Here is a 54,501-nt window from a genome sequence, read left to right on the forward strand (position 1 = left end):
AATTGCTGCGTGCGGCCGTCAATCGGGGCACCGGGCGTGCGGCGATGCTGAACGTGCCAAACTTCGGCAAGACCGGCACAAGCCAGGATAATCGCGACGCGCTGTTCGTGGGCTATGCCGGCGATCTGGTGGTGGGCGTGTGGGTCGGCAATGACGACAATACGCCGCTGGCCGGGGTGCATGGCGGCGGCTTGCCCGCGCGCATCTGGAAGGATTTCATGAGCCAGGCCCTCGGTCCGAAGGCGGTGCCGGCAAGGCAGAGGGAAACACCGCAGCCCGATCCGTCCGGTCCGATCCAGCCGCTCGACGTGCCGGATGCCGCCGATATTCCCATCGGCAATGACGGCACGAACCTGCGGGTGCAGGAAGGTGAGGCTGTGCTGTCCACTCAGGTCGGTGGTACGCCGGTGGACGTGCGGCTCAACAATAATGGGCTGACTGTGGTTCCGGGCGCGGGGCCGCCGCGAAGCTCACCATCACCTTCGCCCACGTCTTAGCGGACAGGGCCTAGTCCTCGCCGGGATAGAAGGCGCGCACGAAATAAAGGCCGTCCGGCGGTGCATTGAGGCCCAGCGCCTTGCGTTCTCGCGCGGCGAGGGCTTCCGCCACCTGATCCTCGGTCCACTGGCCAAGGCCGACCAGCGCCAGCGTGCCGACCATGGAACGGACCTGATGGTGCAGGAAACTGCGCGCGGCAGCCTCGATCAGCACCAGATCGCCCTCGCGGCGCACAGCCAGCCGGTCGAGCGTCTTCACCGGGTCTTTCGCCTGGCAATGGACCGAGCGGAAGGTGGTGAAATCATGCCTGCCCACCAGATGCTGCGCAGCCCGGTGCATGGCTTCTGCATCCAGCGGACGGCTGACATGCCAGGCGCGGTTCTTTTCCAGCGTCAGCGGCGCGCGGCGATTGACGATGCGATAGAGATAGGACCGGCCGATGCAGGAAAAGCGGGCGTGCCAGTCATCCGGCACCACTTCGCAGCCGGTCACGGCCACCGGGGCAGGGCGCATCAGCGCATTGAGCGCTTCCATCAGGCGGAAGGGCGAAAAGGGTTTCTCGATGTCCACATGGCTGCGCATGGCCAGCGCATGCACGCCCGCATCGGTGCGGCCGGAGGAATGGAGGATGGCCGTCTCGCCAGTGACGGCATGTACGGCCTCTTCCACCGTCTGCTGCACGCTGGGGCCGTGGGCCTGCCGCTGCAGCCCCATGAAGGGCGTGCCGTCGAATTCGATGGTGAGGGCGTAGCGCGTCATCGGGGTTGGCCTTGGCCTCGCACAACACTCACGCCAGTTTCGTCCCGGCAGGGATGGGGTAGCCGCGCAGAAGATCGGCATAATCCATCACGGGCTTGCCAGCGCGCTGTACAATGATCGGGCGAATGGCACCATTCCCGCAGCCGATGGCCAGTTGGTCGTCCAGCACAAGGCTGGGCTCGCTCGGGAAGTCGACAGATAGGTCTTCCGGGCGGGATTGAATGTCGGCGCGCAGCACTTTCACCCGTTCCCCATTCACTTCGAACCATGCGCCGGGCGCGGGGGCGAAGGCGCGGACCTGCCGTTCGACCTGCAAGGCGCCCTGTGTGAAGTTGATCCGCGTTTCCGCCTTGTCGATCTTGGCAGCATAAGTGGCTAGGGCACCGTCCTGCTCTTCAGGCACATAGGCCGGAAGGTCGGCCAGCACTTCCGCCATCAGCCGCGCGCCGCTCTCGGCCATTTCGGCAGTCAGTTCGCCGGTCGTCTTGCGGTCGACCGGGGTGCTGACCTTTGCCAGCATCGGCCCGGTATCCAGCCCGGCGGCCATGCGCATGATGGTGACGCCCGTTTCCTCATCCCCGGCCAGAATCGCGCGCTGCACCGGTGCGGCGCCGCGCCAGCGGGGCAGGAGGGAAGCGTGGATGTTCAGGCAGCCATGTTTCGGCATGTCCAGCACCACTTGCGGCAGGATCAGGCCATAGGCCGCCACTACGGCAACCTCGGCATCCAGAGCCGCGAAATCGGCCTGCACCTGCGCGTCTTTCAGCGAGACAGGATGGCGCACTTCCACGCCCAGCACCTCGGCGGCCTTGTGGACCGGAGTGGGCGTAAGTTCCTTGCCGCGCCTGCCGCCGGGGCGCGGCGGCTGGGTATAGGCGGCAACGATCTGGTGCCCTGCGCCATGCAGCGCCTTGAGGGCAGGGACGGCGAAGTCCGGCGTTCCCATGAAAATGATGCGCATAGCGGGCTATCGTGGCCTTCCTATCGAGAGCGGCAAGCCCTATCTCCGGGGCCATGGCATCGCAAGAGATCGAGGCACTCAGCGCTGCCCTGGCACGCCTGCCGGGGCTTGGCCCGCGTTCCGCGCGGCGGGCAGTGCTGTGGCTGGTCAAGCGGAGGGAAACCGCGCTGGTCCAGTTGCTCGATGCCCTTTCCACCGTGCGGGAAACGCTGGTGGAATGCGACACCTGCGGCAATGTCGACACGCAGAACCCTTGCGGCATCTGCGCCGATCCGCGCCGCGATGCGCGCCAGCTCTGCGTGGTGGAGGATGTGGCAGACCTCTGGGCGCTGGACCGGGCGCGGCTGTTCACCGGCAAATATCACGTGCTGGGCGGCCGCCTTTCCGCGCTGGACGGTGTGCGCCCGGAAGATCTGACTATCGCCAAGCTGATCGCGCGGGTCGAGGCAGGCGGGATCGACGAAGTGGTGCTGGCGATGAATGCCACGCTGGAAGGGCAGACCACTGCCCATTACATCGCGGAGCGGCTTGAAGGTTTCCCGGTGCGCATCACTCAGCTTGCCCATGGCCTGCCGGTGGGCGGGGAGCTGGATTATCTGGACGAGGGAACGCTGGCGCAGGCCCTGCGCGCAAGGCGGCCGGTTGGCTGACGGGCGGAGCGCTCGCTGCCCTTGCCCAATGGCGCAACGCCTACTATCTGCGCCCTATGGCTATCCGCGAAATCCTTGAAGTGCCGGACCCCCGGCTGAAGACCATTTCCACCCGCGTGGAAACCTTTGACGACGACTTGAAGACGCTCGTCGCCGACATGTTCGAGACGATGTATGACGCGCCCGGTATCGGCCTTGCTGCGATCCAGGTGGGCGTGCCGCTGCGTGTGGTGGTGATCGACCTCCAGCCCGACGATCCCGATGCAGAACCGGAAGTGTGCCACCATCACGGCGGCGAACCGCACACGCATCAGCCGACGAAGAAGGAACCGCGCGTCTTCATCAATCCGGAAATCCTCGATCCGGCGGATGAGTTTTCCACCTATCAGGAAGGTTGCCTCTCGGTTCCGGAAATCTACGCCGACGTGGATCGCCCGGCCACCTGCCGCGTGCGCTATCAGGATGTGGACGGCAATGTGCATGAGGAAGCGATGGAAGGCCTGCTGGCTACCTGCATCCAGCACGAAATGGACCATCTCGAAGGCATCCTGTTCATCGATCACCTCAGCCGCCTGAAGCGGACGATGGCCCTCAAGAAGCTGGAAAAGCTGCGCAAGGCAGCCTGATCCACCTGCCATTGCAATCGCGAAGAAGCCGTCCCGTCCGGGGCGGCTTTTTTCTTTTCGGGGGCGGGTACACGTAACGGTCACGCAACCGTCACACATCGCGGCAAGAAAGCCTCTCGCAATTATCGCGAGGGGGCCTGATGAGCGCGATCGAATTGTTCATGAACTCGCTCGCGGGTCTGGGCATCCTGTTCTTCGGTATCAAGATGGTCACGCGCAATCTGGGCGCGATTGCCGGGTCGCGCCTGCGCGGGGCGATCACGCGGGTCACGCGCAGGCCGCTGTCTGCGATGGCGGCGGGCACGGCGCTGGGCTTCGTGTCGCAGAGCGGGCGGACCACCTCCTTCATCATGGCCAGCTTCGTCCATGCCGGGGTGCTGGAGCCGCGCCGGGCACTGCCTGTTGCCCTGTGGTCGAATCTGGGCTGTACGCTGGTAGTGATCGCGGCTGTCTTCCCGATCCATTTGCTCGCCCTATTCGTGCTGGCCCTGTCAGGCGCGGCAATCGCCTTCGAACGGCCCAAGCCGTTGCTGAAAGGAGCGTCGGCCATTTTCGGCCTCGCCCTGATGCTCTTCGGTCTGAGGATGATGAGCCAGGCGGCCCTGCTGCTGACCGAGCAGGGCCTGTTCTCCGATGCGATCACCTTCATTCAGGCCTCGCTGCCGCTGGCCTTCCTGTTCGGGCTGGTGCTGACCTTCGTCGCCCAGTCGCACATGGCGATCATGCTGATTGCGGTGGCCATGGCCAAGCAGGGCATTTTCGGCGCGGATGAGACGCTGATGCTGGTGTTCGGCGCCCATGCCGGGTCCAGCCTGATTACCTGGTTCACCGGCTTCAATTTCCACGGTCAGGCGCGGCAGGTGGTGCTGGCGGAAATCTTCTACAATGCGGTCTCGGTCTCGCTGTTCCTTGTCGCCTATGGGGCGGACCGCCTGCTGGCGGACGGGGCAGGGCTGGCGTGGCTGCGCGAGGTGAGCCATGTCGATTCCGGCACTTTGGCGCTGGGTGTCGCCATTGTAGTGAATGCGCTGGCGCCGCTGGTGCTCAATCTGCTGGCCGGTCCTTATCTCCACTTCTGCGCGCGCCTTTCGCCGCCGCTTCCGGCCGAAGAGCTGGGGCAGCCGAAATATCTCCACAATGACAGCACGGACAGCCCGCACACGGTGCTGCTGCTGGCAGAGATGGAACAATTGCGCCTGTTCGAGCGTCTGCCTGCCTATGGCGCGGCGCTGCGCGGTGAGGGCGAGGGCGGCCCCAGCCCGGAGGAATATCGCGAAGCCTTCGACATGGTTTCCGGCGTGATCGAGCGGGCGCAGGCCGCGCTTATGGCGCTGGAGATGTCGGACGAGGATACGGAATGGCTGATCGGCCAGCAGAAGCGCCAGCATCTGCTCCACACGCTGGACGAGGCCTGTTTCGAACTGTGGCAGGCCGCCCATGTGCTCGACCCGCATCTGCATGACATGCGCGAACGTATTCTGGCCGAACTCGATTCCCTGCTCGATCTGGCTGACGATGCGATGAAGACCAGCAATCCGGCGGACTTCCCCGCGATCGAGGAAAAGACGCGCGATTGCGGGGAGCGGATGGAGGCGATGCGCAAGGCCTATCTCGCCGCCTCGCACCACCATACGCCGGAAGAGCGCAGCCAGATTCTGGCGATCACCAGCACTTATGAGCGCATTGCCTGGGCCATTCGCCGCCTCTCGGCATCGCTGGAGAAGCGCCCGGCGCTTTCATAACCGCGCGCCGACGACGCCCAAACGAAAAGGCCGCCCGGTGAGGGGCGGCCTTTCCTTTGTCCGTTCGGACCTGTCGCTTAGAACAGACCTTCGATCTGGCCGTTCTCGTCGAGGTAGATCGCTTCGGCCGAGGGAACCTTGGGCAGGCCCGGCATGGTCATGATGTCGCCGGCGATGGCGACGATGAAGCCGGCACCGGCCGAAATGCGCACTTCGCGGATCGTCACGTCGAAGCCTTCGGGCGCGCCCAGCTGCGTCGGATCGGTCGAGAAGCTGTACTGCGTCTTGGCCATGCAGACCGGGAAGTTGCCGTAGCCCATTTCTTCCCACTGCTTGAGCTGGCTCTTCACCGCAGGCGACATCGTGACGGTTTCTGCGCGGTAGATTTCCTTGCAGACCGTTTCGATCTTTTCGGCCAGCGGCATTTCGTCGGGATAGAGCGGGGCCCAGTCCGGCGCACCGGCGTCAGCCTTGGCGGCGACGATGTGGGCCAGTTCTTCAGCGCCCGCGCCACCATCGGCCCAGTGCTTGCAGATCACGGCTTCGGCGCCGAAGCTTTCAGCCATTTCCTTGATCACGGCCAGTTCGGCATCGGTATCGAGATAGAAGTGGTTGATCGCGATGGTCGGCGTGATGCCGAACTTCTTCACGTTTTCGATGTGACGCTTCAGGTTCACCGAACCCTTGCGCACGGCTTCCACGTTCTCGCCCTTGGTCAGGTCGGCCTTGGAGACGCCGCCATTCATCTTGAGCGCGCGCACGGTGGCGACCAGCACCACGGCGTCGGGCTTCAGGCCGGCGAGGCGGCACTTGATGTCCATGAACTTCTCGGCGCCGAGGTCGGCACCGAAGCCGGCTTCGGTCACCACGTAATCGGCCATGACCAGCGCGGTCTTGGTGGCGATCACCGAGTTACAGCCATGGGCGATGTTGGCGAAGGGGCCGCCATGCAGGAAGGCCGGGTTGTTTTCCAGCGTCTGCACCAGGTTCGGCAGGATGGCGTCCTTGAGCAGAACGGTCATCGAGCTGTCGGCCTTCACGTCGCGGCAGAAGACCGGGGTCTTGTCGCGGCGATAGCCGATGATGATGTCGCCCAGGCGCTTCTGCAGATCCTTGAGGTCCGAAGCGAGGCACAGGATGGCCATGATTTCCGAAGCGACGGTGATGTCGAAGCCGGTTTCGCGCGGATAGCCGTTCGAAACGCCGCCCAGCGGGCCGACGATCTGGCGCAGGGCGCGATCGTTCATGTCCAGAACGCGGCGCCAGGTAACGCGACGCAGGTCGATGTTCTGTTCGTTGCCCCAGTAGATGTGGTTGTCGATCATGGCCGACAGCAGGTTGTGGGCCGAAGTGATGGCGTGGAAGTCACCCGTGAAGTGCAGGTTGATTTCATCCATCGGCATGACCTGGCTCTTGCCGCCGCCAGCGCCGCCACCCTTCACGCCGAAGCACGGACCCAGCGAGGGTTCGCGCAGGCAGAGCAAGGTCTTCTTGCCGATGCGGTGCAGGGCGTCCGACAGACCGACCGAGGTGGTGGTCTTGCCTTCGCCGGCCGGGGTCGGGTTGATGGCGGTGACGAGGATCAGCTTGCCCGGCGCCAGAGCGGGAGGCAGCAGATCGCGGTCGATCTTGGCCTTGTACTTGCCGTAAGGGATCAGCGCCTCATCGGGAACGCCGGCCTTCTTGGCGACTTCGGTGATCGGTGCCAGCGTGGCCTGGCGTGCGATTTCAATATCAGTAGGCATCGCTTCTCGTCCTTGTTGTCTTAAGGGCAGTTCGAACTTCCGGGTGCGTCCGGCAAGGCGGGCTGCCCGGCCATCTGCATTTCGCACTCACGAAGATTTCGTGATTCTGAAATTTGTAAGCGGCTCATACAATTTTCCGGTGCGAATCCTCAAGGGTGATTCTTGGGACGGATTCTTGCCCTGTTGTGGCAATGGGCGGTGGATCGTTGCGGCGGGCCCCTTGTGCCCTGCGACGTGCTTCGGTAAGTTCACATTTCGTTCTCATTTCAGGTCGGATCGAATGGACGCGCTGATCCTTGTAATTGCTGCACTTGTCGCCCTCGTCGTGGGGCTGGGCCTCGGCTGGGTCTTCGGCTCGCGCCCGGCGGCGGAACTGAAGGGGCGGCTCGTTGCCGCGGAAGCCGGGGCGCGGGAGCTTTCCGATAAGCTCGCCCGTATGGCGCCGGAGCTTGCGACGATGAGCGAGCGGGCCGCTCGTGCCGACATGCTCGCAGGCCAACTCGACCGCGCGAGGGAAGAACTGACGGTGCTCAAGGCACGGGAGGCAGGGTTCGAGGAGCAGAAGCGTCTGCTCCTCCAGGCGCGCGAGGATATGCTCAAGGAGTTCCAGAACGCCGGCAGCAAGGTTCTGGGCGAAGCGCAGGAAGCCTTCCTTCGGCGCGCGGAAGAACGCTTCCGCCAGTCGGAGGAAAATGGCGAGCAGAAGATCCGCGCCTTGCTCGAACCTGTGGGACAGAAGCTGAAGAGCTATGAGGAACAGGTCGCCACGCTGGAGGCGAAGCGCGTCGACGCGTTCGGCCAGCTTGCCGGCCTGATCCAGTCCATGCGTGAAGGTCAGGAGCAGGTGCGGGCCGAAGCGGCGCGGCTGGGCAATTCGCTGCGCAACGCGCCCAAGGCGCGCGGCCGCTGGGGCGAGCAGCAATTGCGCAATGTGCTGGAACAGTGCGGCCTTGCCGAACATACGGATTTCGTCACCGAACATTCGATCGACACCGAAGATGGCCGCCTTCGGCCTGACGCCATCGTGAATGTGCCGGGCCAGAAGAAGCTGGTGATCGACGCCAAGGTCTCGCTCAATGCCTATCAGGAGGCCTTTGAGGCCGATACGGATGAAGGGCGCGATCTGGCGCTGGCGGCCCATGCGCGGGCGATGAAGAACCACGTCCAGCAGCTCGGCGCCAAGAGCTATCAGAGCCAGTTCGAGGATGCGCCTGATTACGTGGTGATGTTCGTGCCGGGCGAGCATTTCGTGGCCGCCGCGCTGGAGCAGGACCCGGAACTGTGGGACTTCGCCTTCCGCAACAAGGTGCTGCTGGCAACACCCACCAATCTGGTGGCCATTGCGCGCACGGTGGCGCAGGTCTGGCGGCAGGATGCGCTGGCACGCGAGGCCATGGAAATCGGCCGGATGGGCACGGAACTCTATGACCGGCTGGCCGTGGCAGCCGAGCATCTGAAGCGGGTCGGCTCAGGTCTCGACAGCGCGGTAAGCAATTACAACAAGTTTGTGGGAAGCTTTGAACGTAATGTTCTGTCGGCAGGTCGCCGTCTTAAGGACAAGGGCGTGGAGATCGGCAAGCGCGAGATCGAGGATGTGCCGCTGGTCGAGGCAGCGCCTCGCTATGTCGCGGCCGACGCGACCGATGCAGATGCCGCGGAAGCCGAGGAGGTGTCCGCGCAAGAGGAGTGAAGCCGATGCCCGGAATGCTGCGCCCTGCAACCTTGCTCTTGCTGAGTTGCCTGATCGCGGCCTGTGGCAAGGCAGAGACGGCAGAGGCTGCACCCCAGGCTGCGCAGGCCGCACAGTCGAAACCCGATGCGGCCCGGGCGCTGCTCGCATCGCTGGTCGAACCGCGCCAGAAGGGCGCCTATGCCCCGAAGGACGAATGCGGCACTGTCGGTGCGGCCGGGGAATTTCGTCTCAAGCTCGCCGATGCGGTCGTGAAGCGCGATGCTGCTGCTCTGGTCGAGCTCGCTGCGCCGGATGTCCTGCTCGATTTCGGTGGAGGTGAGGGCCGGGCAGAACTGCGCCAGCGGCTGGACGATCCCCATTATCGCCTGTGGGAAGCGCTGGAGCATTTGCTGCCGCTGGGTTGCGCGGTGAATGAGCAGGGCGGCTTCACCATGCCCTGGTATTTCGCGCAGGATTACGGCGACCGGGACAGTTACATGCTGTTGCTGGTGCGCGGGCAGGGCGTGCCATTGCTGGCCGAACCGCGCACCGGTGCCAAAGTGCTGAAGGTGATCGACTGGAACATGGTCGATCTGCAGGAAAGCACGGATGAGCAAAGCCCCTTCGCCAAGGTCGACGACGGTTCGGGAACCTCCGGCTATATCGCTTGGGACAGGTTGCGCGCGCTGGTGGATTATCGCCTGATCGTGGAAGAACGCGACGAGGGCTGGGCGATCAGCGCCTTTGTGGCGGGAGACTGACGCTCCCGCCCGTTTCAATCAGCAGATCAGCTGGCCCGCTTGGCGGTGATGTCCACCTTCACGGTGACGTTCGGATCGACCGACTTGTCCTGCCAGGAGCCTTCGCCGAGGCCCCATGCCGTGCGGTCGATCTTCGCTTGGCCCTGCATCTTTGCGGTGTCGCCCTCGATGGTCAGGGTGAAGGGCAGCTTCACCGGCTGGCTCACGCCGCGAATGGTCAGCGTGCCGTCGGCCACATAGGCATTCGGCCCGGTAGAGGTGATGCCGTTCGTGGCGAAGACGGCGTTGGGGAAGGCGCTGATGTTGAACCACGAGGTCTCGCGCAGGGGATCGTCACGCGACGGGTCGCCGCTGCTGGCACTGCCCGTGTCGATAGTCACCTTGGCGATCGACTGGTCGAGATGGGCGGGGTCGAAATTGATTTCCGCATCCCACTTGCCGAAGCTGCCTTCGAAAGTCTCGCTATTGCCGACGCCTTCATAGCCCAGCTTCGATGCGGACTGGTCCACGATCCATCCGGGCGCGGCCATTTCGGGGCCGACGGCGGCGGCGGGGATGGTGAGCAAGGCCAACGCGGCGATGGCGGCTGCCGGGCCGAAAGCTGCGGGTTTGCGGTGGAACATGCTCAAATCTCCCCAATATCCAGTCTTGTCGGGCGGCAATAGGCGCGCCGGATCGCAGCGCCCGTTTTCAGCGCTTTGAGCGGCAATAGGTTCCCGCGATGACTCTGTCCATGCGGCAAAACCGGCGGGGCGGGCCGCTCAGTTCCCGTTGCCCGTTTCCTCGATCCGTTCCAGTTCAGCGCTATGGCCGCTCGACCGGAGCGTCAGGCGGTTGCCGTTCCGCTCCACGGCGGGGCCGGCGACCAGCAATGCGCTGGCAGCCATTTCCTGTTCGCCTACAGGGCCGGTGCAGAACATCTTGGTCTGCATCAGCGGCCCGGCGATCAGGCGGGTCTTCTCGATCCGCCAGGGGCCGCTCATGGCGTTGCAGCCGAGATTGGCGCTCAGACGGCCACTCTCGAAGGACAGGCGGGCCTTGTCCGGCGCGGCGGGTGCCTCTCCGTCAATGGAGGTGATGCGCCAGTCGCTGCCGACAAGTTCATGTGTGGGGGCAGTCTGCGCCACGCAGGCCGTGAGGGGGAGGGCCGGGAGAATCAGGGCCAATAGAGGGACTGCGTGGCGCATGCCCCCTGATGGACGAAACGCGCTGACAGCGGGCTGAATGGAGCCGTCAGCAATGCGTCAGGGATCGAGTGCCGCCAAAGCCTCATAGGCCAGCACCGCGCCTGCGACTGCGGCGTTCAGGCTGTCTGCCCGCCCGCGCATCGGCATGGTGACGCGCAGATCGCAGGAAAGTTCGTATTCCTCTGGCAGGCCGCGCGATTCGTTGCCCACCATCAGGAAGCAGGGCGCGGAGTAGGGCGCGCCGCGATAGGGCTGGGCATCGCGCAAGGATGCGGCGACCAACTGGCCTTCTCCCTGTCGCAGCCAGTCGATGAACTCAGCCCAGCTGGCCAGCGCCAGATCCTGCGTGAAGATCGCGCCCATGCTGGCGCGCACAGCCTCTACAGAGAAGGGATCGGCGCAATCGTCGATCAGGATCAGCCCGCCTGCGCCCACCGCGTCGCCAGTGCGCAGCATGGTGCCCAGATTGCCCGGATCGCGCAGAGCCTGCGCCACCAGCCAGATCTTTGCCGAGTGGCGGTTCAGATGGGCGAGCGACGTATCGAATTCCGCGAATACGCCAGCCACCGCCTGCGGGTTTTCCTTGCCGGTAATCTTGGCGAGGATTTCAGGCGTGCATTCCACGATCTCGCCGCCGGTCTGATCCACTGCCAGTTCCAGCGCGGCAAGCAGGGGATGATCGTCCCGCTCGGTCGACATGACGAGCATTTCCGGTACCCGGCCGGATTCACGTGCATCGGTGAGCAGGCGCAGCCCTTCGGCAAGGAACCTGCCTTCCCGCTTGCGGTGCTTCTTCTCCCGCAGGGAGCGAAGGTATTTTACCGTGGGGTTGGAAAAACCGGTGATCTGGCGGCGCATAATGTCCGCTTAGGTCGGCGCGCGGGCTTCGACAAGCGTAGCCCGCGCGGTTTGTGCCGATCAGTCTTCGCCAAAGCCGTCCATGACCAGCCCGATCAGCTTGTTCAGCAGGGCTTCCGCATCCGCGCCGCTGACGCAGACTTCGATCGTATCGCCCTTGGCCGCGCCCAGCATCATCAGGCCCAGGATGGAGCCGCCCGCGGCCTCCATTCCGTCCTTGGCGACAGTAACCGTTGCCCCGTCAGGCAAATTGGCGACCGCGGCGACGAACTTCGCGCTGGCCCGCGCATGCAGGCCGCGCTGATTGATGATTTCCACGCTTCTCCGTGCAGTATCCATCCGTGCACCCCTCCCAAGGTGGCGTGTTGGCTATGTGAAGCTTAAGGGTAAAGATTCAGGCGTCCTGACCGAGGAATTCGGACGCGATGGTGATGTAGTTGCGCCCCGCATCGCGCGCTGCGGCCACCGCATCCATGATCGACATCTTGTCGCGCGCGCCGGCCAGGCGGATCAGCATGGGCAGGTTGATCCCCGCCACGACTTCCACCTTGCCTTCCTCCATCAGCGAGATCGCCAGATTGGAGGGGGTGCCGCCAAACAGGTCGGTAAGGATCACGGCGCCCTGGCCGCTATCCACCTTCTTTATCGCTTCCGCGATCTCGGCGCGGCGGGCCTCCACGTCATCTTTCGGGCCGATGCACACCGTCTCCACCGCTTCCTGGCGGCCGACGACATGTTCCATCGCTTTCACGAATTCCTCGGCCAGACGGCCGTGGGTGACAAGAATCATTCCGATCATGCAGGAAAACAGCTTTCAAACGATGCGGCCGCTTGGGGTTGCACGGTTACCATCGGCGCCCAAAGGCGTGAAGGTGCATTGGGGTTCACGGCTGGTGCGGCCCTTCGATCAATTCGGCAGCGCGTGACCCGAGATTCCGATGGCGGACAGTGGGCGAAAATCCCGCTTCGCGCAAGGTTTTCGCAATTTCCTCGGCCGTGAAGACGGAGCGATGCCGTCCACCGGTGCAGCCGAAGGCGATGTTGACGTAGCTTTTGCCCTGCGCGGCATAGCGCGGCAGCAGTTCCAGCAGCAGGTCGCGAATCTTGGCAAAGCTGCTCTCGAAAGCGACGTCTTGCCGGATATGCGCGCCCACGGCCGGGTCCAGCCCGGTCTGTTCGCGCAGGTCCGCAACCCAGTGCGGATTATCGAGATAGCGCATGTCGAACACAAGATCGGCCACCGGCACACCGCGGGAGAAGCCAAAGCTGCTGACCGTGACAGTCATCGCTTCGCCGGTATGGATGCCGAACTGTTCCCGGATGGCCTGCTGAAGTTCGTTGGTGGAAAAGGCAGTGGTGTTCATCACCACATTCGCCCAGCGCCGCAACGGCGCGAGCAGCTCCCGCTCGGCGGCGATGCCGTCCATCGCGGGAATACCGCTGGCCAGCGGGTGGCGGCGGCGGGTCTCGTTATAGCGGCGTTCCAGTTCCTGTGCGGAGCAGTCGAGGAACATGGTGGTGACGATCAGATCGTCCCGCGCGGAAAGGTGCTTCACCCGTTCGATGATGTCGGCCGGATCGAAGCCGCGCGTGCGGGAATCGAAGCCTATGGCCAGCGGGGCCTTGATCCCGTCCCGCAGATCGTCATCCGCGCCGATCAGCCGGTCGAGCAGGCGGATGGGGAAATTGTCGATCGCTTCCCAGCCCAGATCTTCCAGCTCGCGCAGGGCAGTCGTCTTCCCCGCACCGAGCATGCCGGTGACGAGCAGAATACGCTGGCGGGAATCCGCTGCGGGTTGGTGAGACTCGGCGGCCATTGGGCGCGGTTTGCTCCCGTCCGGCGCGAAAGGGAAGGCTTTGCACGCGTTTGTGCCGGAAGGGGGCAGCTATGGCAGGCCGTGCAACCGCAGCGCCCATTCGGCGCGCAGGGGCAGGGCGGGGCTGTCGGGCCAGAGGCGGATGAGCGGCAGGTGGAGGCCCGCCAGTGCGATCCGCTCCGCCTGCTCCACATGACGCGGCGCCATGGGATCGAGCCGCAGGACCAGTGCCACCGGGCCTTCCGCCACGGGCAGATCGACGATCCCGACATTGCGGATCTCCAGCTTGCCTGCGATGTTGGGCGGGGGCGATGCCCACAGGCGCCCGCTGCACTGTTCCAGTGTCACCCCGTCATCGCCCACCAGCATGGCGCCCCGGTCGATCAGGGCAAGGGCGAGGCTGGACTTGCCGCTGCCGGGCTGCCCTTCGATCAGGATCGCCCTGCCGCCCAGCATGACGCAGCTTGCCTGATAGACCTGTGCGCTCATCCCGATTCCCTCACCGTTGTTCCATCGCGGGCAGGGTTATGACGAAGCAGGCGCCGGTCTTGCCTGCCGGGGGCTCGCCCAGTGTGAGTGTCCCGTCATGGGCTTCCACGATGGTGCGCGCGATGGCCAGGCCAAGGCCGCTATGGCCGCCGAAGCCCTCTGCCTCAGGCCGTACGGAATGGAAGCGTTCGAACACCTTGTCGCGTTCGCTCTCGGGAATGCCCGGCCCCTGATCGCGGATCGTGGCTTCCACCAGATCGTCATGTGCGCGCAGTTCGATGGTGATCTCTCCATTGGGCGGGGAAAAGGAGACGGCATTGTCCAGCAGGTTCTCGACCACGCGCTCCAGCCGGGCAGGCACGCCCAGTACTGTAAACGGCCCGCGCCCTTTGCGCTTGAGCTTGATCGCACGGCCCTCTGTCTCGGCCCGATGTTCGCGCGCGCCCACCGCATTGCCGATCAGGGCGGCCAGATCGACAGGTTCGAACGTGGCGCGGGAGAGTTCGGCGTCGATCCTGCTGGCGTCGGAAATCTCGCTGACCAGGCGATCGATCCGCTGCACATCATGCATGGCAATGTCGGTCAGCTGGCGCCGCAGGGCGGGTTCTTCCACCTTGGACAGCGCCTCCAGCGCGCTGCGCAGCGAAGCGAGCGGGTTCTTGAGTTCATGTGCGACATCGGCGGCGAAGCTCTCCACCGCGTCGATCCTGTGGCGCAGGGCGGAACTCATGTCGGAGATGGCGCGCGCCAGCATGCCGATCTCGTCACGGCGCTCGGGCAGGCGAGGCACCACCACTTCTCGGTCTCGGCCCAGCCTGACGCGCACGGCGGCGCGCACCAGCACGCGCAACGGGCGCACGATGATCCGCGCGAGATAAAGCGAAAGCTGGATCGAGATCAGTACCGCGGCGGCCACGATGATCGCCAGCGTCTGGCGCGCGTCGCGCACGCGCTTGGTGATGTCGATTGCATTGCGCGTGGTCAGCAGCGTCGTCCCGTCGCGGCCCACCGGCGCGGCGGCGGTGATAACCGGCGTGCGGTCCGGCGCATAGCGCAGGAAGATCTGGGTTTGGCTCAGCCGGCGGGCGAGGGCGAGTTCCGGCCAGGAATCCGCATCCGTATCGCGCGGCTCCACATAGGCGGGCACCGGCTCCGCTCCCAAGATGGCATCCATGCCCCGGTCCAGCCAGCGCGCGGCGTGCTGATACCAAGGCTCCTTATCAGGGTCGATGAAGGTGAAGGAAGGTTCTGCCAGCGCGAAGCTGTCCTTCACCAGCGTGCCGTCCGGGCGATAGAGCCGCAGCCGCAAATGCTGCTCCTGCCCGATCTGCACCATCAGTCGGTCACGCAGGTCAGGCTTTGCCCCCAGCAGGGCCTCCGCCGTGATCTGCGCTTCGCTGCGGGCCAGCCGGAAGCGTTCTTCGATCAACTGGCGGCGGAAATTGTCGAGATAGAAGAAGCTGCCCGCCAGGATCGACAGGGCAATGATGTTGAAGGTCAGGATGCGGATCGTCAGCGATGCGCGAGGGGTGAAGATCGGCCGTTCGAAACGGCGCGGCATCCTTCTGATTTCGCCATTCTCAGCCATCGGAGAAGCTGTAGCCTGCGCCGTAAAGCGTCTCGATCCCGGAGAATTCCGGATCGACCGAGCGGAACTTGCGCCGCATGCGCTTGATGTGGCTGTCCACTGTGCGGTCGTCCACGAAGACGTCGTCGGGATAGGCTGCATCCATCAGCTGGTTGCGGCTCTTGATTACGCCGGGCCTTGCGGCCAGCGCTTCAAGGATCAGGAATTCGGTGACGGTTAGCGACACATCCTTGCCATCCCAGTGCACCTTGTGGCGGGCCGGGTCCATCGCAAGCCTGCCGCGCAGCATTTCCTCCCCGCCGGGCGCAGCATCCTCGTGCTCGCCATTGTTTTGGGGTGCCATCGTGCTGCGGCGGAGGATCGCACGGATGCGGGCGATCAGCAGTTTCTGGCTGAAGGGCTTGGCGATGTAATCGTCTGCCCCCATGGCAAGGCCGGCGGCCTCGTCCTGCTCGTCATCCTTGCTGGTCAGGAAGATGACGGGAAGGGTCGATGTCTCGCGCAGGCGGCGCAGCAGTTCCATCCCGTCCATCCGCGGCATCTTGATGTCGAACACGGCAAGATCAGGCGGGTTTTCAGTCAGGGCCTTCAACGCTGCCGTGCCATCGGTATAGACCCGGGTGGCAAAGCCTTCGGACTGGAGCGCGATGGAAACGCTGGCCAGAATGTTGCGGTCATCGTCCACCAGCGCGATCACCTGTTGCGGTTCGCCCGCCGGGGTGGCCGGACTGGTGGTGCTGGAGCCTGGCAGATGGGCCATAAGGTGCGCTGTCCTGCTGAATTCTAAGGCGGGGATTAACGTTTTCGCGGCAGATAGACAACGCTTCAACCGATTCCTGCTGCAACGCAGGTGCGGTAAAACCCTGTGCTAAATCAGTATTTTCGGCCCATTTGTGGCAGTTTGACGAAGGGTGTTTGTGCGACTATGCGCAACCCGATTCCGGTTGGCGGAACTTTCCGCATTCTGGCCCAGAAACTTCTGGCCCCCTAGTCTGGAGACGACCTTGACTGCTTCGCTTTCCTTCCCCCTCGACCGCCAGGGCATTGCCACGTCCGCGACCATCCACGCGAACCTCGGTACGGCTCCTCTGGTTGAGCATGCCGTGCGCAATGGCGAAGGGCGCATCGCCGCCCATGGCCCGCTGGTGGTGGAAACCGGCCAACACACCGGCCGTTCCGCGAAGGACAAGTTTATCGTCCGCGACGGCGTGACCGAACACACCGTGTGGTGGGGCAAGACCAATGTCGAAATGAGCCAGGAACATTTCGCCGCGCTGAAGGAAGATTTCTTCAAGGCGCTGGGCGAAAAGAACCAGCTCTATGTAGCCGATCTGTTCGGCGGTTCGCAGATCGATCACCGCGTGAACGTGCGCGTGATCAATGAACTGGCATGGCACAATCTGTTCATCCGCACTCTGCTGGTGCGCCCCGAAGCTTCCGATCTCGATGGCTTCGTTCCCGAATACACCATCATCGACCTGCCCAGCTTCGTTGCCGATCCGGTGCGCCATGGCTGCCGCAGCGAGACGGTGATCGCGGTCAACCTGTCGGAAAAGCTGATCCTTATCGGCGGCACCAAATATGCCGGTGAAATGAAGAAGAGCGTGTTCGGCATTCTCAACTTCCTGCTGCCGGCCAAGGGCGTGATGCCGATGCATTGTTCGGCCAATATTGGCGCGGACGGCAAGACGGCGGTGTTCTTCGGCCTGTCCGGCACCGGCAAGACCACGCTTTCGGCCGATGCCAGCCGCACGCTGATCGGCGATGACGAACATGGCTGGTCGGACACGGCGGTCTTCAACTTCGAAGGCGGTTGCTACGCCAAGATGATCCGCCTGTCGGAAGAGGCAGAGCCGGAGATCTACGCCACCAGCCGCATGTTCGGCACCGTGCTTGAAAACGTGGTGATGGACGAGGCGACCCGCGAACTCGATTTCGACGACAATTCGCTCGCCGAAAACAGCCGCGGTGCCTATCCGATCGACTTCATTCCGAATGCTTCGGAAGAAAACCTCGGCCCGGTTCCGTCGAACGTGATCATGCTCACTGCCGATGCCTTCGGCGTGCTGCCCCCGATCTCGCGCCTCACGCCGGATCAGGCCATGTATCACTTCCTGTCGGGCTACACCGCCAAGGTGGCTGGCACGGAAATCGGCGTGACCGAACCGGAAGCGACGTTCTCCACCTGCTTCGGCGCGCCCTTCATGCCGCGTCACCCCAGCGTCTACGGCAACCTGCTGAAGGAACGCATCGCCAAGGGCGGCGTGTCCTGCTGGCTGGTCAACACCGGCTGGACCGGCGGCAAGTACGGCGTTGGCCGGCGCATGCCGATCAAGGAAACCCGTGCGCTGCTGAATGCCGCGCTCGACGGTTCGCTGAACAATGCCGAGTTCCGCAAGGATCCCAACTTCGGCTTCGATGTGCCGGTGGCCGTGCCGGGGGTCGATACTTCGATCCTCGATCCGCGTTCCACCTGGGCGGATAAGGACGAGTATGACGCGACTGCCGCGAAGCTCGTCCAGCTCTTTGTTGACAATTTCGAGCAATTTGCCGACCATGTCGACGAGAGCGTGAAGCAGGCTGCGCCCGTAGCGTAAGGCGCGCCAGCTCCGCACACGAGTTGGAGAGGAGGAAAAGGGGGTTCCGCAAGGGCCCCCTTTTCTGATTCCTGCTTCCAGGCCCTTCATTTCCGGCGCTTTTACGACTGGAAGAATTTAGGCTTGCGCCGCTGCGTGGGGGGCGCATCATGGACGTGGAAGTGAGCCAGTCCACCAGCCAGCCCGGGAGTACACGGCATGAGCGTATTCGATTCCATCCTGAAGAGCATTGCGGGTTCGCCTGACGATGTGGCCAATCTGGCCGCCAAGGTAGGCATTGATCCGGCAATGGCGGAAAAGGCGATTGCTGCATTGGGCCATGCCCATCAGCTTGAAGGCGATACGGTGGAAGCCGCCGCCGCGAAGACGGGCCTGCCCACCGGCACGCTCAAGCAGATCGTGGACCAGATCGGCGGCGAGGGATCGCTGATGGAATTCGCCAACATCCTCGACCGGGATGGCGACGGCAATCCGCTCGACGATATTGCTGGCATGGCCAAGGGGCTGTTCGGCAAGAGCTGAGCCATGGCGGGGGCATTGCCCCTCGCCCTGCAAAACGGATAGCATTCTAACAAATAGAATTGGATGAAGAGCTTCCGATTCTATATGATGCTCTGTGCGCATGCCCGATGCTGCCCGGATTACGGGCTGCAAGCGGGTTCCTGAATCCGGTCCTCCAAGGGGGCTGCCTTCACGGCAGGCGAGGATCGGTCAGGCCGCCTTTCGGGGCGGCAGCGGGCCGGGCTTTTCGGAAGAGGGGTTCGGCCCGCCATCGCTTCGCGGAGTCTGCCGGAATTCCTGGCCCAGCGCGGCAACGGCCTGCGCCATGGTGGGCGTGGACATCCAGCGCCCTTCCGATGCGAAATCCTCGCCGCGCAGGCGGGCGGTTGCCACGGTCAGGGCGGCGCCGCTCTGCTTGGCTTCGTACATCAGCTCGTCCGCCAGCCGCAATTCGCGGTCGATAGAGCGTCGGCCCGGTGCCAGGATCAGCGCGCCGACGCTGCAGCGCAGGCCATCGGCAAATTCATTGGTGGCAGTGTTCATCGCCAGATGCAGGCGGTTGGCCACGGTCAGGCCTGCCTGTGCATCGCGCACGGCCATATAGACGAGGAATTCGTCCCCGCCGATGCGGGCGAAGATGTCATCCTTGCGGATTGCGCTGCGCACATGTTTGGAAAAGGCCTGCAGGCTGGCATCGCCGCGGGCGTGGCCATGCATGTCGTTCAGAGCCTTCAGCCCGTCCAGATCGGCATAGGCGAGCACATGCCAGCCGCTGGTTTCCTCTATCGCGCCGGCCATTTCGAAAAAGGCCTTGCGGTTCAGCGCGCCCGTCAGCGGATCGGTGCGCGCAAGCCGCCATTCCACTTCGCAAGTGTGCCTTGCATGAGTGAGCAGGGCGATGATCGCCACAACCGGGGGAATGCGCAGGATGATGTCCAGCGGGGTAATCTGCCCGTGATAGGGATAGATCCCGTCACTGTTCACCCAGCCACTGGCGATCACGCAGCCGGCGAAAGTAGCCAGCGCCTGACGCCAGCCGATGGACCAGGCAGCCACGCCGATGAAGGTCATGTAAAGCGGGCCGACCCAGATGTCCTTGCCCGTCGCATAGTCTATCAGGGTAGTCAGCAGGACGCCGAGAGTCACGATGACCCACGCCTGTTTCGGCGTAACGCGAAACGCTGGACTGCGCCGCTCCGAAAAGCCCGAGTCCACCTTCGCACGCTGGTCTACCGCGTGTTTCCTGCCCATCGGCAAGCGTGTAGCCGAGTATCCCTAACACCCCGTTAAAGGGTGCGTGGGAAAGGGCGCTTTTCCACAGGATTCGGCGCCCTTTCCGTAGGGGCATGTGCGCCCCCGAACCGCTTGTTTCAGGACGGAAAAACCTGATCGAAAGCTGTTTCCAGACGGGCCAGGCTGGCCGGTACATCTTTCAGCTTGTCCAGCCCGAACAGGCCGATGCGGAAACTCTTGTAGTCCGGCCCTTCGTCCACCATCAGCGGCACGCCAGCGGCGATCTGGAGGCCAAGGGCGGCGAACTTCTTGCCGGTCTGCAGTTCCGGATCGTCGGTATAGCAGACCACCACGCCCGGCGCGCCGAAGCCTTCGGCCGCCACGGACTTGATGCCGCGCGCGGCGAACATCTCGCGCACCTTGTTGCCCTGTTCCCACTGGGCGGCGCAAAGCTTGTCGAAACCGATCTTCTTGGTCTCCAGCATGGCATCGCGGAATACGCGCAGCGCGTCGGTGGGCATGGTGGCGTGATAGGCATGGCCGCCGTTCACATAGGCTTCCATGATCGTGTTCCACTTGCCCAGATCGGCGGCAAAGCTGGTGGACTTGGTCTCGCGGCAGCGTTCCAGCGCCACGTCGCGCATCATCACCAGACCGGCCGAGGGCGGGGCGGACCAGCCCTTTTGCGGGGCGGAAATCAGCACGTCCACGCCGGTGGCTTCCATATCCACCCAGGCACAGCCCGATGCGACGCAATCCAGCACGAACAGCCCGCCCACGGAATGGACTGCATCGGCCAGTGCGCCGATATAATCTTCCGGCAGGATGATGCCCGATGCGGTTTCCACATGGGGCGCGAACAGCACGGCGGGCTTTTCCGCCTTGATGGCGGCCACCGCTTCCTCGATCGGCACGGGGGCGAAGGGCGCATCGGCCCCGCCATTGCCGGTGCGGCGGGCCTTCAGCACGATTTCTTCCGCAGGGATCGAACCGGCTTCGAAAATCTGGGTCCAGCGATAGGAGAAGAACCCGTTGCGGATCACCATCACCTTCTGATCGGTGGCGAACTGGCGGGCGACCGCTTCCATCCCGTAAGTGCCGCCGCCCGGCACCACCACGGCGCGCTTGGCGTGATAGACTTCGCACAGCGTATCGTGGATGTCGCGCATCACGCCCTGGAAGGCCTGGCTCATGTGGTTGAGCGAACGGTCGGTGAACACCACCGAGAATTCGAGCAGGCCATCAGGATCAATTTCAGGGCGCAAACCGGGCATGTGTCTCTCCTTTTGTCGCGAGGGCCTTTTTCATGTTTCGGCGCGCTAGGCAAATGGGAGTTGGTATTGGGGAGGGGGCTTTCGGGAACTGTCCGACCCAGCCTTCCTACCCCCGCCCATCCTGAGCCTGTCGAAGGACACGCGCTGAGTTTTGAGCTGGGTGCCCTGTATGGGTCCGGCTGGGCAAATGTTCCGCGCGTCCTTCGACAAGCTCAGGATGAGCGGGTGTGGGCTTAATTCGTCATTCCCGCGAAAGCGGGAACCCAGTTCAACCGTTGCCGCTGGATCCCCGCCTTCGCGGGGATGACGAAGGGTAGGGTTGTAGTCGGGCGCAGGCAAAGAACCCCATCCGGCGGCAAACCCGGACCTTACCGCCATCGCAGAGCAAACAAACCAATCGCGCGGCCGGCACGGCGTCAGGAATGGCGCGTGCAGGAGGCGGGCGGAAGGATAGCGAAGGGCCGGGGGCATCCACCATGCACCTGGCTCAACCCGATCGGTGACCGGCCGGAAAAGGCGCCCGCGGGCTCGCAGCCGGGCATCCCTTTCTCGCGGGTGATGATCCCGCGCCACTGGCGGTTCTGCGTGCACGCCCCGGATGGCCTGCCCGCAAGAGGGGGCAGGATCGGGGGCGGCCGGTGAAATCCGCGCATCCGGTAACCGCATCTGGCGCAGGCGGCTTTGCCAAGGGGTAACGCCCCCAACAGACACACACCCGCACCGGCCGCGTTGTTCAAAGCGAACAAGGGAGGAAAGGCAGTCGACATGCCGCCCTCCGGATTGGAGGCTTGCAGCGTGCTATTGCTGCAAGGTGCGGGGCATATAACCGAAACGGTTCGTGATGTCAATTGAAAACACCGAATGCACCCATTGCACTTCACATGTCACCCCGGATTTATTCCGGGGTCCAGCTTTCTGGCGGGAAGAAGAAGCTGGATCCCGGAACAGGTCCGGGATGACCAAGGCGGCAGGGGCTGAACCCAACCCACACTCGTCATTCCCGCGCAGGCGGGGATCCAATTCGGCGGTTGCTGCTGGATCCCCGCCTGCGCGGGGATGACGAAACAGGAAGCAGCCTAAGGCTCGCGGCCTCCGCCTGAAACCGCCGCTTAGCCCTTGGCGCTTTCCACATAGCGGGCGACGTTCTTGGCCAGCACGTCCAGCGGCACATTGCCGCCTTTCACCACGGCATCGTCAAAGTCCCGCAAGTCGAAGCGGTTGCCCAGTGCCGATTGTGCAAGGCCGCGCTGACGCACGATTTCGGTGTGGCCAACCTTGTATCCGCAGGCCTGGCCCGGCCAGCTGCAATAGCGGTCCACTTCGCTGGCTACTTCCTGCGGATTGTCGCCATTGCGTTCCACGAAGAAGGCCACGCCCTGTTCGCGGGTCCAGCGTTTGTGGTGCAGGCCGGTATCCACCACCAGGCGGCAGGCGCGGAAGGCCTGATCCTGCAGATAGCCCAGCCGCCATGCGGGATGATCGGCATAGGCGCCCAGTTCGTCCGCCAGTTGTTCGGCATAAAGCGCCCAGCCTTCCGAATAGGCATTGAAGGCAAGGCGGGAACGGATCAGCGGCATCTGGTTGGCATATTCGCCCTGCCACACATGGCCGGGGATCGTTTCGTGATGCACCAGCGTGGGCAGAGTATATTCGCGGTGCAGATCGGTGGTCAGCAGGTTGATCCACATCTTGCCGGGGATGGTCCCGTCAATGGAGCCGGAACCGCCATAGGCCGTGGGCGCGCCGGGTTCTTCGGACAGGGGCAGGCGGCGCACTTCCAGATTGGCGCGCACCTGCGTGCGGAAGGCGCGCGGCATCTGCGCCCTGATCCAGTCTATCCGCTGCTGGATGAAGGCCATGATTTCCGCCCGGCCGGGGTCGCCTTCCGCAAACTGGAAGCGCTTGTCTTCGCCCAGTTCGCGCATGCGCTGGCCGACGGAACCGTCCTTATAGCCGATGTCCCGCAGGATGGCGTCCATCCGGCCGTGGATCTCGGCAAGCTGGGTCAGGCCCATTTCGTGGATTTCATCCGGCCCCAGCGTAGTGGTGGTGCTGGCCTTCAGTGCCCAGCGATACCATTCCTCCCCATCGGGCCGCGCCCACATACCGGCATCGTTATTGGCCTGATAGCGCTGCAGGCGCAGTTCGGCGAGCTGGCGTTCCAGCGCGGGCACCACCTTGCCGGTGGCGATACGGCTGGCGGCATTTTCCCAGTCGCCGGGAATATCCTTCGTGCGCGCGGTCAGCGACGTGACCAGCCCGCCGCCCAGCCTTGCATCGGCGAGCGAACTTTCCATCTGGGCAATTGCCTTGTCGAGCAGGAAGGCGGGCGGGATCACGCCCAGCCGCGTGGCGGCCTGCATCCGCTCCGTCTCGCCATCCAGCATCGCGGGATAGGCTTCAAGACGGGCGATATAGGCTTCCGCATCCGCCTTATCGCGCACGGGATGATCGGAATCGAGGAAGCGCGGCACGTCCAGATAGGCGCCGACATTCTGGATCACCACGTAAGGTGCATTGCGCCAGCCGCCGGTGGCCACATCGCCATAGGGCAGGGCAAAGCCTTCCAGCGCAGTGGCATAGGCGCTTTCGACCACTTCGAGGCTGGTCAGCGTGGCTGCATCCAGGCCCGTCTTGTCGAAGGCGCGGACCTTTGCCAGCCCATCTTTCAGATTGCCCGCATAATGGACCATGCCTTCAAGCGAGGTGTCCGCCATGCGCGATCGCAGATAGGCCTTCGCGCCCGTGTCGATGCCAAGGCCGGTGGCGGTGCCGGGTTCCAGTTCGATCAGATCCCAGGCGATTTCGTCCAGCAGGGCAGTTGCCGTTTGCGGCGGTGGCGCGCTGGAAAGGCCTGCCTTGTCCATGCAGCCCGCAAGGGCGAGGGAGGAGATGCCCGCGCCCAGCCCGGCAAGGGTCTGGCGGCGGGTTAGTTTCATCTGAACCGGGTTTTGCATGGGCGGTGTGTGGAATGAACCGCCAGCCCTGTCAAATGGCGTGCTTTGCAGCGCCGTTCTGGGCCGCTAGGGGAGGGGAATGGACACCGTGCTTTCCATCCTGATGCTCGCCTCTCTTGCCATGCTGGTCGGTGCCTTCGTGCTGTGGCGCAAGGGCGGCCAGATCAAGCAGGTGGCACTGATGGTGCTGCTGGCCTTCGTGATGATCGGCAATGTGCTGATCTGGACCATTCCTGACGAAAGCGGCAAGGCGCCGGCCCAGAAGGCCGACGCGCTCGCCAAGTAGGTCAGGCTAAATCACTTCGTCATTGCGAGCGACCGAAGGTCGCGCGGCAATCCAGGGTGGTGCGTGCCGTGCCCTGGATTGCTTCTTTAGCTTCGCTTCCTCGCAATGACGATGGAAGCAGGGCGTTGTGCCCTTCAGTCCGGAATCCGCCAGCTCACCGAGCCGGACCAGGTTCCGACGATCTTTTCGCCATTGGCATTGCTGGCCGGATCGAACCGGGCGCGGCGCGAGACATTTTTGCAGGTCGCCTCGTCCAGCCCGGCAAAGCCGCTGCTGCCGGTGATTTCGCAGCTCTGCACCTTGCCCGAACTGCTGATGACCACGCGATATTTCGTGGTGCCGGTGTGGCCCAGCCGCAGGTCGCGCGCCGGATAATCCGCCGTCGTCACCCAGCCGGAGCGGTCATTGGCGGGGCTGGGGTTCTTCGGCGTGAAGAGCGGCGTAGGTGTCGGGGTTACCGGAACGGTCGGCGCGATGGTGGGCCGGGGTATCGGATCGAGCACCACTCCAGTCGATGTCGGGAAGGGCTGCGTCTCGACCTGCACGTCAGTGTTCTGTCTGGTGTCGAGCGGCGGGTTGACCGTGGTGATCGTGCTGGAAGGCGTCGCACTGGGCGTTTCTGTGGGCGGCGGTGGCGGTGTTTCCGTCGGAAAATCGGTCAGGATCAAGTGACCCTCATCCTCCTTCGGCACGAATTTCGCGGCCAGCCCGTAAATCAATACGGCTCCGAGAGCCGCGTGGACGATCGCCACCGTGGCGATCGAAGTGGCTTTGCTGGCGCCACTCTGACGGTCGACATAGGCCATTGCATGCTCTCCTTTGTTTCGGCCGCCCATTATGTTCTGGGTGCTCAGGAAAGCGGGCGACCGCTTTTGATGTTATAACGTTACAATGGCTCGCAAGAGTCGGCAAGCGGTGAAATCGGGCTAAGCGGAAATACGAAAGGGGCGGGCACGCTAATGCGCACCCGCCCCGGATTTCGGCGATTTTCCAGCCTTAACGGATCGGACAATCCGGCGAGAGGCGGAAGTCGAGATATTTGTCCACCGAACCCATCAGATCTTCGATCTCGTGCTCGAAGAAGTGGTTCGCCCGGGGGATTTCCTCGTGATGGATGGTGATGTGCTTCTGCGTGCGCAGCTTGTCGACCAGCTTTTGCACGGCCTGCGGCTGCACCACCGTGTCAGCCGCGCCCTGAACGATCAGACCGCTGGCCGGGCAGGGGGCCAGGAACGAGAAGTCATACATATTGGCCGGCGGAGCGACCGAGATGAAGCCGCGAATCTCCGGGCGGCGCATCAGCAGCTGCATGCCGATCAGCGCGCCGAAGCTGACGCCGCCGATCCAGGTGGTCTGCGCTTCGGGATGGATGGACTGCACCCAGTCGAGCGCGGCGGCCGCGTCGCTGAGTTCGCCCACGCCATTGTCGAAGCTGCCCTGGCTGCGGCCCACGCCGCGGAAATTGAAGCGCAGGGTGGCAAAACCGCGATCCACGAAGGTCTTGTAAAGACGCTGCGTGATGCGGTCATTCATCGTCCCGCCTGCCTGGGCATGCGGGTGCAGGATCATGGCCACCGGCGCGCGCGGGCGCGGGGCGGGCTGGAAGCGGCCTTCGAGGCGGCCTTCGGGGCCGGGAAAAATGACAGCAGGCATGGTCGGCTCTCGAAATAACGGGTGAGTGCGCGGCTGGCGCGCGGTGAGTTGCTGGCTATATAGTGCCGAGTGCGATTTTCGCAATTGCCCACCGCCGAAAGCCTGCAAAAGCCCTTGATGCCCCGAAGAATCTATCTCGATTTTGCTGCGACCACTCCCCTTCTGCCCGAGGCTGGGGAGGCCATGCGCGAGGGGTTTGGCATCTGGGCCAATCCCTCCAGCCCCCATGCGGAAGGCCGCAAGGCCCGTGCCGCGCTGGAGGATGCGCGCGCCCGGATGAAGGCGGCTCTGGGCTGGGACGGGGAAGTGATCTTCACTTCCGGCGCCAGCGAGGCGCTGGCCATCGCGCTGAAACAGGCGCAGGCGCCCCTGCTGGCGGTGAGCGCGGTGGAGCACGAATCCGTGCTGCGCCACGCAGGCGATGCGGCGCGCCTGCCGGTCGATACGCTGGGGCTGGTGAACCCTGCCGATTGCGCATTGCCGGGGCTGGTCGCCGTGCAGCAGGCCAATAGCGAGACGGGCGTGCTCCAGCCGCTCAACGCCATTGCCGAGGCTGTGCGCAGCGCGGGCGGGGTGCTGCTGGCCGATTGCGCGCAAGGGGCAGGCAAGCTCACCTTGCCCGATGCGGACCTGATCGCGCTTTCGGCACACAAATTCGGCGGCCCCATCGGCATCGGCGCATTGCTGGTGCGCGACTGGGCGCTGCTGAAGCCCACGGGCGGGCAGGAACGCGGCTATCGCGGCGGGACGGAGAACCTGCCCGGCGCCATGGCCATGGTCGCGGCGCTGGAGGCGGATCGCGCATGGCTGGACGAAGCGGTGCGCCTGCGCGCCCTGCTGGACGATGCGATTGCGGCGGCGGGCGGGGAGTTGCTGTGCGTGGAAACCGCGCGCGTTCCCTCGATCGCTGCCTATCGCATGCCCGGCATGTCGGCCAATGCGCAGCTGATCCGCTTCGACGCGGCAGGCTTCGCGGTTTCGGCGGGCAGCGCCTGTTCTTCCGGCAGCCTCAAGGTCAGTCACGTGCTTTCCGCCATGGGCTATGCCGATCCGGGCGAAGTAATCCGCGTGAGCATCGGGCGCGAGACGAGCGAGGCGGATATTCTGGCCTTTCTCGAACAATGGCGCGCCGTGGCCGGACGGGCGGCCGGATGATATTTCCTTCGTCATTACGAGCCCGGAGGGCGAAGCAATCCAGGGCGTTTATATCCGGCACTGGATTGCCGCGTCGGCTTCGCCTCCTCGCAATGACGAGGTAGGGGCCCTGCATGATCTATCTCGACTATCAGGCCACAACTCCGCTCGCGCCGGAAGCGCGGGATGCGATGCTGCCGTGGCTGGGCGGGCCGGAGAGCATGGGCTTCGGCAATCCCCATTCGCCGCACCGCATGGGCAGGCAGGCCGCCGCGGCAGTGGAAGCGGCGCGCGATCATGTGGCGGCACTGCTGCCGCCGGGTGGGCGCGTGATCTTCACTTCCGGCGCCACCGAAGCGATCAATCTGGCGATCAAGGGCACTGCCCGCGCGGGCCGGGCGATTGCCGCCAGCGCCATCGAACATGCCGCCGTGCTCGATTGTGCTGAGGCCGTACGGGAAACCTGCCCCACACATATCCTGCCGGTCGATGCCGATGGGCTGGTCGGCGCCGATGCGCTCCTCCCCGAAGGACTCGGCCTGCTCGCGCTCATGCAGGTCAATAATGAGATCGGCACGATCCAGCCGGTCGATGCGCTGGCACAGGCTGCCCATGCGGCGGGCGCGCTGGTGCTGTGCGATGCCGTGCAGGGGGCGGGCAAGCTTTCCGCGCCTGCCGGGGCCGATTTGATCGCGATTTCGGCCCACAAGCTTTATGGCCCCAAGGGCATTGGCGCCCTGTGGGTGCGGGATGGGGTGGAGCTTGTTCCGCAGATGCACGGCGGCGGGCAGGAGCAGGGCTTGCGTTCCGGCACGCTCAGCCCGGCCTTATGCGCGGGTTTCGGCGCGGCGGCCAAGCTCGCCCGCGCGCGCATGGATGCCGATAGTGCCCATGTCGAAATGCTGTGGCGCCATGCGCGGAGCCTGTTCGCGGACTGGGTGCTGAACGGCAGTGCGCCGGACCGCTGGAAGGGCAATCTCAACATCCGCCGCCAGGGACTGGACGTTGCCCGCCTGATGTCGGATCTGCGCGACGTGTGCTTTTCCGCAGGCTCCGCCTGTGCCTCGGGATCGGGCCGCCCCAGCCATGTGCTGCGCGCGCTGGGCCTTTCGGATGCAGAGGCAAAAAGCTCGATCCGGATCGGCTTCGGGCGCTATACGACGATGGAAGAACTCGAAGAAGCCGCCGGGAAGATCAATCAGGCGGCGGCATTGCAGGAATAGAGATGGTCAAGGTCACATTCGTCACTACCGATGGCACCAGGCTCGATGCCGAAGGCGAAGAAGGCATTTCGCTGCTGGAGGCGGGGCAGGCCATCGGCATGCCGCTGGAAGGGACGTGCGAAGGGCAGATGGCCTGTTCGACCTGTCATGTAATCGTCGATCCCGATTGGTTCGGCCGTCTCAAGCCCGCCAGCGATGACGAGGAAGACATGCTGGACCTTGCCGCCGCAGTGGAACGCACCAGCCGCCTGTCCTGCCAGATCGTGCTGACGCCGGAACTGGAAGGGCTGACCGTGCGCATCCCGCGCGAGAGCAAGGACGCGCAGGGTTATTGAGGGGAATTGGTCATTGCGAGGAGGCGAAGCCGACGCGGCAATCCATAACGTCGCGCGCCGGGCCTTGGATTGCTTCGCGGCCTTGCCGCTCGCAATGACGACATTTGCCGTCGATAATGTGGATTCCCGCACAAGCTTGCTAGAGCACCCGCCTTTGGGGTGTTAGGGCTATCCCATGGCCATCACGACCGAAGACGACGACGCATTCGACGCGATCGTCGATGCACCGTTCGATTCCGCCCTGTCGGAGCGCTATCTCGTCTATGCGCTCTCCACCATCACCGCCCGCTCGCTGCCCGATCTGCGCGACGGGTTGAAGCCGGTGCATCGCCGCCTGCTGTGGGCGATGCGGGCGCTGAAGCTCGATCCGGCCAATGCCTTCAAGAAGTCCAGCCGCGTGGTGGGCGACGTGATCGGCAAATATCACCCGCATGGCGACGTTGCCGTCTATGACGCGATGGTCCGCCTCGCGCAGGATTTCTCTCTGCGTTACCCGCTGGTGGAAGGGCAGGGGAATTTCGGCAATATCGATGGCGATAATGCCGCCGCCTATCGTTACACCGAAGCCCGCCTGACGAAGACGGCGATGCAGTTGATGGACGGGCTGGACGAAGGCACCGTCAACTTCATACCGACTTACAATAATGAGGAAGAAGAGCCTGAAATCTTTCCGGGTCTCTTCCCCAATCTGCTGGCCAATGGCGCCACCGGCATTGCCGTGGGCATGGCCACCTCTATCCCCAGCCACAACGTAGCCGAGATCATCGACGCGACGCTGGAACTGGTCGACAATCCGCATGTCGAACATGCCCGGCTGATGGAAATGTTCCACGGACCGGACTTTGCGACCGGCGGCGTGATCGTGGATAGTCCGGCGGCGATTTCCCACGCCTATGAAACCGGGCGCGGCGCCTTCCGCGTGCGCGGGCGCTTCCATGCGGCCGAGGCAAAGGAAGAGGCGGATCGCGATGCGGGGATAGAGCGGCTGGGCGGCGGGCAGTACCAGCTCGTCATCTCCGAAATTCCCTACATGGTGCAGAAGGGCAAGCTGATCGAGCAGATCGCCCAGCTGATCGCCGACCGCAAGCTGCCCATCCTGGAAGACGTGCGGGATGAAAGCGATGAGCAGATCCGCATCGTGCTGGTGCCCAAGAGCCGGAATATCGACCCGGAACTGCTCAAGGAATCGCTCTACAAGCTGACCGATCTGGAAAGCCGTTTCAGCCTGAACCTCAATGTGCTGGATGCCACCCGCACGCCGATGGTGATGGGGCTGAAGGAACTGCTGGGCAACTGGATTGCCAGCCAGATCGACATCCTCCAGCGCCGCGCACAGCACCGGCTGGACAGGATCGCGGCCCGGCTGGAACTGGTCGAAGGCTATATCATCGCCTTCCTCAACCTTGACCGGATCATCGAGATCATCCGTACCGAGGATGAGCCGAAGGCCGTGATGATGGCCGAATTCAACCTGACCGACCGGCAGGCAGAAGCGATCCTCAACATGCGGCTGCGCAGCTTGCGCAAGCTGGAGGAAATGGAACTGCGGCAGGAGCGGGACGACCTGCTGGCCGAGCGTGACGATCTTGAAAAGCTGCTTGCCTCGCCGGAACGCCAGCGCACGCGCCTGAAGCGCGACCTGCGGAACCTGCGCAAGGATTATGCGGAAGATACTGCGCTCGGCCGCCGCCGCACCACCATTGCGGAAGCCGCGCCGACGGTGGAATTCACCATGGACGCCATGATCGAGAAGGAACCGGTGACGGTGATCCTTTCGGCCAAGGGCTGGATACGCGCGGCCAGGGGGCATGTTCCGCTCGATCAGGAATGGAAGTTCAAGGAAGGCGACGGGCCTGCCTTTGCGCTCCATTGCCAGACGACCGACAAGCTGCTGATCGCCGCCGATAATGGCCGTTTCTACACTCTGGGGGCGGACAAGCTGCCCGGCGCGCGCGGCTTTGGCGAACCGATCCGTACCATGGTGGACATAGAGGCGGATGCCGGGATCGTCTCCGCGCTGGCCTACAGGGCCAAGGGCAAGCTGCTGCTGGCCGCCACGAACGGCAAGGGCTTCGCCGCCGAAATGGACGAGCTGCTGGCCGAAACCCGCAAGGGCCGCCAGGTGGTGAACGTGAAGGGCGATGTGAAGCTCAGCGTCGTGCGTCCGATTGCCGAGGAAGACGATCACGTCGCTGTGGTGGGCGACAACCGCAAGCTGATCGTATTCCACCTGCAGGAAGTGCCCGTGATGGGCCGCGGGCAGGGCGTGCAGCTGCAGCGTTACCGCGATGGCGGCATGTCCGATGCCGTCACTTTCAAGCTGGACGATGGGCTGAGCTGGACCATGGGCGGCGATACGGGCCGCGTCCGCACCGAAAAGGACATCCGCATGTGGAAGGTGGCGCGCGGGGCGGCCGGCCGCCTGCCGCCCACCGGCTTCCCCCGCGACAACAAGTTCTGATTGCAGCCATGAAAAAGGCCGGGCGCGATTGCTCGCACCCGGCCTCTCCCGTCGCTGTCAGCGGGAATTTCAGGCGCCGGTCGCTGCGTCCAGCGCGGCCTTGTCGATCAGCAGGGCGGGGTTGCCCGCCGCATCGGCAGTGAACAGGTTGCGCGGCAGAGTGATGGGCGCGCCGGCGGCGCGGTCGATCACCACATTGCCTTGGGCGTCCAGCTCGCGGATCTTGCCCACTTCGGTGCCGTCCGAAGTCTTCACGGTCTTGCCGGCAGTCAGCGCGGCTTCCAGCGCGGCCTTGGCCTTGGCGGCGGCTTCGAACTGCGGAGCCAGGGCCTGATCGAGCTGTTCGGCCGTGAAGGGCAGGGCCAGCTGACCGGCTTCGTTGGCGTAGAACTGGTCCTTCGGGAAGGCAGTGTCGAGGCCCTTATAGGTCACCACAACGGTGCCATCGGCTTCGATCGACTTGACGGTGCCCAGATTGCCGCCAGCGGCACCCTGAATGGAGGCTTCCGGCTTCAGCACGGCGGCCAGCTTCGCGGCAGCTTCCGCATTGGCATTGGCCACGAATTCGTCCAGCCCGGCCTTGGTCAGGCCGATCAGCGGGCCCTTGGCGCCCTTGCCGAAGGATTCATTGGGCAGAGTGGCCTTGTGCGTGCCGGTATCCACGATGACATACCCGTCGCCGACTTCCACGATCTTGCCGACTTCGCCTGCATCGGACCCGTAAACCATTGCGCCGACGGCCAGGCCGACATCGTCCTGCGCAGCCGCCGGGATGCTCGCCATGGCAAGAAGGGAAGCTGCGACCAACTTCGTGAATTTCATCAACCTACTCCGTCTTAGTTCAATCGAACCGAACGCCCGCATCGCGGGCAGAAACCTGCGCAAGGAACGCAAGAACCGGATTGCGAGCCACCGACACCGCGCAAGGGCGGAATCCCGATACAGCCTTGGCTGCAAAAGGCACGGGCCGTTTGATAACCAAGGTTATCAAGTGGTGCTCGCGTTATGTAAGGGTGTCTTATCCATCAATCCTCCGGATTGGCAACGCCCAAAGGTCGCAAATCCGGGATGAAGTGAAGCTGAAGCAGGCCGAAGGCCGCGGTTCAGGCAGGTAATTCGCTCTCGAGCAAGTCCAGAACCCGTTCGCGGCCGGGAAAGCCCTCGGCAATCCAGCGCGCTTCGACCGTGCGCAGGATTCGCGCCACGTCCGGCCCGGCCTTTACCCCGCGCCGTACGATCTCTCCGCCTTTCAGCGGAAGCTCTGGAATGGCCCAGCCCATGATCGGGGCGGGATCGCTGCCGGACAGCAGCAGGCGGTCCACCGCGCAATCCAGCCCGCAACGATAGGCAAGGGCGTGTGGATCGGCGCCGTCGTCGCACTGGCGCGCGGCGACGCAGGACAGGCGCTCGCGCTGGGCGCGCGACAGGCGCAACCGCGCCGCAACCCCTTCGGCCACCGTGGGCAAGGGCGGCAGCAGGGCCTCCATCCGGCGGATTGCCAGCGGGGCGATACCGGCGGCTTTCTCCGCCGCGATCAGGCCGGGCAGGTTTTCGATTGCCTGTTGCGTCACTTCGGGCAGCACGACGCCCAGCACTTCGCGCTGATACATGCGCAGCAGCGTGTCGGTCGGATCGGGCAGGCCCAACAGGTTCAGCAGTTCCATCGCCACGCGTTCCCGGCTGAGGCCCTTCAGCGTGGCGGCCAGCTCCGCACAGGCTTCCTCCGCCTCGGGATCGAGGCCCGATCCGAAACGCGCCTGAAAACGGTAGTAGCGCAGGATGCGCAGGTGATCCTCGCGGATGCGCTGGCGGGCATCGCCGATGAAGCGCACGCGCCGGGCGGCAAGATCATCCAACCCGCCGAAATAGTCGAAGATCTCCAGCGTGCGCGGATCGACATAGAGCGCATTGATCGTGAAATCGCGCCGTGCGGCATCGTCGCGCCATTCGCTGGCATATTCCACCGTGGCCCGGCGCCCGTCGGTCGAAACGTCGCGGCGCAGCGTGGTGAGCTCCACCTTGCCGTCCGGCAGCAGCGCCGTGACCGTGCCGTGATCGATCCCGGTGGGGATAGTGCGAATGCCCGCGCGTTCCAGCCGCGCCATGACGTCGCGCGGCTTGAGCGGCGTGGCGGCGTCAATGTCATAAGGTTCCACGCCCAGCAGACTGTCGCGCACGGCGCCGCCGACCCAGCGTGCCTGTGCGGCGCCATCCGGCCCATTGCCCAGCGCGTCGATCAGGCGGGCAAGGTCCTCGCGCTGTGTCCAGTGAGCGGCGGGGAGCACTTCAGCCACGGATAAGTCCTTCCCAGGCGAGCCGTTCCGAGAGGTTTTCGATTATCGCGGCAGTGACGCCCCAGATGCGGTGCCCCTCCCACACGATCTCGGTATATTCGCGCAGGCGCCCGCGATATTCGGCCTGCTTGCGCACCCGGTTCGCCGGATCGAGCACGAAGTGCAAAGGTGCCTCGAACCAGTCGGACACTTCATGCGGATTGGGCACGATCGGCAGGTCCGGCGGCAAAACGCCCATTACCGGTGTGATGTCATAACCGGTGCCGGTAATGAACCGGTCAGTCGCGCCGATAACTGAAATATCGGAAGGGTTTATCCCAAGTTCCTCATGCGTCTCGCGAAGTGCGGCGGCAACTGCATCCTCACCCGGATCGAGCTTGCCGCCCGGAAACGCCACTTGCCCGGCATGCTGGCGCATGGCCAGCGGACGATGGGTAAGGATCACGCCCGGTTCTGCCCGGTCGGTAACGCCGATCATCACCGCGGCCGGGCGCACTTCGCCGGGCGGGGCAAAGGCCGCATCGGTCCGCAGGCCGGGAAGCTGCACGCCGTGGCCTTCGTCAAAGATGATCTTCAGCCTGTCGAACAGCGGGCCCATAAGAATGCCCTGCCAGAACTGCCTAGCCCCGCCAAGGGCCGAGCGTTCCTTCGCTGGGGAGCACGGCCGGGTTCACGGCGCGCACCAGCAGCCGGTCTCGCTCATAGGGGCCGGGGACTTGCCATCCGCCAGTGGGGGCGGCGCTGAATCCGAAGAAGCGCCCGTAATAATCGGCATCGCCGATCAGCACCTGCGGCAGGGGTGCCCGGTCATCCAGCGCGCCGAGCATGGCCAGCATCAGTGCCTGGCCGTAACCTTCACCCTGTCGTTCGGGAACGACTGCAACCGGGCCGACCATCAGCATGGGATGGGCACGCCCTTCAGGGTCGGTCAGGGCGACCGGCCAGGTCTGGATCGTGCCGACCAGATGGCCTTCATCGTCCAGCGCGGCGAAGCTGAGGCCCGGAAGCCAGTCCATCCCTTCGCGCACCTTGTAGGCGGTTCGGCCGTGCCGGTCTGTCCCGAAAGCGCGGTCGAGCAATTGCTCAACCAGCGCGGGGTCCACCGCATCGAGCGGGATCAGGGTGGGGGAAGAGTCGGCAGCGTCCATGGGCCGCGCGCGATAGGGTCATGCGCGGTGTGGCGCAATCAAAACCGCATTGGTTGAGATTATCGTCGCAACTTCCGTACAGGGGTGCGGATCAGCGGGCACACTGCCCGCGACCCGCTATTCCTTCGGGGTAAGCTTCAGCAGCTTGCCGCCCGGACCGTCGCCCACCACCCAGATGGCCCCATCGGGCCCTTGCACGATGTCCCGCAGGCGCATGCCGAGATTGACGCGTTCGATCTCGCGCGCCTTGTCACCCTCGATCGCCACGCGCACCAGCGCCTGTGTCTTGAGGCCGGCAATCAGCGCATTGCCGCGCCATTGCGGGAACAGGCCGCCCGAATAGAAGATGAAATCCCCCGGTGCGATTACCGGGTTCCAGGCGATTGCGGGGGCCGCCAGATCGGGGCGAGTGGCGTTGCGCGGAATGGGCGTGCCCGAATAATCGTCGCCATCGGAAACCAGCGGCCAGCCGTAATTCTTGCCGGGTTCGACAAGGTTCAGCTCGTCACCGCCCGCCGGGCCATGCTCAAGCTCCCACAGGCGGCCCTGACCATCGAACTTCAGCCCCAGCAGGTTGCGGTGGCCGTAAGACCAAATCTGCGCGGAAACGCCGCCCATGGAGGCAAAGGGATTGCCGGGGGCAGGGGAGCCGTCGGGCATCAGGCGTACCACCTTGCCCAGATTGGTGTTCAGATCCTGCGCCGGGGCGCCCTGCATCCGTTCCCCACTGGTGACGAACAGGTGATTGCCATCGGGCGAGAAGGCGATGCGATGGGAGAAATGGCCGAAGCTGGCGATAGCAGGTTCCTGCCGCCAGATCACTTTCAGCCCTTCTATCGCGCATTTCGTATCGTCGGTGCAATTGAGCTTGCCCATGCCGACCACGGCGCGGCGCTTGTTTTCCGGATTGGGGTCTTCCGCGCGCTCGGCCCAGCTCAGATAGATCCGGTGGCTGGTGGTGTAATCCGGCGCGAACACGAAATCGCCAAGCCCGCCTTGTCCGCCATAGGCCACTTCGGGCACGCCGCTCACCTCGCCAATGGCGCCGCTGGGCGTAAGGAACTGGATCGCGCCCTTCTTTTCGGTGATGAACAGATTGCCGGTGCCGGGTTCGAACGCCATGGCCCATGGTTCGTTGAACGCACCCATCTGGGTGACGGCAAAGGGGCCGATTACACCGTCCGTTGAATTGACGACGGATTGCGCCGAACTATCCCCGGAATAGGCGGAGTTGCAGCTTGCGAGAGCAAGCGCGGCAAGGGCAAGAAGCGGGGCAGAAGCCCGGAAATTCCTGTTCATGCTCTGCTCAACACCTGATCCCCGTTTTTGTGCCGAGCTTGGTGCAGAAAACATTCTCGCCGGTGTGGACGAGGCTGGTCGCGGGCCGCTGGCTGGCCCGGTTGTGGCCGCAGCCGTGGTGCTGTGCAAGCCCCGGCCCAAAGGACTGGACGATTCCAAGAAGTTGTCCCCCGCCAGGCGCGCCAAGCTGGACCTTTCGATCCGCGCACGCTGCGCATGGGGCATCGGCGTGGTGGACGTGGAAGAGATCGACCGGATCAATATCTTCCAGGCCACCATGCTGGCGATGAGCCTAGCAGTGGCCAATCTCTGCGATGCGCTGGGCGCGCAGCCCGCGCAGGTGCTGATCGACGGGAACATGACGCCGGCGGGCAGGCGGGAGGAATGGCGCTGGCCCGCCCGCGCCATCGTGGGCGGGGATGCTCTGGAACCGGCAATCTCCGCCGCCTCCATCATCGCCAAGGAATATCGCGACCGTATGATGCGCGAGGCGGCACTGGCGCACCCGCATTACGGCTGGGAAAAGAACATGGGCTACGGCACGCCCGAACATCTCGCTGCCCTGCGCGCCCACGGCCCGACCCCGCTGCACCGCAGGAGCTTTGCACCCGTGGCACAGATGGAGCTGTTCTAGGGGGCGATGCGCACAAGGTGCGTGGTCCGTTCCAGAATTAACCGACATCCGCTCGTCCTGAGCCTGTCGAAGGACACGCGCTGACATGCAACCCGGGGCATGGCATACCGCGAAGCGTGAAGATTCTTCCAGGAACTGCCGTCTTGCGCGCCCTTCGACAGGCTCAGGGCGAGCGGAGGTGAGTGGAGGGCGCAGCCCATCCCTGTGAGTGAGCCGTGGAGCACCTACCCCGCAAAGGCCTCCGCCTTGAGCTGGTCGATATAGGCCCGCGCGAAAGCCTCCAACTGCTCGGGCGAGGGTGGGCCGCTGTTTTCGCCGCTCTGATGGCTTGCTTCCTCACGCCCATGGGCCATTTCCTCCCGGCTATTCACCCGGGGATAGGGCAGGTCCGGCACGGGCACGCCGAGGAAGGCACAGAGCGGTTCCCAGCCTTCGCGCGCGGAATAGACCAGCAGCCTTTCTGGCGGCACGGCGTCGATCACCTGCTGGGTCCAGCGGCGGAAATAGTCGGTCATGAAGGCACGGTCGTCGATCCGGTCGCCGAAATCGGCATAGACAGTCGCATCGAAGAAAGGTGCGAGCGGCCCATCGCTGAAAGTGGCGCGGTGGGGTTTGGAAAAGACCGTCGCGCTCACGGAATCGAACCAGCTGTCCGCGTCGCGCGTGGTCAGGATGATCTTGGCCTGCGGGTAATAGGCAGCCAGTTCGCGCCAATAGGTACAGCCCGGATAATCGCAGGTAGCGGCAAAACCGTCGAAGATTGCGTCCCAATCCGCTCTGCCCTGCGCCGCCTCGATCCACAGCGGAACGCTGCGCCGCGCAGAGGCCAGCACTTCGGACATGTGATAGCATGGGCCGAAACCCAGATGTTCCAGTGCGAATTTCAGTGAAAACGTGCCCGTGCGGCCAAGTCCGGCCCCGATTACCTGCAACGCCATTGCCCTCTCCCTCCGGTGGTCCGGTCGGTATCCCGATGGGGCAGTGTGGCGCGGCGTGGCCAAACCGCAAGCTGTGGATGAAAAAATCCGCACTCGAGTCCGCGCGGCCACACCCCCTACATATCGAGTCGCTGCAACGCGCCGGGACTCAAGATGCTGTGGCGGACTCTATTCGTTCTCGTCGGCGCCTCGACTCGGTCCGCCGCATGTGGAGCGACTCGTGGGTTGACGCGGGACTCCGGAGGATTCACCCTTGTGGATAAGTACAGGGGTATTTTTTGATGGTTCAAGTCCTGACAAGGCCGCGCACTACCGCGCGAAAGACTGATATTGCCGCAAGGCCCGAACTGCCGCTCAGCACGATCCTGACCGGCGATTGCATCGAGGCCATGCGCAGCCTGCCTGCGGCGAGCGTGGACATGGTCTTCGCCGATCCGCCGTATAACCTCCAGCTGGGGGGCGATCTCAATCGCCCGGACGGCAGCCATGTGGATGCCGTGACCGACGATTGGGACCGGTTCGACAGCTTCAAGGCCTATGACGATTTCACCCGCGACTGGCTGACCGAGGCGCGCCGCGTGCTCAAGCCCGACGGGTCGCTGTGGGTGATCGGTTCCTACCACAACATCTTCCGCGTGGGCGCGATCCTGCAGGATCTGGGCTTCTGGATTCTGAACGACATCGTGTGGCGCAAGTCCAACCCGATGCCCAATTTCCGCGGCACGCGCTTCACCAATGCGCATGAGACGCTGATCTGGGCATCGCAGGGCGAGAAGGCGAAATATCACTTCAATTATCGCGCGATGAAGACGCTGAATGACGAACTTCAGATGCGCAGCGACTGGGTGATCCCGATCTGCAGCGGGCAGGAACGCCTGAAAAAGGCCGGCTCCAAGGTCCACCCCACGCAGAAGCCCGAGGCGCTGCTCTATCGCGTGATGCTTGCCACTACCGAGAAGGGCGATGTCGTGCTCGACCCGTTCTTCGGCACCGGTACTACCGGCGCGGTGGCCAAGCGCCTGGGCCGCGAGTGGATCGGCTGCGAGCGGGAAGGCACTTATCGCGAAGCCGCGTTGGAGCGTATCGAGATGGCCCTGCCGCTCGATGAAAGCGCGCTGAAGACGATGCAGAGCCGCAAGGACGCACCGCGGGTAGCCTTCGGCGCGCTGGTGGAAGCCGGCCTCATTACGCCGGGCACTGCCCTGTTCGACAAGAAGGGCCGTTTCCATGCGCAGGTGCGGGCGGACGGTTCGATTGCTTCCGGCACGGAAACCGGATCGATCCACGGCGTCGGCAAGAATTTGCAGGGTGCGCCCAGCTGTAATGGCTGGACCTTCTGGCACCTGGAGCATCAGGGCGAGGTCAAGCCGCTGGATGCGCTGCGCCAGCTTTACCTGCTGACTATCGAAGACTGATCCGAGAAGACTGCTGACCGCGCGGGAAGGGCGCCGGGATTACCGGCGCTCTTCCGCTGCCAGTTGCTTCGCGGTCTTCAGCGTCTGCACCACGAAGATCAGGATCATCAGCGCACCTGCGCCGCCAAAGGTCAGGTCGAAGCCGGATACATCGGCAAACCAGTCCCGGTCATAACCCATGATCATCATCACGAAGGTGGTGCCGATCAGCACGAAACGCAGTTCTGTCGGCCCCATGGCGAGATAGGACAGGCGCATTTCGCCCAGCACATGCGTGGCCAGGAAGGCGTGGATCGACAGCAGCAGATAGCCTGCGAGTGTCACCATCGCGACGTTGAACGAGACATAGGGGCTGAGGCCGATCCCGGCGAGGATCAGCAGCAGGGTCAGCCCGTCGCAGCTGTGATCGATGAAATAGCCGAAGTGCGGGCGCTCGATCTTGCGGAAGCGGGCAAGGCTGCCGTCGAGTGAATCCCCGAACCACTGGATGACATAGCCGGCAATGGCCAGCCACAGCCAATAGACACTGAAGGTGCTGAGCGCATAGCCGGCGAAGATCGCCACCGCGCCTGCCACGCCGGTTCCGGTCAGCAGGTCGGGCGTGACCCATGCGGGCAGCCTCGCGCAGATCCAGTTGAGGAGCCGACGTTCGGAAACCGCCAGAACATTCTGCTGAATCCGTGCGACGGGCTGGTGAGCCTTTTGGCCTGTTGTCATGGTCAACTTATGTAATCAAACTGAAACATTCACAAGCGCGCTTCTTGAGGCTCGACAGGCCCCTGTCCCAATGTGGCATTGGCCAGCGCCCGCCCTGCTGATAGGGCGGAAGGCATGACCCAGAAGCTCTATATCTGCCCCACCGGCCTCGTCACTTCCCCGCAAAGCGTGGAGGGCGATGCGATCCGGCTGGCGGGCAGCCTTGCCTATGCCCAGTCCTTCGCGCTGATCGTCAGGGAGAACGGGCGGGTGGTCACGAATCTGCAGACCACGGCGCGGGGAATGGGGCAGGCATTGGGAGACATCCCGGCCACCTTGCAGGCACAGGCCGCGATGCAGTGGGAAAACCTGCGCAAGATCCATTCGCCGATCCAGTGCGGTGAACGGGTCGTGCGGCTGGAACAGCCGCAGGTGATGGGCATTCTCAATGTCACGCCGGACAGTTTTTCGGATGGGGGCAAGTTCCTCGACGATCCCACGGTAGCGAGCGATCATGCCGCGGCCATGCTGGAAGCGGGTGCGGCGATCATCGACATTGGCGGCGAAAGTACTCGCCCCGGCGCAGCCGCCGTGTGGGAGGGGGATGAGATCAAGCGCGTCGTCCCGGCCGTGGAGGCCGTGGCCCTGATGGGCGGCGCGATCAGCGTCGATACTCGGCGCCCCGCAGTTATGGAGGCCGCCCTCGATGCCGGGGCGCATATTATCAACGACGTTTCCGCGCTGCGCCACGATCCGCGCAGCCTTGGCCTTGCTGCCAGTTCCAAGGCGCCGGTTATCCTGATGCACGCACCCGGCAATGGCGAGGATCTGCATGCCGATGGGAAATACACCAATGTCGTGTTCGACGTGTTTGACTGGCTGGCCGATGCGCGTGATCGGGCAATGGCGGCAGGCATTTCGCGGGAACTGATCGTGCTCGATCCGGGCATTGGCTTTGGCAAGACGCTGACGGAAAACCTCGCGCTGCTTAACGCGCTGCCCCTGTTCCATGCGCTCGGCCAGCCGCTGCTGCTCGGCGCCAGCCGCAAGCGCATGATCGGCGCGCTGTCCAACGAGGCGCCCGCCCATCAGCGGCTGGGCGGTTCGCTTGCCGTGGCGCTGAAGGGCATGGATGCCGGCGTCCATCTGCTGCGCGTGCATGATGTGGCCGACACGGTGCAGGCCCGCAATGTGTGGCGCGGAATGCGCGACGCGGCGCTGACGGATTTCTCCGCCCTGCCGGGCTGACTTACAGCGCCAGCCCGCCGTCGCTGGAAAGCACTACGCCGGTGATGTTCGCGGCTTGCGCCGAAAGGAGGAAGCCGATGGTGGCGGCAATCTCATCTGGCGTGGCGAAGCGTTTCAGCGGGGTGCCGCTGGCAAAACCGGCAATCGCCGCATCGCGGCCCATATCGGCGGCCATGGCGCGGAAATTGGCGTCGCTGTCCCAGATCGGCGTATCGACCCCGCCCGGCGCGATGGCATTGACGCGGATGCCCGCGCCTGCATTCTCCAGCGCGGCGATCTTCGCCAGATGGGCGAGGGCGGCCTTGCTCGAGCCGTAGGCGCCGGTTCCCGCCATCGGCTTCACTCCGGTGACAGAGGATAGCAGCACCACGCCGCCGCCATTCCCGCCCTTGGCGATCAGCCGCAGGGCAGTGGCGAGCGTGAGGAAGGCCCCATCCAGATTGACGGACATGATCCGCCGCCATTGTTCGAAACTCTCTTCGGCAATCGGCGCGCCTGCCGCGATCCCGGCATTGACCACTGCGTGATCCAGCCTGCCGATCTGCGGTTCCAGCGCCTGCCAGAAGGCAGGATCGGACACATCGCCCGCATGGCGTTCGACCACGCAGGAAAGCTCCAGCGCGTTCAGCCCGTCCGCATCGCGATCGACCAGTATAAGCCGTTCAATGCCCTGTGCATCGAGCCAGCGGGCGCTGGCCGCGCCAATCCCCGATGCGGTGCCGGTTACAAGGGCGGTCATGCCTGTGAAATTTGCTGTCATGCGGGGTGGTTAGGGACTCCTGCCCATCTTGTCGATGGCGGGGGGAATGCTGCAGGAAGTGTGCAGCATTTGGGCGCGTGGCCCAAGCGGCTGCGGAAAAAGGGGTTAGGGGTGCGGCAATTCTTTGTAGCGGCGGCGGCGATGGCGGCCTGCGTGCTTGCTCAGCCTGTTGGCGCGCAGGAACTGGCCATCGCGCCGGTTTATGACGCGCGGACGATCACTGACCTCGATAAGGGGCGCGATGCGGAATATCGGGCAATCCTCTCACTGCTGGAACGGTGGGGGCTGGTGGGCGTGGCCTATGCCGACAACAAAGTGCAGCCCGCCGTGGCCATCACGCGTGGGGAGGCTGCGGTGTTGCTGTCCAACGCGCTGGACACTGCCCGCACCGCGATCTTCACCGTGCAGGAATCCTATAATGGCTCCATGCCAGCAGCGATGGCCGCCCGGTTCGACGCGCTTTCCGCCAGCTATATTCCGACACAGGGCTGCGGCGTGGTGGACGAGGATATGTCCACCGCATCCGCTCCGACGACGCAGATGGGGCAGGCGGCAGAGCGGCTGGCAGTGGCCAATGAAGTCGGCGGTCTGGCTGCATCGCCGCAGGATTTCGGCTATTCCGAATTGCTCGAATGGGGCGTTGCGGTGCGCTGCCTGCCGATGGCAGACAAGGGAGCGCAGCCGCTGGCTAACTCGGAAGGCGAGCCGATGGAGGCAGAGATGCCGATCACACGCGGCGACTATCTCGTCCTGATGGACCGGGCCTTGGCCAGCTTTTACGACGCGCTGCAGGATGCCGAACTGAGCGACTGACGCGGTTTATGCAGCGTCGTTGTCGATCCCCAGATCGCTGAGCTTGCGGTAGAGGGTCGAGCGGCCGATGCCCAGGCGGCGGGCCACTTCGGTCATGCGGCCGCGGTAATGGCCGATGGCGAGGCGGATCACGTCGGCCTCGATCTCTTCCAGCGGGCGCAGATTGCCGTCTTCCGTATAGAGCTGGACGCCCGCGCTTTCGTGCGCGTGCTTGTCCGGCATGTCGCGGATTTCGCCGATCAGTTCCAGCAGTTGCGGGAAATCGTCCGAAGTCAGTGCATCGCCATCGCAGAACACGGCGGCGCGGAACAATACGGCCTGCAACTGGCGGACATTGCCCGGCCAGTCATAGGCGCCCAGCAAGGCCAGCGCGCCATCGGTAATGCCCAGCGGGCGCAGGCCCGGCTGTTCGCCGATGCGGCCGAGGAAATAGCGGGTTAGGCCCGGAATATCGCCTGCCCGCTCGCGCAAGGGCGGCAGGACGATGCGGGTCGCGGCGAGCGCATCATACAGATCGCGGCGGAAGGCGCCGGCATCCACCAGTTCGGCCAGCGGGAAATTGCTCGCGGCGATCAGGCGAATATCGATGCGGAAACTGTGGCGTGCACCCACCGGGCGGATTGAGCCGGCGGCAATCGCTTCGGCCAGCCTTTCCTGCAGAGCGGGGGACAGACGGTCCACCTCGTCCAGCACGATGGTGCCGCCGTCGCAATGTTGCAGAGCGCCGATCTGCCGGTCGAAAGCGCCGGGGAAGGCTCCCTTTTCATGGCCGAACAGCACGGATTCAATGGAATTGGCCGGAATGCCGCCAATGTTCACGATGCGGAACGGTGCCTTGGCGCGCGGGCTGGCCGCATGCATCGCACGCACCAGCATTTCCTTGCCGGTGCCGCTTTCGCCTTCGATCAGCACGTTGCCGTGGCCACGCGCCGCCTTGGCCGCCTTGGCCAACGCGGTGCGGAACGTGGGGGCCGCGCCGATCATCGAATCGAAGTCGAGCGAAGCGGGCATCTTTTCGGTGAGCGGTTGAAGCTCGTCCTTGGGCGTTTCGCGCGTGGTGGCGCTGCGCAGGGCGAGCATCAGCCTGTCGGGCGCGACCGGCTTTACCAGATAATCGGTCGCCCCGGCGCGCATGGCTTCCACCGCCAGAAGCGGCGAGGCACTGGCCGTCAGCATCAGGATCGGCAGGGCGGGGCGGCGTTCCTTCAGTTCGGCGATCAGCGAGCAGGCATCGTCACCCGGCACCCACTGGTCCAGGATGATGGCGGAAAGCTGCATTCCCTCGCGCGTGCCGAGCGTGGCAATCGCAGTCTCCGAATCCTTGACGACGAGCGTCCTCCAGCCCTCGCGCGCGGCAAGGGCAGAGATCAGCCTGCTTTGCGCAGGCTCATCGTCAATCAGCATCAAGAGGCGCTGTTCAGGCTCCGCCATTTTCCCCAACTGTCCCTAACTGGTACGGAATCGGAAGTAGCCGGGGCAGGTAAAGACCTGATTAAGGCTAATCGCCGGAAACGGCCTCTATCCGTTTCGGACCGAATTGCCGCCGCTCAGGCGCGGCGGTGGATGCCATTGCGCGAGGCACTTGAGCGCCGGCGCATAGGACGCTAGACCGCACTGAAATCAAATGCGGCCCCATGGGCCGGTTGCGACATCTCAGAGGAATTCCATGGCTTCGGCAAACGATATGCAGGCGGCGCAAAAGACCTATGATGGCTTTATCACGCTGGTGAAGTTCACGACCCCGGTGGTCGTGGCGATCGCTGCCCTGGTGGTGATCCTGATCTCAAGCTGACCGGTTTCTAAGGGGGAGGGGCCAATGCGGATCGCAATTCTTAAAGAGCGAGCCGCTGGCGAAACCCGCGTCTCGGCAACTCCCGAAACGGTTCGTAAATTCATCGCATTGGGCGCCGCGCTCTCGGTCGAATCCGGGGCGGGGCTTTCTGCGTCCATTGCTGACGCTGCTTATGCCGAGGCCGGGGCCGAAGTGCTGCCGGAAGGGCAGGCGGTGAAGGATGCGGACATCGTGTTGGCGGTGCAAGGCCCAGATCCGGCGACGCTGGCGGGCGCGAAGCCGGGCGTGTGGCTGGCCGCCGTGCTCGATCCCTTCGGCCAGCGGGCGCGAGTGGACTCCTACGCCAGTGCCGGGATCGAGGCGCTGGCGATGGAATTCATCCCGCGCATTACCCGCGCGCAGAGCATGGACGTGCTTTCCAGCCAGTCCAACCTTGCCGGCTACAAGGCAGTGATCGCCGCGGCCGACACTTATGGCCGCGCCTTCCCGATGATGATGACGGCCGCGGGCACTATCACCGCCGCGCGCGTTTTCGTGATGGGGGTGGGTGTTGCAGGGCTGCAGGCCATTGCCACGGCGCGCAGGCTGGGTGCGCAGGTTTCCGCCACCGATGTGCGTTCCGCGACCAGGGAACAGATCGAAAGCCTTGGCGCCAAGCCGGTCTTCGTTGACAAGGTTGCCGGGATCGAAGGCGAAGGCGCGGGCGGTTATGCGACGGAGATGAGCGAGGAATACCAGAAGGCGCAGGCCGAGCTGGTATCCAGCCATATCGCGAAGCAGGACATCGTCATCACCACTGCCCTGATCCCGGGCCGCGCCGCGCCGCGCCTCGTTTCCGACGCGCAGATCGCCAGCATGAAGCCGGGCAGCGTGATCTTCGATCTGGCCGTGGCGCAGGGCGGCAATGTCGAAGGTTCCGTGGCCGATGAAGTGATCGAGCGGCACGGGGTAAAGATCATGGGCTTTTCCAACACGCCCGCCCATCTGCCAGCTGACGCCTCCGCGCTCTACGCGCGCAACCTCTATAATTTCCTCTCCGCTTTCTGGGACAAGGAGCAGGGCAGGCCGGTTCTGGATGAAGAGATCGGCAATGCCGTGCGGCTGACGCAGGGCGGCAAGGTTGTGAATGAAAGGCTTTTGGGATGAAGGTGATTTTCGCGTCGATGGCCATGGCGGCCTCGACCATCGCGATACCGGTTCACGCGGCGGACAAGGCGCCGGAACTGGGCCATTGGATGGTGGCGATTTCAGTTGCGGATATGGACGCGGAAACCGCCTTCTATGTCGACAAGCTGGGCTTCAAGGTGGAGCTGGACACCACCTTCGGCCCCGGCATTCCGGTGCGCTGGCTGGTGAGCGGGAATGAGCGGATCGAACTGCTGAAGATCAAGGATTCCCAGCCTGCTCCGGCCAAGCCTGCCCCTCCGGGACATGCGGCTGTGCAGGGCTTTTCCCAGATCACCTTTTCCACCACCGACATAGAGGCGACTAAGGCCGCACTGGCAGCCAAGGGCCTTACGCCCGCGCTCGACATAACCGAAGTCGCGCCATTGGGCGTGAAGGTGATGTATTACACCGATCCCGAAGGGAACGCGGTGGAGATCGCGCAGAAGGTCGGCGGGTGAATGGTGGGCGGCACGATCCTCCCCTGAAAGGGGAGGGGGACCGTCCGCAGGACGGTGGTGGGGGCTTTCCTCACCTGCAACGCCCGGTCGTCTATCGGGCCCGGAAACTCCGCCGCGAGATGACTTTGCCGGAACGGATGCTGTGGCTGGCGCTTCGCGTCCGCCCGGAAGGGTTGCGGTTCCGGCGACAGCATCCGATCGGCCCATATGTCGTCGATTTCTGCTGCCTGTCCGCACGGCTCGTGGTCGAGGTGGATGGTAAAGCCCATGATGTGGGATGCGCCCCGGAGAATGACCGTGGTCGCGATGAGTTCTTGCAAGAAAACGGGTTCAGGGTGCTGCGGGTTTCGGCGCAGCGCGTGTTGGCGGACGTTGGCGGCACAGCCGAAGCGATCGTTGCGCGTGCGGTGAACCCCCTCCACCGTCCTGCGGACGGTCCCCCTCCCCGTGCCGGGGAGGCTGCCTAGTGGACTTCATTTCAATCCTCTCGATTTTCGTGCTGGCCTGTTTTGTAGGTTATTACGTGGTCTGGTCGGTCACTCCGGCATTGCACACGCCCTTGATGGCGGTGACCAATGCGATCTCCTCAGTCATCATCGTTGGCGCGCTGATCGCGGCGGCGGCGAGCGGTAGCGCGGGAGCCAAGTGGCTGGGCCTGATCGCGGTCGTGCTGGCCAGCGTGAACATCTTCGGCGGCTTCGCGGTGACGGAGCGGATGCTGGCGATGTACAAGAAGAAGGAGCGCAAATGATGGTCGCTCCTCTGGAAATCCCGATCGAGATTCCTGCCGAGGCATTTCCGCCCGAAGCTGCCGCGCATTCGGTGAACCCCTGGGTGGCTCTGGCCTATCTGGTGGCGGGCGTGTGCTTCATCCTTGCTTTGCGTGGTCTCAGCTCACCGGCAACCAGCCGGGCGGGCAACCGCTATGGCATGGCGGGCATGCTCATCGCGGTGGTGACGACGCTGGTGACGCATGAGATTGCCAGCCTGCCGGAGATTGTCGGCGCGATCGCAATCGGCGGGGCCATCGGCTTCGTGATTGCCCGCCGGATCGCGATGACGGCGATGCCGCAGCTCGTCGCGGCTTTTCACTCTCTGGTGGGCCTCGCGGCGGTGCTGGTTGCAGTCGCGGCGTTCCTCAATCCCGATGCTTTCGGCATTCTCGGCGCAGACGGGAATATCCTGACCGTCAGCCGCATCGAGATGGCGCTGGGTGCCGCGATTGGCGCGATCACCTTCTCAGGCTCGGTCATCGCCTTCGCCAAATTGAACGGCAATATGTCGGGTTCGCCCATCCTGCTGCCGGGGCGGCATCTGATCAATCTGGGCACGCTGGCGGCGATCCTTGCGATGACTGCCGGGTTCGCCATTTCCGCTAATGCCGGGCCGGGCGAACATCCGATCTTCTGGGTGCTGCTGGCGGCCAGCTTTGCCATCGGCTTCCTGCTGATCATCCCCATCGGCGGGGCGGACATGCCGGTGGTCGTTTCCATGCTGAATTCCTATTCCGGCTGGGCGGCGGCGGCGATGGGCTTCACGCTGCACAACACCGCGATGATCGTCACCGGCGCGCTGGTCGGCTCTTCGGGCGCCATCCTCAGCTACATCATGTGCCGGGCGATGAACCGCAGCTTCATCAGCGTGATCGCGGGAGGCTTCGGTGCAGAGAGCGGCGGGGGCGATGCGGGTGCGGCCAAGACGGACCGCCCGTGGAAGCGTGGCAGTGCCGAAGATGCTGCCTTTCTGCTGAAAGAGGCGGGGCAGGTCATCATCATTCCCGGCTATGGCATGGCCGTGGCACAGGCCCAGCACGTGCTGCGCGAGATGGGCGATCTGCTGAAGGAACACGGGGTTACTGTGAAATACGCCATCCACCCCGTGGCTGGCCGCATGCCCGGCCATATGAACGTGCTGCTGGCCGAGGCGAACGTCCCCTATGACGAAGTGTTCGAGTTGGAGGACATCAACAGCGAGTTTGCGCAGACGGACGTGGCCTTCATTATCGGCGCGAATGACGTGGTGAACCCGGCTGCCAAGAGCGACAAGGGCAGCCCCATCTATGGCATGCCGGTGTTCGATGTGGAGAAGGCCAAGACCATCTTCTTCATCAAGCGCAGCATGGGCGGGGTGGGCTATGCCGGCGTGGACAACGATGTGTTCTATATGGACCAGACCATGATGCTGCTGGGCGATGCCAAGAAGATGGTCGAGGAAATCGTCAAGGCGCTCTGAACGACAGGTTCCAGTTCCAGACAGGCACCATTTCCTGACAGGCCCATTTCCTGACAGGCTTTGTCATTAGGCTCCCGGCGGGGCTGGGCGTATTTTCGCGCCATCCGCCACGGGGGTGTTCATGCGGTATTGGCCTGTCCTTGCACTGTTGCTGGGTTCGCTCTTTCTCATGGGCGCCAGCAAGTTTCCTTCGGCCTATGACGGCTACAAGGAAGCCTATGTGTTTGACGGCAAGCAGCTCTATCCCGTCACGCTGTATGGCATTGCCCGCAATTGGGAGGCGGATTGCCGCTCTGGCAAGGCCGTGCAGTGCCAGCGCCTGGGCGATGCGCTGTTTGAAGGGCAGGGCGACCTCAAGGTAGAACCGCGCGCCGCCATGGGCTTCTGGCTGATGGCGTGCGACCGGGGCCATGCGCCCGGCTGCAGCAAGGCCGCACAGGCAATAGAGGCTGGCACCACCAATTATCCCGCCAATCCCGTGCTGGCGCTGCAGACTGCCGAGAAGGGCTGCCTGCTGAAGGATACCACCAGCTGCGCCTCTGCCGCACTGCATTATTATCGCGGCGATGTCGCGCAGCAGGATCGCGCGCGGGCGCTGCAATTGTGGGACACCGGCTGCGGCGCGAAGGATGAGGAAGCCTGCCGGATGAAGGCGGGCGCGCTCTATTACGACAGCGGCGAGGATGCCGCGCGGGCACAGGCCGTGGAACTCTATCGCGCGGGGTGCGACCGCAAGCAGGGCTGGGGCTGCTCGGGTTATGCCGATGCGCTGGCCAGCGGTGTGGGCGTCGCGCGCGATGACAAGGCGGCCTTTGCCGCCGGGCGCACCGGTTGCCTTGAGGCGAAGGGCGATACTGTGCTGGCCTGCGCCGTCTACGCGCGGTTCCTTGGCAATTCGGACGAGCCGGAAGATGTGAAGCGCGCCAGCAACCTGCTGACCCGGGCCTGCCTCGCCAAAATTGCCGAAGCCTGCAACGATGCGGGCCTGCTGGCGGAACGCGATCCGCCGGGCAGCGGCTTTGCCGAATGGGAAGTGGCGCTGTCTTTCCGCGATGGGTGCGATTTGTCCCACGCCGCGTCCTGCGCCAATCTGGCGCGGCTCTATTTCGAAGGGGGTGACCGGATCAAGGTGAACCTCAAGCGCGCCGTCGCCCTCTATGACAAGGCCTGCGCGCTGGGTGACCGCCCGGCCTGCAATCAGATCGAACAGATGGGCAGCATGGCAACCAATGCCCGCAATGCGAAGCCTGCGGTCGATCCAGCCGCACCCAGCGACGTGCAACTGGCAAGGGCCGTAGAACTGGCGAAAGTGGGCAGGGGCAACGATGCCTTCGAAGCAGTCGCCCGGTTGATGGAGGAGGCCGATGCCGATGCCGAATGGCTGCTCGGCGGGTGGTTCTATTACGGCTATGCCGGGGTGGTCGATACGCCGGACAAGCGCAACGGCCTCATCCTGATGGAGAATGCCGCACGGCAGGGCCATATCGAGGCGCTGAAATGGGTCGGCATGGCCTATTGGGAAGGCGACGGCGTCAGCGTCGATCAGGACAAGGCGCTGGGTTACATGGGCTATGCCGCCGGGCGCGGAGACGAGATGGCGGAAGCCATCTGGCGTTCGATGAAGCTGGAACCGGTCCGCCAGGAAAATGCCCGCCGGGCCAGGGAAATGGCGGAAGCGGCAGAGCGGCGGAAGAACGATTTCTGGGCCAATTTCAGTGCCGCTGCGGCGGCCTGGGCCACATCCAGCAGCAATTATGCCAGCTCTTATTCCTCAAGTTCCAGCTCAAGCTGGCAATCGCTGTCCAACATTCAGGCCCAGCATAACTGGAACAATTACATCAACTACATGCAGGGCTACACCACCGCCTGCGTGTCCTCCAATCCCTATTGCTGAGACCGAAAGGAGCCGCCCATGCCGGCGAACATGCGTATGATCCTTCAGCTTGCCGCAGGTTCCGCACTTGCCGCGCAGGGCGTGGCCCCGGCCTTTGCCGAAACCGTCAACGCCACGATCAATGTCGGCACGAATGAACGCAACGGCGTATGCTACATCTATCTGCCGCGCGACGACGGGATGGAGCTGGAAATCAGCGTTCGGGCGGAAGACACCAACGTCAACCTGAAGGTGGCCAACATCCCTTCGGAATGGGTGGATGAGGGCGAGGGGCAGGATGTGCCGATCTCCATCAAGCCGAACAAGGGCAAGGCCTTCACCAGCGATCACGGCGAATATGTCGCCGGGATCACCTATCGCATTCAGGGCTGGAACGATGAATCCGGCAAGGGCAGCGAATTGCTCAGCGCATTGAAGGGCGGCAAGACTTTCACGGTGGAATTCGGCGGCCGCAAGGCGGGGGCATTCGAGATCCAGCAGGCATCCGGCGACATGTTCAAGGACTATGCCTATAACTTCATGAAGCGCTGCATCGGCAATAACGGCGGCGCCACGGATTTCTGACCTTTCAGAGGCCGGACGGATCGATACTGCGATAAGGATGCGACACAGCCTTAACCAATCCGGGTAAGGCGGTGCCAAGCCTGTTGCCGCCTTTATCGGCGGCAATTATTCGGGCCTATCGCAGTCAAGGGATTCGTTAGTGCGCAAGCTCGGCCTAATCGGCGGGATGAGCTGGATTTCCACCAGCACCTATTACGATCGGATCAATCGCTATGTGCGGGCCCGCGTGCGGGCGCCAGCAAGCGCGCCCTTGTTATTGGAGAGTCTGGACTTTTCGCTCGTCTATCGGGTGACCGAGGATGAAGGCTGGGAAGAAGCGGCCAGGATCGTGACTGCGTCGGCGCAAAGGCTGGAACAGGCAGGCGCCGGGGCCTTGGTGATCTGCGCCAATTCCATGCACAAGGTGTATAATGAAGTGGCGGCCTCTGTCGGCATTCCCATCTTCCACATCGCCGAATGCGTCGGTGAGAAGATGAAGGCCGATGGCGTGACCACCGCCGCCCTGTTCGGCACGCGGAACGTCATGACCGAAAGCTTCTATCGCAAGCGTCTGGTCGCCCACGGAGTGGACCTGTTGCCGCCCGACATGGACTATGTCGAGCAGCTGGACCGGATCATTTATGACGAGCTGATGCTGGGCAAGGTGACGCGCGATGCCCAGCGCAAGCTGAAAACCATGATTACAGTGAAGGAACAGGCCGGGGCCAAGGCCATCGTGCTGGCCTGCACCGAGCTGGATATGGTGGTGGACATCGATGCGAATGTCCTGCCCATCTATGACAGCCTGAAAATCCATGCCGAAAAAGCGGCGGAATGGATTCTGGGCGCGGGCTGACGCTTAGGGAAAATGCGGCGCCGCTTGCCATAGCGGCGCGGCTTTCCTAACCCGCGCGCACATGCACGGCACATCCCCTCTGCGCGCGTCCTACGCCAGCGATCCGTTCAATTCGCGTGGGCGCGAATTTGCGGAAGAACGCGCCGGTGCGCGCGGCCCCCGCAATGAATTCCAGCGTGACCGCGATCGGATCATCCATTCGATCGCCTTCCGGCGCCTGCGCCACAAGACGCAGGTGTTCATCGCGCCCGATGGCGACCATTATCGCGTCCGCCTGACTCACAGCCTGGAAGTGGCCCAGATCGGCCGGGTGATCGCCCGCGCGCTGGGTCTGGACGAGGATCTGACGGAGGCCCTGTGCCTTGCGCATGACATCGGCCATCCACCCTTCGGCCATGCGGGGGAAGATGCGCTGAACGCCGCGCTGGAACGGCATGGCGGGTTCGATCACAATGCCCAGTCGCTACGCACGCTGATGCGGCTGGAAAGCCCCTATTGCGGGCATGAAGGGCTGAACCTCACCTGGGAAACGCTGGAAGGGTTGGCCAAACATAATGGCCCGATCACCGCGCCCGGCTGGGCGATGGCGGAAATCGACGCGGCCTTTCCGCTGGACCTCCACAGCTGGCCCTCGCTCGAAGCGCAAGTGGCCGCGCTGGCGGACGATATCGCCTATGACAATCACGACATTGACGATGGGCTGCGCGCCGGTTTCCTGACGCTGGACGATCTGCTGGAGCTGGATTTTCTGGCGGATCAGTGGCGCGAGGTGGAACGCCGTTTCCCTGGCGCCCCGCGCGACCGGCAATTGCGCGAACTGGTTCGCACCCAGATCGGCCTGATGGTGAACGATCTGCTGGATCAGACCCGCGCCAATCTGGCCGGGTTCGAAACAGTGGCCGAAATCCGTGCGGCCGGCAGGGCGCTGGCGGCGTTTTCGCCTGGATTTGCGGGTAAAGAGCGACGGCTGAAGAAGTTCATGTATCAGCGGCTTTATTACCACCCCGAGCAGATCGCCACGGCCGAACGCTCGCGCGAAGTGATTGCCCGGTTGTTTGCTGCCTATTCGCAGCAGCCTGATCTGCTGGCGGAAGGCTGGCGCGAGGCCCTGCCGGAGCAGGAGCCGCAGCGCAGCCGCCATATTGCGGATTTCATCGCCGGCATGACCGACCGTTATGCCATCGACCAATATGCGAAGATCTTCGGCAAGGTGCCGGAAGGGCTATCTAATGTCTGAGCGGCCAATGTGTGAGCGGGCCAATGTCTGATCCGGTGAAGCTCACGCTCGTCGGCGCGACCGGGCTTGTCGGCCGCGCGGTGATGGAAGAACTGGTCGGCCGATCCGATTTCCGTCTGACTGCCATGGCCCGGCGCGAGGTTCCGCTGCCCAAGGGCGCGCGGATGGAAATGCGGCTGGCCCCGGTGGAACAATGGGGCGAAGTGCTGAACACGATCCGCCCGCAAGTGGTTGTCTGCGCGCTGGGCACAACCTGGCGCAAGGCCGGGCGGGAGGAGGATGCTTTCCGCGAGGTCGATTATTCGCTGGTGCTGGACGTTGCCCGCGCCGCGAAGGAAGCCGGGGCGTGGCATTTCATTTTCGTCTCTTCCGTCGGCGCCAATTCGGCGGCCAAGAACTTCTACCTGCGGGTGAAGGGCGAAACGGAAAACGCGCTGGCCAAGCTGCATTTCAAGCGATTGGACATCCTGCGGCCCGGCCTGCTGCGCGGTGCGCGGCATGGCGACATGCGCCCGGCCGAAGGGCTGGGGCGGCTGGCCAGCCCGCTGACCGATCTTCTGCTGCAAGGGTCTTACCGCAAATATCGCTCCATCTCCGCCCACCGCCTGTCACAGGCGATCCTCGCGCTGGCGCGGGAAAAGGCAGGCGGGCGCTTCGTGCATGAGCATGACGGGCTGATGCGCGCGATCCATCGCTATGAGTTGAAAGACCAGCAGGAACAGGCCTGAGAACACGCCCCATGAAACAGACCGCACCCGCCGCCGCCCGCAATCGCGATCCCATTGCCGAAGTGCTGCGTGGGGAGCTGCCGGAACAGGGCACGGTGCTGGAAATTGCGGCGGGCACGGGCGAACATGCGGTGCATTTCGCAGCGGCCTTCCCGGCGCTGCATTGGCAGCCGACCGACCCGGACCTCTCCGCGCTGCAATCCATCGCCGCATGGCGGGAAGAAGCTGGCCTGCCGAATTTGCGCGCACCGCTGGCGCTGGATGCCGCATCCGCCGACTGGCCGGTTAGCGCCGCCGATGCCGTGGTGTGCATCAACATGATCCATATCAGCCCCTGGGCTTCCGCTGAGGGGCTGTTTGCAGGCGCGGCGCGGCTGCTGGGGCAGGGCGCCCCATTGGTGCTCTATGGCCCTTATCTGGAAGATGGGGTGGAGACTGCGCCGTCCAACATCGCCTTCGATCACTGGCTGAAGGAAAAGGACGCCCGCTTCGGCATCCGCCGGATCGAGGATGTGGACGCGCTGGCGGCAAGGAACGGCTTTGCCCGCACCAGCCGCGTGGAAATGCCGGCCAACAACCTCACGCTTACCTACCGCAAGCGCTAAAGGCGGGCCGGCTTTGACCGGCGCTTACTTGTTGATCGCCTCTTCGCCCGTCTGGCCGACGGATTCGATGTCGCGACCCAGGCCCTTCACCGTGTTGCAGGCAGAGGCGGTCAGCGCGATGGCGGCAAGGCCGGTGGCGATAACCAGTTTGCGAAGCATGTCGTGTATTCCTTTTGCGGTTCTGGCCGAAGTCTATCGCTCCGGCCGGATTGATGAAAGATGACTAAAGGGCGGCCTCTTTTTCGGCCAGCCGTGCGGCTTCCAGCCTCTGGCGGTGCAAATGGTGTTCGCGCCAGGCGATCACCAGCCCGGCCGCGATGATCATCGGCGCACCCAGCCATGTGGCTGTTGGGGGGAGCTGGTCCCAGATCAGCCAGCCGTAAAGCGTGGCCCAGATCAGCGAGGAATAATCCATCACGATCACGCTGGCCACGGCGCCATAGCGCAGGGCCGCCGTCAGCAGCAGCTGGCCCACCGTGCCGACCACGCCGATGCCCGCCAGCAAGGCCCATGTCGTCGCATCATGCGCCTTGCCTACGAAGGGCAGGAACAGGGCGGCGACCGGCGTGCTGAAGGCGGCGAACCAGAACACGATGGTCAGCGGCTTTTCCGTGCGGTTGAGGTCCGCCACCTGAATGGAGATCAGTGCGATCATGAAGGCCGCGCCCAGCGCCACCGCGGCGCCCAGCGGCTGGATATGTCCGCTGCCGGGCTGGGCGATCACGATCACGCCGATG

57 protein-coding genes (2 of these 57 cut by a window edge) are annotated in these 54,501 nt (G+C 64.1%); 29 read left to right on the plus strand and 28 right to left on the minus strand.

Annotation, left to right across the window (positions count from 1 at the left end; all coding sequences use genetic code 11):
- A protein-coding gene (locus SZ64_RS02375; RefSeq protein WP_241772966.1) for a transglycosylase domain-containing protein crosses the window boundary here: on the plus strand, nucleotides 1–497 show its final stretch. 1,681 nt of this gene lie to the left of the window's left edge; the window shows 497 of its 2,178 coding nt (coding positions 1,682–2,178); its start codon lies off the left edge, out of view; its stop codon occupies nucleotides 495–497.
- Nucleotides 498–507: 10 nt separating this feature from the next.
- On the opposite strand, the gene truA is transcribed toward SZ64_RS02375, so the two are convergent.
- Both truA and fmt read right to left on the minus strand, forming a co-directional pair.
- On the minus strand, nucleotides 508–1,257 hold the full coding sequence (truA, locus tag SZ64_RS02380; protein WP_054529362.1) for a tRNA pseudouridine(38-40) synthase TruA: 750 nt from the start codon (nucleotides 1,255–1,257) through the stop codon (nucleotides 508–510).
- Between the two features lie 28 nt (nucleotides 1,258–1,285).
- Nucleotides 1,286–2,218 (minus strand): methionyl-tRNA formyltransferase, encoded by a 933-nt coding sequence (gene fmt, locus SZ64_RS02385; protein WP_054529363.1) that lies wholly within the window; start codon nucleotides 2,216–2,218, stop codon nucleotides 1,286–1,288.
- Between the two features lie 53 nt (nucleotides 2,219–2,271).
- Here fmt and recR point away from each other — a divergent pair, with 53 nt between their 5' ends.
- From recR to SZ64_RS02400, 3 genes are all read left to right on the plus strand, one after another.
- Nucleotides 2,272–2,868: a recombination mediator RecR gene (gene recR / locus SZ64_RS02390; protein WP_054529364.1), complete on the plus strand. Its 597-nt coding sequence runs from the start codon at nucleotides 2,272–2,274 to the stop codon at nucleotides 2,866–2,868.
- 56 nt (nucleotides 2,869–2,924) lie between these two features.
- A complete protein-coding gene (gene def / locus SZ64_RS02395) occupies nucleotides 2,925–3,494 on the plus strand; it encodes a peptide deformylase (RefSeq protein ID WP_054529365.1) in 570 nt (189 codons plus the stop codon).
- Between the two features lie 140 nt (nucleotides 3,495–3,634).
- Entirely contained in the window at nucleotides 3,635–5,236 is a 1,602-nt protein-coding gene (locus SZ64_RS02400) for a Na/Pi symporter (protein WP_054529366.1), read from the plus strand.
- A 77-nt stretch (nucleotides 5,237–5,313) separates the two neighbouring features.
- On the opposite strand, the gene SZ64_RS02405 is transcribed toward SZ64_RS02400, so the two are convergent.
- Nucleotides 5,314–6,981, minus strand: coding sequence for a formate--tetrahydrofolate ligase (locus tag SZ64_RS02405; protein ID WP_054529367.1), 1,668 nt, complete (start codon nucleotides 6,979–6,981; stop codon nucleotides 5,314–5,316).
- A gap of 280 nt (nucleotides 6,982–7,261) precedes the next feature.
- Between SZ64_RS02405 and rmuC the strand changes: the two genes are divergently transcribed.
- Together rmuC and SZ64_RS02415 are read left to right on the plus strand one after the other, a co-directional pair.
- Nucleotides 7,262–8,671, plus strand: coding sequence for a DNA recombination protein RmuC (gene rmuC / locus SZ64_RS02410; RefSeq protein WP_054529368.1), 1,410 nt, complete (start codon nucleotides 7,262–7,264; stop codon nucleotides 8,669–8,671).
- A 5-nt stretch (nucleotides 8,672–8,676) separates the two neighbouring features.
- Nucleotides 8,677–9,414: a hypothetical protein gene (locus SZ64_RS02415; protein WP_156313437.1), complete on the plus strand. Its 738-nt coding sequence runs from the start codon at nucleotides 8,677–8,679 to the stop codon at nucleotides 9,412–9,414.
- A gap of 26 nt (nucleotides 9,415–9,440) precedes the next feature.
- On the opposite strand, the gene SZ64_RS02420 is transcribed toward SZ64_RS02415, so the two are convergent.
- The 9 genes from SZ64_RS02420 to SZ64_RS02460 all read right to left on the minus strand — a co-directional run bounded on the left by SZ64_RS02420 (nucleotide 9,441) and on the right by SZ64_RS02460 (nucleotide 16,113).
- Nucleotides 9,441–10,037 carry a YceI family protein gene (locus tag SZ64_RS02420; protein WP_054529370.1) on the minus strand — a complete coding sequence of 199 codons (597 nt, stop codon included), beginning with the start codon at nucleotides 10,035–10,037 and terminating at the stop codon, nucleotides 9,441–9,443.
- Between the two features lie 138 nt (nucleotides 10,038–10,175).
- The gene (locus SZ64_RS02425) at nucleotides 10,176–10,541 is read right to left on the minus strand and encodes an META domain-containing protein (RefSeq protein ID WP_162225065.1); all 366 of its coding nucleotides are present in this window, start codon (nucleotides 10,539–10,541) and stop codon (nucleotides 10,176–10,178) included.
- Between the two features lie 117 nt (nucleotides 10,542–10,658).
- Nucleotides 10,659–11,459: an RNA methyltransferase gene (locus SZ64_RS02430; protein ID WP_054529372.1), complete on the minus strand. Its 801-nt coding sequence runs from the start codon at nucleotides 11,457–11,459 to the stop codon at nucleotides 10,659–10,661.
- Nucleotides 11,460–11,519: 60 nt separating this feature from the next.
- On the minus strand, nucleotides 11,520–11,798 hold the full coding sequence (locus tag SZ64_RS02435) for an HPr family phosphocarrier protein (protein ID WP_054529373.1): 279 nt from the start codon (nucleotides 11,796–11,798) through the stop codon (nucleotides 11,520–11,522).
- Nucleotides 11,799–11,853: 55 nt separating this feature from the next.
- A complete protein-coding gene (locus tag SZ64_RS02440) occupies nucleotides 11,854–12,258 on the minus strand; it encodes a PTS sugar transporter subunit IIA (protein ID WP_054529374.1) in 405 nt (134 codons plus the stop codon).
- Nucleotides 12,259–12,343: 85 nt separating this feature from the next.
- Complete coding sequence (gene rapZ, locus SZ64_RS02445; RefSeq protein WP_054529375.1) at nucleotides 12,344–13,276, minus strand: RNase adapter RapZ; 933 nt, start codon at nucleotides 13,274–13,276, stop codon at nucleotides 12,344–12,346.
- Between the two features lie 69 nt (nucleotides 13,277–13,345).
- Nucleotides 13,346–13,765 (minus strand): HPr kinase/phosphatase C-terminal domain-containing protein, encoded by a 420-nt coding sequence (locus tag SZ64_RS02450; protein ID WP_054529376.1) that lies wholly within the window; start codon nucleotides 13,763–13,765, stop codon nucleotides 13,346–13,348.
- Nucleotides 13,766–13,775: 10 nt separating this feature from the next.
- Nucleotides 13,776–15,326 carry a stimulus-sensing domain-containing protein gene (locus SZ64_RS02455; RefSeq protein WP_241772967.1) on the minus strand — a complete coding sequence of 517 codons (1,551 nt, stop codon included), beginning with the start codon at nucleotides 15,324–15,326 and terminating at the stop codon, nucleotides 13,776–13,778.
- A gap of 19 nt (nucleotides 15,327–15,345) precedes the next feature.
- Nucleotides 15,346–16,113, minus strand: coding sequence for a response regulator transcription factor (locus SZ64_RS02460; protein WP_082384409.1), 768 nt, complete (start codon nucleotides 16,111–16,113; stop codon nucleotides 15,346–15,348).
- 244 nt (nucleotides 16,114–16,357) lie between these two features.
- Here SZ64_RS02460 and SZ64_RS02465 point away from each other — a divergent pair, with 244 nt between their 5' ends.
- Both SZ64_RS02465 and SZ64_RS02470 read left to right on the plus strand, forming a co-directional pair.
- Complete coding sequence (locus SZ64_RS02465; protein WP_054529378.1) at nucleotides 16,358–17,950, plus strand: phosphoenolpyruvate carboxykinase; 1,593 nt, start codon at nucleotides 16,358–16,360, stop codon at nucleotides 17,948–17,950.
- Between the two features lie 198 nt (nucleotides 17,951–18,148).
- A complete protein-coding gene (locus SZ64_RS02470; RefSeq protein WP_054529379.1) occupies nucleotides 18,149–18,472 on the plus strand; it encodes a hypothetical protein in 324 nt (107 codons plus the stop codon).
- A 189-nt stretch (nucleotides 18,473–18,661) separates the two neighbouring features.
- On the opposite strand, the gene SZ64_RS02475 is transcribed toward SZ64_RS02470, so the two are convergent.
- The 3 genes from SZ64_RS02475 to SZ64_RS02485 form a co-directional block, all read right to left on the minus strand.
- Nucleotides 18,662–19,597 (minus strand): GGDEF domain-containing protein, encoded by a 936-nt coding sequence (locus tag SZ64_RS02475; RefSeq protein WP_054529380.1) that lies wholly within the window; start codon nucleotides 19,595–19,597, stop codon nucleotides 18,662–18,664.
- Nucleotides 19,598–19,821: 224 nt separating this feature from the next.
- Nucleotides 19,822–20,958 (minus strand): aminotransferase class V-fold PLP-dependent enzyme, encoded by a 1,137-nt coding sequence (locus SZ64_RS02480; RefSeq protein ID WP_054529381.1) that lies wholly within the window; start codon nucleotides 20,956–20,958, stop codon nucleotides 19,822–19,824.
- A 1,109-nt stretch (nucleotides 20,959–22,067) separates the two neighbouring features.
- Nucleotides 22,068–23,915, minus strand: coding sequence for a DUF885 family protein (locus SZ64_RS02485; protein WP_054529382.1), 1,848 nt, complete (start codon nucleotides 23,913–23,915; stop codon nucleotides 22,068–22,070).
- Nucleotides 23,916–23,994: 79 nt separating this feature from the next.
- Here SZ64_RS02485 and SZ64_RS02490 point away from each other — a divergent pair, with 79 nt between their 5' ends.
- Nucleotides 23,995–24,201 (plus strand): hypothetical protein, encoded by a 207-nt coding sequence (locus tag SZ64_RS02490; RefSeq protein ID WP_054529383.1) that lies wholly within the window; start codon nucleotides 23,995–23,997, stop codon nucleotides 24,199–24,201.
- A 134-nt stretch (nucleotides 24,202–24,335) separates the two neighbouring features.
- On the opposite strand, the gene SZ64_RS02495 is transcribed toward SZ64_RS02490, so the two are convergent.
- Nucleotides 24,336–25,007, minus strand: a complete 672-nt coding sequence (locus tag SZ64_RS02495; RefSeq protein WP_054529384.1) for an energy transducer TonB — start codon at nucleotides 25,005–25,007, stop codon at nucleotides 24,336–24,338.
- Nucleotides 25,008–25,197: 190 nt separating this feature from the next.
- A complete protein-coding gene (locus SZ64_RS02500) occupies nucleotides 25,198–25,854 on the minus strand; it encodes an alpha/beta hydrolase (protein ID WP_054529385.1) in 657 nt (218 codons plus the stop codon).
- Nucleotides 25,855–25,971: 117 nt separating this feature from the next.
- Here SZ64_RS02500 and SZ64_RS02505 point away from each other — a divergent pair, with 117 nt between their 5' ends.
- From SZ64_RS02505 to parC, 4 genes are all read left to right on the plus strand, one after another.
- Entirely contained in the window at nucleotides 25,972–27,009 is a 1,038-nt protein-coding gene (locus SZ64_RS02505) for an aminotransferase class V-fold PLP-dependent enzyme (RefSeq protein WP_054532055.1), read from the plus strand.
- Between the two features lie 113 nt (nucleotides 27,010–27,122).
- A complete protein-coding gene (locus SZ64_RS02510; protein WP_054529386.1) occupies nucleotides 27,123–28,211 on the plus strand; it encodes a cysteine desulfurase family protein in 1,089 nt (362 codons plus the stop codon).
- A 2-nt stretch (nucleotides 28,212–28,213) separates the two neighbouring features.
- Nucleotides 28,214–28,546: a 2Fe-2S iron-sulfur cluster-binding protein gene (locus tag SZ64_RS02515; RefSeq protein ID WP_054529387.1), complete on the plus strand. Its 333-nt coding sequence runs from the start codon at nucleotides 28,214–28,216 to the stop codon at nucleotides 28,544–28,546.
- Between the two features lie 175 nt (nucleotides 28,547–28,721).
- On the plus strand, nucleotides 28,722–31,007 hold the full coding sequence (gene parC, locus SZ64_RS02520; RefSeq protein ID WP_054529388.1) for a DNA topoisomerase IV subunit A: 2,286 nt from the start codon (nucleotides 28,722–28,724) through the stop codon (nucleotides 31,005–31,007).
- A 69-nt stretch (nucleotides 31,008–31,076) separates the two neighbouring features.
- On the opposite strand, the gene SZ64_RS02525 is transcribed toward parC, so the two are convergent.
- From SZ64_RS02525 to SZ64_RS02545, 5 genes are all read right to left on the minus strand, one after another.
- Nucleotides 31,077–31,829, minus strand: coding sequence for a hypothetical protein (locus tag SZ64_RS02525; protein ID WP_054529389.1), 753 nt, complete (start codon nucleotides 31,827–31,829; stop codon nucleotides 31,077–31,079).
- 281 nt (nucleotides 31,830–32,110) lie between these two features.
- A complete protein-coding gene (locus SZ64_RS02530) occupies nucleotides 32,111–33,301 on the minus strand; it encodes a CCA tRNA nucleotidyltransferase (RefSeq protein ID WP_054529390.1) in 1,191 nt (396 codons plus the stop codon).
- Nucleotides 33,294–33,899, minus strand: a complete 606-nt coding sequence (locus SZ64_RS02535; RefSeq protein WP_054529391.1) for a CoA pyrophosphatase — start codon at nucleotides 33,897–33,899, stop codon at nucleotides 33,294–33,296. The genes SZ64_RS02530 and SZ64_RS02535 overlap by 8 nt, the downstream gene beginning before the upstream one ends.
- 22 nt (nucleotides 33,900–33,921) lie before the next feature.
- The gene (locus SZ64_RS02540) at nucleotides 33,922–34,449 is read right to left on the minus strand and encodes an N-acetyltransferase (RefSeq protein WP_054529392.1); all 528 of its coding nucleotides are present in this window, start codon (nucleotides 34,447–34,449) and stop codon (nucleotides 33,922–33,924) included.
- A gap of 117 nt (nucleotides 34,450–34,566) precedes the next feature.
- Nucleotides 34,567–35,748 carry a PQQ-dependent sugar dehydrogenase gene (locus SZ64_RS02545; RefSeq protein ID WP_054529393.1) on the minus strand — a complete coding sequence of 394 codons (1,182 nt, stop codon included), beginning with the start codon at nucleotides 35,746–35,748 and terminating at the stop codon, nucleotides 34,567–34,569.
- Between SZ64_RS02545 and SZ64_RS02550 the strand changes: the two genes are divergently transcribed.
- Complete coding sequence (locus SZ64_RS02550; protein ID WP_054529394.1) at nucleotides 35,747–36,382, plus strand: ribonuclease HII; 636 nt, start codon at nucleotides 35,747–35,749, stop codon at nucleotides 36,380–36,382. The genes SZ64_RS02545 and SZ64_RS02550 overlap by 2 nt on opposite strands.
- Nucleotides 36,383–36,606: 224 nt before the next feature.
- Here the strand turns inward: SZ64_RS02550 and SZ64_RS02555 are convergent, their stop codons facing one another.
- Nucleotides 36,607–37,320 (minus strand): sulfotransferase family protein, encoded by a 714-nt coding sequence (locus SZ64_RS02555; protein ID WP_054529395.1) that lies wholly within the window; start codon nucleotides 37,318–37,320, stop codon nucleotides 36,607–36,609.
- A gap of 281 nt (nucleotides 37,321–37,601) precedes the next feature.
- On the opposite strand from SZ64_RS02555, the gene SZ64_RS02560 reads away from it, so the two are divergent.
- Nucleotides 37,602–38,735 carry a site-specific DNA-methyltransferase gene (locus SZ64_RS02560; protein WP_054529396.1) on the plus strand — a complete coding sequence of 378 codons (1,134 nt, stop codon included), beginning with the start codon at nucleotides 37,602–37,604 and terminating at the stop codon, nucleotides 38,733–38,735.
- A gap of 39 nt (nucleotides 38,736–38,774) precedes the next feature.
- On the opposite strand, the gene SZ64_RS02565 is transcribed toward SZ64_RS02560, so the two are convergent.
- Nucleotides 38,775–39,452 (minus strand): CDP-alcohol phosphatidyltransferase family protein, encoded by a 678-nt coding sequence (locus SZ64_RS02565; protein WP_054529397.1) that lies wholly within the window; start codon nucleotides 39,450–39,452, stop codon nucleotides 38,775–38,777.
- A 114-nt stretch (nucleotides 39,453–39,566) separates the two neighbouring features.
- Here SZ64_RS02565 and folP point away from each other — a divergent pair, with 114 nt between their 5' ends.
- The gene (gene folP / locus SZ64_RS02570) at nucleotides 39,567–40,679 is read left to right on the plus strand and encodes a dihydropteroate synthase (protein WP_054529398.1); all 1,113 of its coding nucleotides are present in this window, start codon (nucleotides 39,567–39,569) and stop codon (nucleotides 40,677–40,679) included.
- 1 nt (nucleotide 40,680) lies between these two features.
- On the opposite strand, the gene SZ64_RS02575 is transcribed toward folP, so the two are convergent.
- Nucleotides 40,681–41,439 (minus strand): SDR family oxidoreductase, encoded by a 759-nt coding sequence (locus tag SZ64_RS02575; RefSeq protein ID WP_054529399.1) that lies wholly within the window; start codon nucleotides 41,437–41,439, stop codon nucleotides 40,681–40,683.
- Between the two features lie 111 nt (nucleotides 41,440–41,550).
- On the opposite strand from SZ64_RS02575, the gene SZ64_RS02580 reads away from it, so the two are divergent.
- Nucleotides 41,551–42,252, plus strand: coding sequence for a hypothetical protein (locus SZ64_RS02580; protein WP_156313439.1), 702 nt, complete (start codon nucleotides 41,551–41,553; stop codon nucleotides 42,250–42,252).
- 6 nt (nucleotides 42,253–42,258) lie between these two features.
- On the opposite strand, the gene SZ64_RS02585 is transcribed toward SZ64_RS02580, so the two are convergent.
- The gene (locus SZ64_RS02585; protein ID WP_054529401.1) at nucleotides 42,259–43,683 is read right to left on the minus strand and encodes a sigma-54 dependent transcriptional regulator; all 1,425 of its coding nucleotides are present in this window, start codon (nucleotides 43,681–43,683) and stop codon (nucleotides 42,259–42,261) included.
- A 235-nt stretch (nucleotides 43,684–43,918) separates the two neighbouring features.
- Between SZ64_RS02585 and SZ64_RS18125 the strand changes: the two genes are divergently transcribed.
- The 12 genes from SZ64_RS18125 to SZ64_RS02640 all read left to right on the plus strand — a co-directional run bounded on the left by SZ64_RS18125 (nucleotide 43,919) and on the right by SZ64_RS02640 (nucleotide 53,764).
- Entirely contained in the window at nucleotides 43,919–44,044 is a 126-nt protein-coding gene (locus SZ64_RS18125) for an aa3-type cytochrome c oxidase subunit IV (protein ID WP_156313441.1), read from the plus strand.
- A 24-nt stretch (nucleotides 44,045–44,068) separates the two neighbouring features.
- Nucleotides 44,069–45,190, plus strand: coding sequence for an NAD(P) transhydrogenase subunit alpha (locus tag SZ64_RS02590; RefSeq protein ID WP_054529402.1), 1,122 nt, complete (start codon nucleotides 44,069–44,071; stop codon nucleotides 45,188–45,190).
- Nucleotides 45,187–45,669 (plus strand): VOC family protein, encoded by a 483-nt coding sequence (locus SZ64_RS02595; protein ID WP_054529403.1) that lies wholly within the window; start codon nucleotides 45,187–45,189, stop codon nucleotides 45,667–45,669. The genes SZ64_RS02590 and SZ64_RS02595 overlap by 4 nt, the downstream gene beginning before the upstream one ends.
- Nucleotides 45,670–45,806: 137 nt before the next feature.
- Nucleotides 45,807–46,136 carry an endonuclease domain-containing protein gene (locus SZ64_RS02600; protein ID WP_347230251.1) on the plus strand — a complete coding sequence of 110 codons (330 nt, stop codon included), beginning with the start codon at nucleotides 45,807–45,809 and terminating at the stop codon, nucleotides 46,134–46,136.
- Nucleotides 46,136–46,420: an NAD(P) transhydrogenase subunit alpha gene (locus tag SZ64_RS02605; protein ID WP_054529405.1), complete on the plus strand. Its 285-nt coding sequence runs from the start codon at nucleotides 46,136–46,138 to the stop codon at nucleotides 46,418–46,420. The genes SZ64_RS02600 and SZ64_RS02605 overlap by 1 nt, the downstream gene beginning before the upstream one ends.
- Nucleotides 46,420–47,901 (plus strand): NAD(P)(+) transhydrogenase (Re/Si-specific) subunit beta, encoded by a 1,482-nt coding sequence (locus tag SZ64_RS02610; RefSeq protein ID WP_082384703.1) that lies wholly within the window; start codon nucleotides 46,420–46,422, stop codon nucleotides 47,899–47,901. The genes SZ64_RS02605 and SZ64_RS02610 overlap by 1 nt, the downstream gene beginning before the upstream one ends.
- Before the next feature lie 169 nt (nucleotides 47,902–48,070).
- Nucleotides 48,071–49,795, plus strand: a complete 1,725-nt coding sequence (locus tag SZ64_RS02615; RefSeq protein ID WP_162225066.1) for an SEL1-like repeat protein — start codon at nucleotides 48,071–48,073, stop codon at nucleotides 49,793–49,795.
- 30 nt (nucleotides 49,796–49,825) lie between these two features.
- Entirely contained in the window at nucleotides 49,826–50,359 is a 534-nt protein-coding gene (locus SZ64_RS02620) for a hypothetical protein (RefSeq protein ID WP_156313443.1), read from the plus strand.
- A gap of 139 nt (nucleotides 50,360–50,498) precedes the next feature.
- Nucleotides 50,499–51,194, plus strand: coding sequence for an amino acid racemase (locus SZ64_RS02625; protein WP_054529408.1), 696 nt, complete (start codon nucleotides 50,499–50,501; stop codon nucleotides 51,192–51,194).
- Between the two features lie 61 nt (nucleotides 51,195–51,255).
- Nucleotides 51,256–52,431, plus strand: coding sequence for a deoxyguanosinetriphosphate triphosphohydrolase (locus tag SZ64_RS02630; RefSeq protein ID WP_054529409.1), 1,176 nt, complete (start codon nucleotides 51,256–51,258; stop codon nucleotides 52,429–52,431).
- A 23-nt stretch (nucleotides 52,432–52,454) separates the two neighbouring features.
- Nucleotides 52,455–53,159 carry an NAD(P)H-binding protein gene (locus SZ64_RS02635; RefSeq protein ID WP_054529410.1) on the plus strand — a complete coding sequence of 235 codons (705 nt, stop codon included), beginning with the start codon at nucleotides 52,455–52,457 and terminating at the stop codon, nucleotides 53,157–53,159.
- 11 nt (nucleotides 53,160–53,170) lie between these two features.
- Nucleotides 53,171–53,764, plus strand: coding sequence for a DUF938 domain-containing protein (locus tag SZ64_RS02640; RefSeq protein ID WP_054529411.1), 594 nt, complete (start codon nucleotides 53,171–53,173; stop codon nucleotides 53,762–53,764).
- A gap of 24 nt (nucleotides 53,765–53,788) precedes the next feature.
- Here SZ64_RS02640 and SZ64_RS02645 read toward each other — a convergent pair whose 3' ends face one another.
- On the minus strand, nucleotides 53,789–53,923 hold the full coding sequence (locus tag SZ64_RS02645; protein ID WP_054529412.1) for an entericidin A/B family lipoprotein: 135 nt from the start codon (nucleotides 53,921–53,923) through the stop codon (nucleotides 53,789–53,791).
- Between the two features lie 64 nt (nucleotides 53,924–53,987).
- Nucleotides 53,988–54,501, minus strand: partial view of a DMT family transporter gene (locus SZ64_RS02650; RefSeq protein WP_054529413.1) — the 3' portion only. 431 nt of this gene lie beyond the right edge of the window; 514 of the gene's 945 nt are visible here — the last part of the coding sequence; its start codon lies off the right edge, out of view; it ends in the stop codon at nucleotides 53,988–53,990.

Source organism: Erythrobacter sp. SG61-1L (assembly GCF_001305965.1).
GTDB lineage: Bacteria > Pseudomonadota > Alphaproteobacteria > Sphingomonadales > Sphingomonadaceae > Andeanibacterium.

Coding starts and splice junctions, on each gene's coding strand:
- SZ64_RS02620 (WP_156313443.1), top strand. CDS start 49,826: ATGCGTATGATCCTTCAGCTTGCCGCAGGTTCCGCACTTGCCGCGCAG.
- SZ64_RS02470 (WP_054529379.1), top strand. CDS start 18,149: ATGAGCGTATTCGATTCCATCCTGAAGAGCATTGCGGGTTCGCCTGAC.
- SZ64_RS02505 (WP_054532055.1), top strand. CDS start 25,972: ATGCCCCGAAGAATCTATCTCGATTTTGCTGCGACCACTCCCCTTCTG.
- SZ64_RS02635 (WP_054529410.1), top strand. CDS start 52,455: ATGTCTGATCCGGTGAAGCTCACGCTCGTCGGCGCGACCGGGCTTGTC.
- def (WP_054529365.1), top strand. CDS start 2,925: ATGGCTATCCGCGAAATCCTTGAAGTGCCGGACCCCCGGCTGAAGACC.
- SZ64_RS02545 (WP_054529393.1), bottom strand. CDS start 35,748: ATGAACAGGAATTTCCGGGCTTCTGCCCCGCTTCTTGCCCTTGCCGCG.
- SZ64_RS02630 (WP_054529409.1), top strand. CDS start 51,256: ATGCACGGCACATCCCCTCTGCGCGCGTCCTACGCCAGCGATCCGTTC.
- fmt (WP_054529363.1), bottom strand. CDS start 2,218: ATGCGCATCATTTTCATGGGAACGCCGGACTTCGCCGTCCCTGCCCTC.
- SZ64_RS02585 (WP_054529401.1), bottom strand. CDS start 43,683: ATGGCGGAGCCTGAACAGCGCCTCTTGATGCTGATTGACGATGAGCCT.
- SZ64_RS02510 (WP_054529386.1), top strand. CDS start 27,123: ATGATCTATCTCGACTATCAGGCCACAACTCCGCTCGCGCCGGAAGCG.
- SZ64_RS02600 (WP_347230251.1), top strand. CDS start 45,807: ATGCTGTGGCTGGCGCTTCGCGTCCGCCCGGAAGGGTTGCGGTTCCGG.
- SZ64_RS02525 (WP_054529389.1), bottom strand. CDS start 31,829: ATGAAATTCACGAAGTTGGTCGCAGCTTCCCTTCTTGCCATGGCGAGC.
- SZ64_RS02495 (WP_054529384.1), bottom strand. CDS start 25,007: ATGGCCTATGTCGACCGTCAGAGTGGCGCCAGCAAAGCCACTTCGATC.
- SZ64_RS02560 (WP_054529396.1), top strand. CDS start 37,602: ATGGTTCAAGTCCTGACAAGGCCGCGCACTACCGCGCGAAAGACTGAT.
- truA (WP_054529362.1), bottom strand. CDS start 1,257: ATGACGCGCTACGCCCTCACCATCGAATTCGACGGCACGCCCTTCATG.
- SZ64_RS18125 (WP_156313441.1), top strand. CDS start 43,919: ATGGCTTCGGCAAACGATATGCAGGCGGCGCAAAAGACCTATGATGGC.
- recR (WP_054529364.1), top strand. CDS start 2,272: ATGGCATCGCAAGAGATCGAGGCACTCAGCGCTGCCCTGGCACGCCTG.
- SZ64_RS02610 (WP_082384703.1), top strand. CDS start 46,420: ATGGTCGCTCCTCTGGAAATCCCGATCGAGATTCCTGCCGAGGCATTT.
- SZ64_RS02640 (WP_054529411.1), top strand. CDS start 53,171: ATGAAACAGACCGCACCCGCCGCCGCCCGCAATCGCGATCCCATTGCC.
- SZ64_RS02615 (WP_162225066.1), top strand. CDS start 48,071: ATGGGCGCCAGCAAGTTTCCTTCGGCCTATGACGGCTACAAGGAAGCC.
- SZ64_RS02550 (WP_054529394.1), top strand. CDS start 35,747: ATGCTCTGCTCAACACCTGATCCCCGTTTTTGTGCCGAGCTTGGTGCA.
- SZ64_RS02540 (WP_054529392.1), bottom strand. CDS start 34,449: ATGGACGCTGCCGACTCTTCCCCCACCCTGATCCCGCTCGATGCGGTG.
- SZ64_RS02595 (WP_054529403.1), top strand. CDS start 45,187: ATGAAGGTGATTTTCGCGTCGATGGCCATGGCGGCCTCGACCATCGCG.
- SZ64_RS02575 (WP_054529399.1), bottom strand. CDS start 41,439: ATGACAGCAAATTTCACAGGCATGACCGCCCTTGTAACCGGCACCGCA.
- SZ64_RS02450 (WP_054529376.1), bottom strand. CDS start 13,765: ATGAGCGCACAGGTCTATCAGGCAAGCTGCGTCATGCTGGGCGGCAGG.
- SZ64_RS02415 (WP_156313437.1), top strand. CDS start 8,677: ATGCCCGGAATGCTGCGCCCTGCAACCTTGCTCTTGCTGAGTTGCCTG.
- SZ64_RS02435 (WP_054529373.1), bottom strand. CDS start 11,798: ATGGATACTGCACGGAGAAGCGTGGAAATCATCAATCAGCGCGGCCTG.
- SZ64_RS02590 (WP_054529402.1), top strand. CDS start 44,069: ATGCGGATCGCAATTCTTAAAGAGCGAGCCGCTGGCGAAACCCGCGTC.
- SZ64_RS02430 (WP_054529372.1), bottom strand. CDS start 11,459: ATGCGCCGCCAGATCACCGGTTTTTCCAACCCCACGGTAAAATACCTT.
- SZ64_RS02455 (WP_241772967.1), bottom strand. CDS start 15,326: ATGCCGCGCCGTTTCGAACGGCCGATCTTCACCCCTCGCGCATCGCTG.
- SZ64_RS02460 (WP_082384409.1), bottom strand. CDS start 16,113: ATGGCCCATCTGCCAGGCTCCAGCACCACCAGTCCGGCCACCCCGGCG.
- parC (WP_054529388.1), top strand. CDS start 28,722: ATGGCCATCACGACCGAAGACGACGACGCATTCGACGCGATCGTCGAT.
- SZ64_RS02515 (WP_054529387.1), top strand. CDS start 28,214: ATGGTCAAGGTCACATTCGTCACTACCGATGGCACCAGGCTCGATGCC.
- SZ64_RS02490 (WP_054529383.1), top strand. CDS start 23,995: ATGGACACCGTGCTTTCCATCCTGATGCTCGCCTCTCTTGCCATGCTG.
- folP (WP_054529398.1), top strand. CDS start 39,567: ATGACCCAGAAGCTCTATATCTGCCCCACCGGCCTCGTCACTTCCCCG.
- SZ64_RS02440 (WP_054529374.1), bottom strand. CDS start 12,258: ATGATCGGAATGATTCTTGTCACCCACGGCCGTCTGGCCGAGGAATTC.
- SZ64_RS02480 (WP_054529381.1), bottom strand. CDS start 20,958: ATGCCCGGTTTGCGCCCTGAAATTGATCCTGATGGCCTGCTCGAATTC.
- SZ64_RS02405 (WP_054529367.1), bottom strand. CDS start 6,981: ATGCCTACTGATATTGAAATCGCACGCCAGGCCACGCTGGCACCGATC.
- SZ64_RS02535 (WP_054529391.1), bottom strand. CDS start 33,899: ATGGGCCCGCTGTTCGACAGGCTGAAGATCATCTTTGACGAAGGCCAC.
- SZ64_RS02645 (WP_054529412.1), bottom strand. CDS start 53,923: ATGCTTCGCAAACTGGTTATCGCCACCGGCCTTGCCGCCATCGCGCTG.
- SZ64_RS02500 (WP_054529385.1), bottom strand. CDS start 25,854: ATGCCTGCTGTCATTTTTCCCGGCCCCGAAGGCCGCCTCGAAGGCCGC.
- SZ64_RS02555 (WP_054529395.1), bottom strand. CDS start 37,320: ATGGCGTTGCAGGTAATCGGGGCCGGACTTGGCCGCACGGGCACGTTT.
- SZ64_RS02400 (WP_054529366.1), top strand. CDS start 3,635: ATGAGCGCGATCGAATTGTTCATGAACTCGCTCGCGGGTCTGGGCATC.
- SZ64_RS02565 (WP_054529397.1), bottom strand. CDS start 39,452: ATGACAACAGGCCAAAAGGCTCACCAGCCCGTCGCACGGATTCAGCAG.
- rmuC (WP_054529368.1), top strand. CDS start 7,262: ATGGACGCGCTGATCCTTGTAATTGCTGCACTTGTCGCCCTCGTCGTG.
- rapZ (WP_054529375.1), bottom strand. CDS start 13,276: ATGGCCGCCGAGTCTCACCAACCCGCAGCGGATTCCCGCCAGCGTATT.
- SZ64_RS02485 (WP_054529382.1), bottom strand. CDS start 23,915: ATGCAAAACCCGGTTCAGATGAAACTAACCCGCCGCCAGACCCTTGCC.
- SZ64_RS02420 (WP_054529370.1), bottom strand. CDS start 10,037: ATGTTCCACCGCAAACCCGCAGCTTTCGGCCCGGCAGCCGCCATCGCC.